The following is a 56060-nucleotide window of genomic DNA, read 5'->3' as shown; positions in this document are numbered from 1 at the left end:
ATTGCCGGACGACATCCGGGAGGAAGTATATCCCAAGAACATCCTGATGATCGGCCCCACCGGCGTCGGCAAGACCGAAATCAGCCGCCGTCTGGCCAAACTGGCCCGCGCGCCGTTTATCAAGGTCGAGGCCACCAAGTTCACCGAAGTCGGATATGTCGGCCGAGACGTGGAACAGATCGTGCGCGATCTGGCGGATGCGGCCATCCTGCAAACCCGCGAGTTCATGCGCGAAGACGTCAAGGCCAAAGCGCATCAGGCCGCCGAAGACCGCGTGATCGAAGCCATTGCTGGCGCGGATGCGCGCGAAGGCACGCGCGAGATGTTCCGCAAAAAGCTGAAAGCCGGCGAACTGGACGACACGGTGATCGAGCTGGAACTGTCCGACACCACGAACCCGATGCCGATGTTCGACATTCCGGGGCAGCCGGGTGGTCAGATGGGCATGATGAATCTGGGCGACATCTTCGGCAAGGCCTTTGGCGGACGGACCGTCAAGAAACGCATGACCGTCGCCGAAAGCTATGATGCGCTGATCGGGGAAGAGGCCGACAAGCTGCTGGATGATGAAACCGTCACCCGCACCGCGCTGGACTCCGTCGAACAGAATGGCATCGTATTTCTGGATGAGATCGACAAGGTTTGCGCCCGCTCTGACGCACGCGGCGGCGATGTCAGCCGGGAAGGCGTGCAGCGCGACCTTCTGCCCTTGATCGAGGGAACCACCGTCAGCACCAAGCACGGTCCGGTCAAAACCGACCATATCCTGTTCATCGCCTCGGGTGCGTTTCACATCGCCAAACCGTCGGATCTGTTGCCGGAATTGCAGGGGCGCCTGCCGATCCGTGTCGAACTGCGCGCCCTGACCGAAGAAGACTTCGTGCGCATCCTGACCGAAACCGACAATGCCCTGACCTTGCAATACACGGCGTTGATGGGCACCGAAGACGTGACCGTCAGTTTTACCGAGGACGGCATCGCGGCATTGGCGAAGATTGCAGCTGACGTGAACCAGAGCATCGAAAACATCGGCGCGCGGCGGCTTTACACGGTCATGGAGCGGGTTTTCGAAGAACTGTCCTTCGCTGCACCGGACAAAGCCGGTTCGGAGATCACCGTTGATGCACAGTTCGTCAGCGACAATCTTGGTGAATTGACCAAGTCCTCTGATCTGAGCCGTTACGTTTTGTAACACGGCCAGCCGTTTTTTGCCGTTGTTTTGGTCTTGCCATGCTGGACGTCGCGCAGGAATAGGATAGCGTGTGCACAAGTCACCCCGAGGTCTGGCCCGTGCTGCGATATTTCGTCATTCTGTTCATATGCCTTTCGCTCAGCGCCTGTGTCGACCGGACGGTGTCCGAGGTCGTGCCCGGTGCCGTGAACATCGGAACACCTGAAACCATCTTCGCAAGCACGACCCGCGCGCGTGAGGCCGATGGCTCCTATGGATTCCGACGCGGTGAAACGCTCAGGTTCCTGGAAACGACGGTTTCTATTCCACCCACACATACTCCGGGTACGCTCCGCTTCTCCTACGCGAACCCGAATCCGCGGAAAGAATTCGTTCTGGCGGACGTGACCGAGTTGGATGGACCGCAGGGGCTGCGCAAACACCTGCGAGGACAGGATGATGTCACTATCTTTGTGCACGGCTACAATTCGACCCAGACCGAAACGATCTTCCGCGCGGCGCAGCTGACACATGACATCGGCCTCCCCGGATCAACGCTGGTGTATTCCTGGCCCAGCCGCGCGACGGGCTATGGATATGCCTATGATCTGGACAGTATGCTGTTCGCCCGCGACGGGTTGGAACAGACCATCCGCGAACTGAAAACCATGGGTGTCAAACGCGTTATTCTGGTCGCACATTCCATGGGCGGTGCGTTGACGATGGAGATGATACGGCAAACCGAATTGCAGGAACCCGGCTGGGCCAAGCGAAACATCGAAGGGGTCGTTCTGATCTCGCCTGATCTTGATCTTGATCTGTTTCGATCGCAGATGAAACGTATCGACAACCCCCCCGATCCGTTCATCGTAATGGTGTCCCAAAAGGACAAGATTCTGAACATCTCGGGCCGCTTGCGTGGCACGGATGAGGGCCAGCGGTTGGGGAACATCAGTTCGGTTGACTCGCTCGAGGAATTCCCGATCAGCGTGATCGACACGACTGCTTTCAACAGTGATGCCGCATCCTCGCATTTCGTTGCCGCGACCTCTCCGGCTTTGTTGTCGATCCTCAACTCATTGCGGCGGGTCAACAATACCTTCGGGCGGGAAGACCGACCAGCCATTGATATTCTGGTACCACCTAGCGAGCGCAATCCAGATGGAGCCACTGAAATTGTTCTGACGGAAACCGGGCAGGCACAGGTTACCACTCCGTGACGCGGTTCAAGCTGCGTCGGTATCTTCTGGACAATGCCACCTGGCTTGGCGCTGGCGTTCTTCTGACGTTTTTATCCAGCTTCGGGCAAACATTCTTCATCTCGATCTTTGCCGGTGAAATCCGCGCGGAATTCGGCCTCGGCCACGGTGCGTGGGGTGGGCTATACACATTGGGCACAACCCTGTCGGCCATCGTGATGATCTGGGCCGGAGGGCTGACGGATATCTTTCGCGTCCGGGTGCTGGGTCCGGCGGTTCTGGCTGGGTTGGCCCTAGCCGCCCTTGCCATGGCGCTGAATACCTGGCTGCTCCTGTTGCCAGTGGTGATTTTTCTGCTTCGCCTGCTGGGTCAGGGGATGAGCACACATCTGGCCGTGGTCGCCATGGCGCGGTGGTTTACGGTCACGCGGGGCAAGGCGCTTTCCATTGCATCCATCGGCTATGCCATCGGTGAGGCCCTGCTGCCCCTGATCTTTGTTGCAGCCATGGTTTACCTGGACTGGCGTTGGCTGTGGGTCGTCGCGGCGGGGATGACCGCCTTGGGAATTCCCGTTCTGTTGCGGCTGTTGCGCGAGGAACGAACACCGCAAAGCCTTGCCAGCGAATCCTCTGCCATTGGGATGCAGGGTCGCCACTGGAGCCGTCGCGACGCGCTGTTTGACCCCTTGTTCTGGTTCATGGTGCCCGCCGTGCTTGCGCCATCGGCATTCATCACCGCGTTTTTCTTCCATCAGGTCTATTTCGCCGAGGTCAAAGGCTGGCAGCATATCCAACTGGTCGCTCTGTTCCCGGTCTTTACCGGAGTATCACTGCTGTCGATGTTTGCTGCGGGCTGGGCATTGGACAAGTGGGGCACCGCGCGCATCATGCCATTCTATCAGCTTCCGATGGCGGTTGGGTTTGTGGTTCTGGGTATGACTGAATCAATCAGCGGCGCGACGATCGGGTTGGTGTTTCTTGGCCTGACGGTCGGAGCGAACAGCACGTTGCCCAGCGCGTTCTGGGCAGAATTCTATGGGACCCGGCATATCGGGGCCATCAAGGCGTTGGCTGCGGCTGTCATGGTACTGGGGTCAGCCATCGGTCCCGGTCTGACCGGCGTTCTGATTGACCTTGGTATCCCGCTGAGCGTTCAGTTTTTCTGGATTGGCCTGTTCTTCGTGCTGGTATGCAGCCTTGTTTGGGTCGGTATTTCCCGCGCCCGTCACGACCTTTAGCGCACGCGCCTGAGATACACGTAATACGCCCCGTCTCCGCCGTGGCTTATATGAGCCGGCGTGACCTGCATCACCGCCTGCGCCAGCGGTGGGATCGACAACCAATGAGGAACCTGATTTCGCAGAACACCGCGCGGCGTCGGAATCGGACCGGGCTCGTCCCGATCCTTGCCTTTGCCGGTCACGACCAGAACCAGACGCTTACCCTGTGCTTGCGCGCTCAGGATGAATCGGATCAGCGCCGGATGGGCCGAAGCCACCCGCATACCGTGCAGATCCAGCTTGCCTTCGGGTTTCAGCTTGCCGCGCTTCATCCGGCCAAAGGCCTTGTTGTCCATCTGAACCGGTGCATTGCGCAACGCATCCGTCACCGAAGGCTTCAGGTCGTTCGGTTTCGGTTTCGACTGATGGGCCTGTCCAAGTTCGAATGCCTGAAAACGGGGTTTCGGCGTTTTCTTGGGCTTGGGTTTCGGCAAAGAGGTCGGATGGATCGTCTGCGGAATCTCGGGGTGCAGCCTCTCGGCCTGTTTGGCGACCTTGCGCCACAGCTCGATCTCTTCGCTTGTCAGTTTGCGCCGGGTCATCAGAATTCATCCGGCAACAGGGCATAGGCACGCTGGATGGGCAGCAACAGCACCATCCGACCCGGATCCTTCAGCTTACCCGCGGCATGACCGGCTTCGTCCCCCGTTCCGAAAAAGATATCGGCCCGCTGCGCGCCTTTGATGGCCGCACCTGTATCCTGCGCGATCATCAGGCGGCGGATCGGTTTCTTGCCGTCTTTTTCCACCCAAACCGGCGCGCCCAACGGGGTATAGGCCGGGTCGACCGCAATGCTGCGCATCGTCGTGACAGATCGGTTCATGGCGCCCAACGGCCCAAGCTCGGGCGCGACACGTGAAACTTCGCGGAAAAACACGTATGATGGGTTGTGGAGAAGCAGTTCCGCGCCGGCCTCGGGGTTTTTGCGCACCCAGGCGCGGATCATCTGCGCGCTGACCTCATGCGCGCCAAGAATGCCGCGCCGCACCAGTTCCACGCCAATTGACCTGTAGGGATGCCCGTTCGCACCGCCATACCCGACGCGCAAAGCGCCGCCATCCGGCAATCGAACGCGGCCCGAACCCTGGATTTGCAGAAAAAACAACTCTACGGGGTCATCGACCCAGGCAATCTCAAGCCCGCGGCTCTGCATGACATCACTGGTCAGGATTTCTCGTCGGCTCAGCCAGGGCCCCTCAGCGCGGGCCTCGGGCGGCATCTTGTAGATGGGGTATTTGAAACGATCCGTCCGGGTACGCGCACCATCAAGTTCGGGTTCGAAATACCCCGTGAACAGGGCATCCTCACCATCCTCGACCAGAACAGGGCGAAAAAAGAGCTCAAAAAACGACCGTGCCGCTTCGGCATCATAGGTTCTTGCCACACCGCACAGGGCCCGCCAATCGGGATCCTTCAGATCCCCGCAGGTGTTCAGAAAAACGGACAGGGCTGCACCGTGGTCATCCTCGGCCCAGCCACGCAGATCATCGAACGACAGAATGGATCGCGTTGCCTCGGCCCCGGCAGCGCTGGCAGTGGTCATTGCACCCACCAGTAAAAGCGACCGGAGCGTGGCAATCATGCGTCCGTGGCAACAAGCAGCCAGTTCGGATCGTCCTTGCCCATCACACGGGCAAAGGTCCAGCTGTCCTTTTGGCGTTTCACGGTGTTGGGGCTGCCTTCGACGATATCGCCACCGCGATCCCGCACGACCGAAGTCAGTTCACCCACGAATTTCATGGTGATCTCGGCCTGATTGGTATCCTTGTCGAATTTCACATCCGTCAGGGTCGTCTCTCGGACACCGATGAACTCGGCCTCGATCGTCAGGCCCTGATCTTCTCGTGCGGCGACGCCCGCAACGAAGGATTCAAAAACTTCTTCCGACAGGAATGGCTGGATTTCGTCCAGGTTGCCCTTCTCAAACCCCATCACGATCATTTCATAGGCACCGCGGGCACCCTGAACAAACTCGGTGACGGAAAAACGGGGTTCAACGCGTTTCATCGCCGCCAGCGTCTGTGCCAGCTCGCTGTCTTCCGGGACATGGTCTGTGATGTCATGATCCGGGCCGCCTTCGATCACTTCGAAATCGCGGCGCGACTTATGCGCTTCGGGCTGCTGCTGCACAGGCGGTTTCTCAAAACCTTCACGCGTGCCCAACACGCTCTTGAGGCGCAGGATCAGGAAAACGGCAATTCCGGCCAGGACCAGCAACTGGATCATGGGTTCGTTCATTTCATCCTCTTTTCAGAACCGCGGCTTTGTATACGCGGCCTCATGCCACTATGTAGGTGACCGTAGGTGGCAAGTCCACAGCCCGGCCTAAGGGAAAGGATAACGCAAATGTATCTGTTCTTGGCATTTTTGTTGGTGCCCATCATCGAGATCGCGCTGTTTATTCAGGTTGGCGGGTTGATCGGCTTGTGGCCAACCCTTGCCATCGTAGTGCTAACGGCGGTTTTGGGCACTGTTTTGGTGCGGACACAAGGTCGCATGGCGTTGGGAAACCTGCAACGGTCGTTTGCCGAACTGGACGACCCGACCGAGCCGCTGGCCCATGGTGCGATGATCCTGTTGTCGGGCGCTTTGTTGCTTACACCTGGATTCTTTACTGATGCCATTGGATTTGCGTTGCTTGTTCCCGGCGTGCGGGTCGCGGTTTTCAGGTATCTCAGATCGAAAGTCACCGTTACCCAGTTTCAGATGGGTCAAGGCCCCGGTTTTCAATCTCGTGGAAACCCGTTCGATCAGGGTGATATCATAGATGGCGACTTTACCGAGGTCCGCCCGAAAAATGATCCGTCAAAGCCGTCTAAATGGGTGGAAGGCCCCCACCGGCATTGAGGTGCCGCGCCCAACTTGATAAGCAGTGGCGAATTTCATTTTTGGAGTAGATCCATGGCCGAAGAAAAAGCTGCAGAAAACACTGCGGCCAAAGCCGCCCCGCAAGTTCAGATGCGCGTTCTGGGGCAGTTCATCCGCGACATGTCCTTTGAGAACGTGATGGCCCAAAAGGGTGTTTCCGGTGACGTACAGCCCGAAATCGCGGTTCAGGTGAATCTGGACGCCAAGAAGCGCCCGGCTGACCACCAGTTCGAAGTGTCGATCAAGCTGAACCTGACATCCAAAGCCAAAGGCCTGGAAGACGTTCTGTTCCTGTGTGAACTGGACTATTGCGGCCTGTTCCACGTGGAAGGTGTGCCGGAAGACCAGCTGCACCCGTTCCTGATGATCGAATGCCCGCGGATGCTATTCCCGTTCCTGCGCCGCATCGTCAGCGACATCACTCGCGACGGCGGTTTCCCACCGGTGAATCTGGACAATATCGATTTCGTCGCCCTGTACCGCAACGAATTGATGCGTCGTCAGGCCGAACAGTCCCAGAAGACAGACGCCTGAGGGTTCGGCCCGTGCCTGACGGGTTCAGGTGCGGGTCCACAGGGCATTGTCGCCCAGTTTTTCTATGAATGCATCATGTGCCGCGCGTTCATCCTCGGTAATACGAGACGGCAGTGGCGTTGCTCGTGGTGCCGGTCGCCAATCATCGCTGCCGCCTGCCACGGATGATGCAGATGTTGACAGTCCAAAATCGGGCTGTCGTCCTCCGATCAGCTCAAGATAAACCTCGGCCAGGATTTCAGAGTCGAGCAACGCGCCGTGCAGTACACGGTTCGAGTTGTCGATATTGAAGCGACGGCAAAGCGCATCCAGTGAGGCCGGAGAGCCGGGAAACCGTTTGCGCGCAATTGCCAGCGTATCCAGCGCCTGTTCCATCGGGATGAGCGGGGCACCCATCCATTTCAGTTCGGCATTCAGGAACTTCATGTCGAAAGATGCATTGTGGATCACCAGCCGCGCATCGCCGACGAATTCGCGAAAAGCGTGACCGATCTTGGCAAAAACCGGTTTGTCTTTCAGCGTCACTTCACCCTTTTCGGGCGGGCGTGGGTTTTCCAACAGGTCCGGGCCGATGCCATGCACGCCAAATGCCTCTTCCGGCATCGAACGTTCGGGGTTGATGTAGACGTGATACGTCTCACCCGTTGCGACGTGGTTCCACAGTTCAACGGCGCCGATTTCCACGATCCGATCACCGCTTTCGGGATCGAAACCCGTGGTTTCGGTGTCGAGTACAATTTCACGCATCTGCCATCCCCGCCCGTATCTGCCTGACCACATCCTGCACCTGCGCGCGGGCGTGGTCCAGCGTGTCGGTCACGATGACGTAATCCGACCGCGCGCATTTTTCTTCATTCGGCATCTGCTTGGCGCGGATTTGCTCGAACTGCGCCTCGGTCATTGTGCCCCGTTCCATGACACGCCGTTTTTGCTCGTCGGCCGGGATCGAAACACAAGCCACCGCGTCCATCGCCGCGTCACCGCCCGTTTCAAACAAAAGCGGAATGTCGAACACCAAGATGTCGTTTGTCGCGGCTTCACGAAATGCTGCGCGGTCAGCAGCGACCAGAGGGTGGACGATGGCTTCGATGGCCTTCAGCGCAGCAGGATCGGCGGCAATTATCTGTTTTAGCGCCTCCCGGTTGACCGCACCGTCCTGAATGGCCGACGGAAACAATCGTTCCATGGGGCCAACGGCCGCGCCCCCCCTGGAATACAGGCGATACACCGCCGCGTCCGCATCCCACAAGGCACAACCTTTTTCGACGAACATCTGCGCCGTTGTGCTTTTCCCCATGCCAATGGAACCGGTCAGGCCAAGCGCAAAACTCATGCCAAGGCCGCCGCACGCGCATCAGCATCAACTTCGGGGCGCACGCCGAACCAGCGTTCGAAACCGGGCACTGCCTGATGCAGCAACATGCCCAGCCCATCGACTGCGGTGCATCCTGCCTGTTCAGCGGTTTGCAACAAGCGGGTTTTCAATGGCGCATAAACCAGATCCGTCACCACGGCACCGGGCTGCAACCCATCAAGCGGAACCCGCAATTCCGGTTGGCCCTGCATGCCCAACGAGGTGGTGTTCACCACGAGTTCTGCGTTTTCGATGACATTTCCGGCCTGAACCCAATCCACCACGCGGATACGTTGACCGAATTCCTCTTTCAGATGATCCGCACGGGCGCGGGTTCGGTTGGTCAGCAGGATTTCCGGAACACCCGCGTCAGATAATGCCTGCAACACGGCGCGCGCGGCCCCTCCGGCCCCGAAGACAACAGCCGGTCCGTCCTTTGCATTCCAGTCCGGAGCACCAGTGCGAAGATTCTCCATGAACCCGTACCCGTCAGTGTTATCCGCGTGGATCGAGCCATCTTCACGAAACACCAGAGTGTTCGCCGCACCTATCACTGTTGCGCGGTCAGACGCATGATCCGCGATCTTCAAGGCGGCTTCCTTGTGGGGAACGGTCACATTGGCGCCGACAAAACCCGCCCTGGGCAGGGTGCGCAGCACAGTTTCCAGGTCGGCGGGTGCCACATCCATCGGGATGTAATGACCGGCAAGACCGTATGTCTTCAGCCAATGACCATGCAGTTTGGGGGATCGTGAGTGACCAATGGGATGTCCAATCACACCGGCCAAAGGAACCCGATAGTCCGTCATTGATCGATTACCCCTTTGACAGCCAGAAAGTTGAGCAGCTCCAACAGGGGCATACCCAAAACGTTAAAATAGTCGCCGTCAATGGTGGCGAACAGGCGGACACCTTCTTCCTCCAGCTTGTAAGCTCCGACGGCGTGGCGGATACTGTCCCAGTTTCGCGCGACGTAATCTTTCAGATAGGCGTCGGAACTGGCCCGCATCCGCAATCGTACCTGCCCCACATGCCGCCAGACCGGCTGAGCATTCTGATAGATCACCGCTGCGGACAAAAGCATGTGACGCTTGCCTCGCATGGCTTTCAGCTGGGCCAACGCCTGTTCGGGGGTTTCCGGCTTTGACATCAGCTGACCGTCAAAATCCAGAACCTGATCGCATCCCAGGACCATGGCACCGGGATTTTTGTCACTGACCTTCCGCGCCTTCATTTCTGCGAGTGTATCGGCAATGTCCCGTGGTGATGCGTTTTCAGCCAGCAGGGCACGTTTGGCCGTCTCTTCATCCACGCGCGCGGTTTGAACCACAAACGGTACGCCTGCATTTTCAAGCAGCTGCGCGCGAATGGCGGACCCGGAAGCAAGAAGAATGGGGACAGACATGTGGAAAACCCCGTGCGCAAATCATTGAGAGTTCAGGGGTGCTTTGTATGGTTTTCCGGTTGACACGCAACCCCGGGGATTTCGCGCCAGAGATCCCAGAGTCGCTCAAATCTCATCCCGTCCGGACAAGGATAAGTCGGTTTCTCTGGAAAACCCCGATATCCCAAATTCTCCTACCAGTTATCCCCAAGCGGAACAAGGAATACTGTTATTAAACTATTGATTTTAAATAATAAAAATATCAGCCAACAGAATCACCTGAAAAATTCCGTGCTCTGTCCACCTGGGGAAAACACTTGTGTAAAAAAGTAATCCACGGATTTTACTCACCCTACAAAACCATCATCCTTTTTCTTTTCTTATTTTTTTATTAGGGAGGGTCCCGAACAACGCCCGGAGCCGAAATGACCGATCTTCTGTTCACTTTGTACCCATGGGTGAAGTCACTCCATATCATGGCGGTGATTTCGTGGATGGCCGGCCTGTTCTACCTGCCCAGGTTGTTCGTCTATCACGTCGAAAAGGCGCAGGCCGTCGAAGGCGCACAGGACATTTTCTTTGAAATGGAAGAAAAGCTGCTGCGTGTGATCATGAGACCCGCGATGATCGTTGCGTGGGTTTGTGGTTTGATCATGGTGTTCACGCCGGGCATCGTGGGATGGGACTGGAGCTGGCCTTGGGTCAAGGGCGCTGCCGTGATCGGCATGACCTGGTTTCATCACTGGCTGATGGCGCGACGCAAGGATTTTCTGGAAGGCCGAAACACGCTCAGTGGGCGACAGTTTCGCATGATGAACGAGGTCCCGACCGTTTTGATGGTTGCCATCGTTCTAGCGGTTGTTCTGAAGTTCTGAGGGCATGTTTGACTCCGCCCCTCACTGCGCTTATGTAGGGGTCAACACGCCCGTCCGGGCGGCGTATCTTCCAAACTGAAATTCCACTTCGTGCCGCGCTGTCAGCGGTGAAGGTATATATCATGACAACCGAATCCCTGAATCTTGCTGACCTGAAAGCCAAAAGCCCCAAAGACCTTCTGGCGATGGCCGAAGAGCTGGAGATTGAAAACGCCTCGACCATGCGCAAGGGCGAGATGATGTTCCAGATCCTGCGTGAACGCGCCGATGAAGGCTGGACCGTTGGTGGCGATGGCGTGCTTGAAGTGCTTCAGGACGGATTCGGCTTCCTGCGCTCGCCCGAGGCGAACTATCTGCCCGGCCCGGATGACATCTACGTCTCACCCGAGATGATCCGCCAGCACTCATTGCGGACAGGGGATACCGTGGAAGGCGAGATCAAAGCCCCGGATGAGAATGAGCGCTATTTCGCGCTGACAAAGGTGACCAAGATCAACTTCGAAGACCCGGAAAAGGCCAGGCACAAGATCCTGTTCGACAACCTGACGCCGCTTTATCCGGATGAGCGGCTGAAGATGGAGATCGAGGATCCGACCATCAAGGACAAGTCTGCACGGGTGATCGACCTGGTCGCGCCGATCGGCAAGGGCCAGCGGTCGTTGATCGTGGCGCCGCCGCGCACCGGTAAGACGGTGATCCTGCAAAACATCGCGCACTCGATCGAGCGCAACCACCCGGAATGCTACCTGATCGTCCTGCTGATCGACGAACGCCCCGAAGAAGTCACCGACATGCAGCGTTCGGTGAAGGGCGAGGTGGTATCCTCGACCTTTGATGAACCCGCGACGCGCCACGTGGCTGTGTCGGAAATGGTCATCGAAAAAGCCAAGCGTTTGGTCGAACATAAACGAGATGTTGTTATTCTTCTTGATTCGATCACAAGACTTGGTAGGGCATTTAACACAGTGGTCCCATCCTCGGGTAAAGTTCTGACCGGTGGTGTGGACGCAAACGCCCTGCAACGGCCCAAGCGTTTCTTTGGCGCGGCGCGGAATATTGAAGAGGGTGGCTCGCTGACGATCATCGCAACCGCACTGATTGATACCGGCAGCCGGATGGACGAGGTCATCTTTGAAGAATTCAAAGGTACTGGTAACTCGGAAATCGTTCTGGATCGCAAAATCGCGGACAAGCGTGTGTTCCCGGCCATCGACATCCTGAAATCCGGCACGCGGAAAGAGGACCTGCTGGTCGACAAGGGCGATCTGGCCAAGACCTTCGTTTTGCGGCGTATCCTCAACCCGATGGGCACGACCGACGCAATCGAGTTCTTGTTGTCCAAGTTAAAGCAGACAAAGACAAACAGCGAATTCTTCGATTCCATGAACACCTGACACTGGTCTTTAACTCTAGCGAGGCCTTCGAATGGATACGATATTCGCCTTGGCCAGCGCGCAGGGCAAAGCCGGGGTGGCGGTCATCCGCCTCTCGGGTCCGGACTCTCATTCAGCTGCGGCGCGCCTGACGGGTGGTGCGCTGCCAAAGCGTGGCATGGTCCTGCGCACTCTGACCGATCATGGCGGAGCACGTTTGGACGACGGATTGGTCTTGACCTTCCAGGCCCCGGCCAGTTTTACCGGTGAGGACGTGGCCGAGCTTCAGATTCATGGAAGCACCGCCTCTGTTAACGCCGTTCTGCGTTGCCTGTCGGATACGGAAGGATTGCGCATCGCTGAACCGGGTGAGTTCACACGACGGGCGCTGGAAAACGGCAAGATGGACCTGACTCAGGTCGAAGGCCTGGCCGATCTAATCGATGCAGAAACGGAAGCACAACGTAAGCAGGCTCAGACCATTCTGGCGGGCGAGCTGGGCACGTTGGCTGAACGGTGGCGTCGGGATTTGATACGGGCTGCGTCCCTGTTGGAGGCCGTCATCGATTTTGCTGATGAAGAAGTTCCAACCGATGTGACGCCGGAAGTGCGCGAGCTGATCCAAGGCGTCATGTCGGACCTTCATCGCGAAGCAGATGGCGTCAAGATTGCCGAGCGAATTCGTACAGGGTTCGAGGTTGCGATCGTCGGCCTTCCAAATGCGGGAAAATCCACTCTTTTGAATGCTTTGGCAGGCCGTGAGGCGGCCATTACTTCGGAATATGCCGGGACCACGCGCGATGTGATCGAAGTTCGAATGGATCTGGCTGGTTTACCGGTGACCTTGCTGGATACGGCAGGCCTGCGAGAGACCGAAGATCATGTCGAAAACCTGGGTATCGAGCTTGCGCGCAGCAGAGCAGAGGCCGCCGACCTTCGCGTTTTCCTGTCTGAAACACCGAAGGACCTGGGGGTGGAGATGCGGGAAGATGATATACATGTTTTGCCCAAAGCAGATCTTAGAGGGATCGGGGAAAAGGGTGTTTCAGGGAAATCTGGCCAGGGAATAGATGCGTTAGTAGACCAGATATCGTGTGTTTTGCGCCAACGAACCACTACCCATGGTATTGCAACTCGGGAACGTCACCGCATTGCAATTACCAGAGCATTGGATTCACTCACATCTGCAATCTCGGTTCTGGAATCAGGCCCAGACCTGTATGATATAGCGGCAGAGGAGCTGAGAACCGCCATACGCGCCCTTGAATCCTTGGTGGGCAGAATTGACGTGGAAACTCTGCTGGATGAAATCTTCTCCAGCTTCTGTTTGGGAAAATAAGGAGTGTTTCACGTGAAACATTCGAAGTTTGATGTCATCGTCATCGGCGCAGGTCACGCCGGAACCGAGGCCGCTCATGCATCTGCCAGAATGGGTGCTACAACTGCGCTGGTGACGCTGTCCGCAACGGACATTGGCGTCATGTCCTGCAATCCAGCGATTGGCGGTTTGGGGAAAGGCCATCTTGTGCGTGAGATTGACGCTTTGGATGGCGTCATGGGTCGGGTGGCGGATCAGGCGGGCATTCAGTTTCGATTATTGAACCGTCGAAAGGGGCCCGCCGTTCAGGGGCCGAGAGCGCAGGCGGATCGCGCCCTTTATCGTCTTGCCATGCAACAGGTAACGGAGAAGCAGGATAACCTGTCCGTCGTTGTCGGCGAGGTTGTCGATTTCCTGATGAACGGCGAAAAGGTTGCAGGTGTTGTTCTTTCCGATGGATCAGAACTTTCCGCGCGTGCCGTTATTTTGACGTCCGGTACGTTTCTAAGGGGCGTCATCCATATCGGTGACGTGTCTCGCCCAGGAGGGAGAATGGGGGATCGGCCTTCCATCAAACTGGCTGAGCGGTTGGATGGATACGATCTTCCCATGGGGCGATTGAAAACCGGAACACCACCGCGTCTGGACGGGCGGAGCATTGATTGGTCCGATCTTGAAAGGCAGGACGGCGACGATGAACCAACCCTGTTTTCTTTCATGTCGAAATCCGTTGTCGCGCCCCAGATTTCTTGTGGAATTACGCATACAAATGCGCGAACTCATGAGATCATTGCGGCGAATCTTTCGAAATCTGCCATGTATGGCGGTCACATCGATGGGGTAGGCCCGCGTTACTGCCCTTCGATCGAAGACAAGATCGTACGCTTCGCCGACAAGGAATCGCATCAAATCTTCCTTGAACCCGAAGGGGTCAACGACCACACAATCTATCCGAACGGCATATCGACATCTCTGCCCCAGGATGTTCAGCTGGACTATGTGCGGTCAATCAAAGGCTTGGAAAATGCAGAGATTCTGCAACCGGGATATGCAATCGAATACGACTATGTTGATCCGCGCGTCCTGAGCGCATCTCTTTCCTTGCCGGCTGTTCCCGGACTATATCTAGCGGGCCAGATAAATGGGACCACAGGATATGAGGAAGCTGCGGCTCAGGGCATGGTGGCCGGACTCAACGCGGCGTTAGAGACCCAAGGGCGGGAGCCCATCCATTTTACACGATCCGACAGTTATATTGGCGTAATGATCGACGATTTGACAACTCGAGGAGTTGCCGAACCTTACCGCATGTTCACGTCACGCGCGGAGTTCCGGCTATCTCTGCGTGCCGACAATGCTGATCAACGGCTGACTCCGCTTGGTTTGGAATTGGGGTGCGTCGGAGAAGGGCGCAAGGTTCAGTTCGAAGATAAAATGAACCAACTTGAGAGTGTGAAGTCAAAGCTGACGGAACGCACTTATACGCCCAAGGAAGTTCTCGCTGCCGGTATAAACGTTAATCAGGACGGAAACCGAAGGGATGCGATGGCAATTCTGGCGTTTCCCGATACCTCATTTGAAGATTTGTTGCCTCTCGTTCCTGATTTGCAGGACGTTGACCCAAAGATCAGGCTTCAGATCGAGAGGGACGCCTTGTATGCCAACTACATTGCCAGACAAAAGCGGGATGTCGAAGCAATGAAGCGGGATGAATCCTATGTTATCCCGCATGAGTTCGACTATTTTGCCTTGGACGGCCTGTCTTCGGAGATGAAACAGAAGCTGTCGCAAGCGAAACCCGCCAATATCGCTCAGGCAAGCCGTGTCGAGGGCGTTACTCCGGCAGCGCTGACGCTCGTTCTGGCAAAACTGCGCCGGGATCAAAGAGCTCGTCAGGCATGATGGTTGATTATTCGAAGTTTGAAGACCTGAATGTTTCACGTGAAACATTCGATCGCCTCGTGACCTATGTTGATCTGGTGAAGCGTTGGAATTCTAAGATCAACCTCGTGTCTAAGAACAGTTTGGAGCATATCTGGGATCGGCATATACTTGATTCGGTGCAAGTCTATCGGTGCGCTGACAGTTTTGACACCTGGGCAGACCTGGGAAGCGGAGGCGGATTCCCTGGTATGGTCTGCGCCATCATCGCTGCGGAAGAAAACCCAGGCGCCGCATTCAATATGATCGAGAGCGACCAGCGGAAATCAGCTTTCTTGCGCAGTGTTGCGCGGGAATGCGGCATAAAATGCACGGTGATCTCAAAAAGGATTGAATCGGCTGATCCTTTGGCTGCAAGCATAATTTCTGCCCGAGCACTGGCTGACTTACGCACCCTGTTGTCCTTTTGTGACAGGCATTTACACACCAACGGGACAGCGTTGTTGCCCAAAGGCGCAAATTGGAAAAAAGAGCTGGAAGACGCACGTGAGGAATGGAATTTCGAGGCTGAGGCGATTACAAGTTTAACTGAACCTCAAGCCGTTATCCTTAAGATAAATGGAGTATCACGTGGTTGATTTGTCTCGACCTTCAGGGCCTCGGATAATTGCTGTTGCCAATCAGAAGGGCGGAGTCGGAAAAACAACCACAGCGATCAACCTTGCAGCAGGATTGGCCGAATCCGGGTGTCGGGTGCTGGTGGTTGACCTTGACCCGCAGGGGAACGCTTCGACAGGTTTGGGTGTCGAAGATCGAGACTGGACAACTTATGATTTGATCCTCGACGACGCACCATTGGAAGCCGTCGTTCAGGAGACTGAAATCGAAGGTCTTTTCGTTGTTCCGGCGACCGTTGATCTGAGTTCCGCCGATATTGAACTGATCTCCAACGAAAAACGCAGCTATCTTTTGCATGATGCTTTGAGGCAGCCAGCCATAGATGCGTTTGAACTGGATTTCGTGCTTATTGACTGCCCGCCATCCTTAAACTTGTTGACCGTGAATGCAATGGTTGCTTCGCATTCGGTGCTTGTTCCGCTGCAGAGCGAGTTCTTTGCTCTTGAAGGGCTTTCACAGCTGATGCTGACGATTCGAGAGGTCCGCCAAACGGCGAATCCAGATCTGAGAATCGAAGGTATTGTGTTGACCATGTATGACAACCGCAACAACTTGTCCCGTCAGGTTGAAAAGGACGCGCGTGACAATCTGGGTGAGATGGTCTTTAAAACGAAGATACCCAGAAATGTGCGGGTCAGCGAAGCGCCGTCATATGCGCTGCCTGTTTTGCAATATGACTCGGGATCGCTTGGGGCCATGGCCTATCGGCATCTTGCTCGTGAGATCTTGCACAAGAACAATAAGACCGCTGCCTGAGCGGGAACGAGGAGGGCGACATGAGCGCCAAGAAAGCAAAGTCCAGAGGTTTGGGGCGGGGGTTGTCTGCCCTTATGGCGGATGTGAATCCTGAATCAGAAGGCCGGATTTCAACGGATGCACGCAGACCGGATCTGAAAGTCCCGATTGAAAAGCTGAAAGCCAACCCCAACCAGCCGCGCCGGACATTCATGCCCGAACAGCTGGACGAGCTGGCAGCGTCGGTTAAGGAAAAAGGTATTATTCAGCCGTTGATCGTTCGCTCGACGGGGTCCGATGAATACGAAATCGTCGCGGGGGAACGCCGTTGGCGCGCGGCACAGATGGCGCAGCTGCATGATATCCCGGTGATTGTGCGTGAATTCGATGAAACGGAAGTGTTGGAAGTTGCGATTATCGAAAACATCCAACGCGCGGATCTGAACGCGGTGGAAGAGGCCGCCGGCTACAAGCAGTTGATGGACCGGTTTGGTCACACACAGGAAAAGCTCGCCGAGGCCCTGGGTAAAAGCCGCAGCCACATCGCAAATCTTTTGCGGCTTCTGTCCTTGCCGTTGGATGTTCAAACCCTTGTTATTGAAGGCAAATTATCTGCGGGCCACGCCAGGGCGCTGATTACGGCGGAGAATCCGTCGGAACTTGCGAAACAGATCGTCAAGGATGGCTTGTCGGTGCGCGCAACCGAGGCTCTGGTCAAAAAACAGCAGCAAGGCACTGCCGAGCGTTCTGCGCCGCGCTCCAGAAATCTGGATGCTGGAAAGGATGCAGACACACGTGCGTTGGAAAAAGACCTGTCCGCGATCCTGGCGATGAAAGTTTCAATCAATCACAAGGCCGGAACGGAAACGGGACAAGTTGTTCTGACCTACGAAAACCTGGATCAGCTGGACGACTTGTGCGCCAAGCTCAGCCGTTAGGCCGTGACCAGATAAAGATCATGACACCGCCCAGTACAACCGCCTGAATCATCAACACAAAAGGCGGTGCTGACAACAAAACAGAGAGTCCAAAAACGGCGGCGATCGAGACGGTTGCCGCCTTTTTTGCGGCTGGTCGAATGGCACCGGAACTTTGCCAATCAAGAATCAGTGGCCCAAAAAGGTTATGGGTCACAAGCCAATTGTGCAGCCGCGAGGATGAGCGGGCGAAGAAAAACGCGGCAAGCAGAAGAAAAGGCACCGTTGGAAGAAGGGGCAGGACAACTCCAACAGCCGCCATAGCAACACAAAGCAATCCCAGTCCGGCCCAAAGATACTGCATGCTCAGTCCAACAGCTCCCGGATGACTGCGTTCAATACGGCGCGCCCGTCTGATGTGGCGATGAGGCGCCCGTTGCTGCGCTGTACCATGTTGATGTCGGTCAGATGATCTATGGCTTCAGAAGGAAGAGAGCGGCCAGACAAGGCTTGCCACCTGTCCATATCTAGTCCCTCAGAAATTCTTATACCCATCATAAGGTATTCATTTGCCTGATCTTCAAGGGGCAACGCGCTGCGGTTCTTTTCACCATTGCCTTGATTCGCGGCATCAAGCCAACGCTGGGGGTTCAGATAGGTTTCGGTCGCGTATTTCCGACCATTCAGGGTAATCCTCCCATGGGCGCCGGGGCCGATGCCCACATAGTCGCCATACCGCCAGTAAATCAGGTTGTGCTGCGATTCTGCGCCCGGTCGGGCATGGTTCGAAACTTCATAGGCCGGCAAGCCATGTGCTTCGCAGATTTCCTGTGTGGCCAGATACATGTCGGCGGCACTGTCATCTTCGGGCAAGCCGCGTAACTTACCGACGGCGTATCGATCGCCAAAGGCCGTCCCGTCTTCGATCGTCAATTGATAGAGCGACAGGTGGTCGATGGCCATCGATAGCGCTTGGGTCAGTTCCTCTTGCCAGGCGTCCAGTGTCTGGTGTTGGCGCGCATAGATCAGGTCAAAGCTGACCCGGTTGAAACAGTTGCGGGCGATGTCAAAGGCGGCGCGGGCCTCTGCCACGGTGTGGATGCGGCCCAGCCGCCTCAGGTCTTCGTCATTCATTGCCTGAATGCCCATCGAAACCCGGTTCACGCCCGCATCGCGATAGGCGGCGAACCGCCCGGCCTCGACCGAACCGGGATTGGCCTCGAGCGTGATTTCTATGTCATTGGCGGGCCGCCACAGGGCGCGGGCGGTGTCGATCACGGCGGCCACGGTCTCGGGCGCCATCAGTGACGGGGTGCCGCCGCCAAAGAAGATCGTGTTCAGAACCCGGTCGGGCGTTTCGGCAGCAGATCGCTTGAGTTCGGACAGATAGGCGCCAAGCCATTGTTTTTGGTCAATATTTTTGGAAACATGGCTATTGAAGTCGCAATAGGGGCATTTGGCCTCGCAAAAGGGCCAATGCACATACAGGCCAAAGCCCCCGTTGCGCCAATCATCCGCCAAAGCAGCCTTTCACGAACATTTCCACCGCGCGACCGCGATGGCTGATCTTGTTCTTTTCCCAGCGATCCATCTCAGCAAAGGTAATGTCGTAGCCGTCGGGGACAAACATCGGGTCATAGCCGAACCCATCCTTGCCGCGGATCGGCCAGACCAGATGACCGGGCGCGACGCCTTCGAACACTTCGTCGTGCCCGTCGGGCCAGGCCAGAACCAGAGTGCAGCGGAATTGGGCCGTGCGAGGGTGCGGCGCGTTTTTTGCTTCGAGCTCATCATGGGCGCGAGTCATGGCCATCAGAAAATCGCGGCCATTTCCGGTTTCGGCCCAGTCGGCCGTGTATACACCCGGCGCGCCGTTCAGCGCGTCGATCGTGATACCGGAATCGTCCGACAGGGCGGGAAGTCCGGTGGCCTGTGCGGCGGCGTGGGCCTTGATCCGGGCGTTGCCGACAAATGTGTTTTCAGTCTCTTCCGGCTCAGGCAGGTCCATCTCGGCCGCGCCCACGACCGTCACGCCAAAGGGCTCGAGCAGATGGGTCATCTCCTCAAGCTTGCCTTTGTTGTGGGTGGCGACCAGCAATCTGTCGCCGTCGAACTTGCGGGTCATGCGGTGGCGGCCTTTTGCGCGGCCGCCAGTTCGGAAACGCCTTTTTCCGCCAGATCCATCAGTTGATCCATTTGGGTGCGGCTGAAGACCGAGCCTTCGGCGCTCATCTGCACTTCGATCAGTTTGCCGGATCCGGTCATGATGAAGTTGCCGTCGACGCCGGCTTCGCTGTCTTCCGGGTAATCCAGATCCAGAACCGGTTGACCGGCGTAAATTCCGCAGGACACAGCTGCTACAGGGTCCACTAGGGGGTCCGAGATTACATCGCCCGCTTTCATCAGCTTGTTCACCGCCAGACGCAGCGCAACCCAACCGCCGGTGATCGAGGCGCAGCGAGTGCCGCCATCGGCCTGAATCACATCGCAGTCCACGGTGATCTGACGTTCGCCCAATGCAACTCGATCCACACCGGCGCGCAGGGCGCGGCCGATCAGGCGTTGGATTTCGACCGTGCGGCCCCCTTGTTTGCCCGCGGCCGCCTCGCGCCGCATCCGCGTATTGGTGGCACGGGGTAGCATGCCGTATTCGGCTGTGACCCATCCCAGGCCCGAGCCCTTGATAAACGGCGGCACGCGATCTTCGATCGTAGCGGTGCACAGAACATGGGTGTCGCCCATTTTGATCAGGCAGGAACCTTCGGCATGTTTCGTGACTCCCGTCTCGATTGAAACGGCGCGCATTTCACTTAAATCTCTTCCAGAGGGTCGCATCGGAATTCCTTTGTTTGCTGGGTTGGGGATAACGCCCCGCAGCGTTACGATGCAACCCCGATTGACCTTTCATTTGCCTGCTATTTAATGACGAACGAGCAGGGGAACACGGATGAGCGAAGCGAGCAAGATTCTGGACGAGATGAACGACCGGTCACGCGAAGTGTTCCGGCTGATTGTCGAGAGCTATCTGGAAAGCGGAGAGCCCGTCGGCAGCCGTACTTTGACGCGTACGTTGTCAGAAAAAGTCAGCGCTGCAACTGTCCGCAATGTGATGCAGGATCTGGAGTTTCTGGGCCTTCTGGATAGCCCCCATGTCAGCGCCGGCCGAATCCCGACGCAGCAAGGCCTGCGAATGTTTGTGGACGGATTGCTTGAGGTCGGTGACCTGGGTGCCGATGACCGGCAGAAACTGGAGCAGACATTAGGCTCTAACACAGGTGATGTTGGTGGAATGCTGGACCGTGTCGGCTCTGCCTTGTCTAACGTGACACAAGGGGCCTCGCTGGTTCTGACGCCCAAGCATGAATCGGAAATCAAACATATCGAATTTGTTTCTCTGGGCCATGATCGGGCTTTGGTGGTTTTGGTTTTCTCGGACGGACATGTGGAAAACCGGCTGTTCACGCCGCCGCCTGGGCAAACACCCAGTTCCATGCGCGAGGCCGCGAACTTCCTGAACGCACTTATCGAGGGACGGACACTCAGCGAAGTGCGGCGGCAAATGCAGACGCAGATCGATGCGCGCAAGCAGGAAATCGACACTCTGGCCCGTGAGATGGTCGAAAGCGGAATGGCCGTTTGGGACGGAGACGGAAGCGACTCGGCCCGTTTGATCGTGCGCGGGCGCGCGAATCTATTGAACGAACCCGGTCAGGCCGAGGAACTTGACCGCATCCGCACCCTGTTCGATGACCTTGAGCGCAAGCGAGACATCGCCGAATTCCTTGAATTGACCGAGGAAGGCGAGGGTGTGCGCATTTTTATCGGGTCTGAGAACAAACTTTTCTCACTTTCGGGTTCCTCTTTGGTGGTGTCTCCTTATATGAACGCTGATCGAAAGATAATCGGTGCGGTGGGGGTCATCGGACCCACACGTCTGAATTATGGGCGGATCGTACCGATCGTGGATTATACGGCGCAACTGGTCGGCAAGCTGATATCCGACCGGAGCTAGAGGGTAAAAGATGGCAGAGCCGAAGAACGAAGATTTTCTGGACGATATCGCAACCGCCGAGGCCGAAGAGCTGGCCGAAGAGCTGATGGATATCAGCGAAGAAGAACTGGAACTGGACGCGCTGCGGGCCGAACGGGATGACTATAAAGACAAGTTCATGCGCGCGCTGGCGGATGCCGAAAACATGCGCAAGCGCAGCGACAAGGCGCGCCGAGATGCGGAACAGTATGGCGGATCCAAGCTGGCCCGCGATATGCTGCCCGTCTATGACAACATGAAGCGCGCCCTGGAAGCTGCGACGGATGAGCAGAAAGAAGTGGCTGCTGGTTTGCTGGAAGGCGTCGAATTGACCATGCGCGCTTTGAAGGACGTGTTCCAGAAGCACGGAATCGAAGTGATCACACCCGAAGTGGGCGATCGGTTTGATCCGAACGTGCATGAGGCCATGTTCGAGGCGCCTGTTCCCGGAACCAAGGCAGGAGACATCATTCAGGTGTCCGCCGAAGGGTTCATGTTGCACGATCGTCTGCTGCGCCCGGCACAGGTGGGCGTGTCGTCAACCCCGGCAAGCTGAAACGCGCCCAAGGGCGCGTGCCTTCGGCAAGAGTATTTGGGAAAAGATGAAGGGGCGGTCAGGATCTGGCCGCCTCTTTCAGTTTGTAGATCAGATCGAGGGCCTCGCGCGGGGTCAGTTCGTCCGGCAGGATCTGGTCCAGCATATCGGTGACTGGCGACGCTTTCGGGACCGGCTGCGGCGGGGGCGGTGCGGCGGAAAACAGCGGCAGATCGTCGATCAGCGCCTTCTGCTTGCCGCCCTCGCGTTCCGTTTTCTCCAACTGGTCCAGAACCACGCGGGCGCGTTCGACCACGGATGCGGGAAGCCCGGCCAATTGCGCGACCTGCACGCCATAGGAGCGGTCGGCGGCGCCCTTGTGGACCTCGTGCAGGAATATCACCTCGCCGTCCCATTCCTTGACCGCGACGGTGGCGTTTTCGACGCCTTCCAGTTTACCGGCCAGCGCGGTCAGCTCGTGGTAATGCGTGGCGAAAAGCGCGCGGCAGCGGTTGGCGGCGTGCAGATGTTCCAGCGTGGCCCAGGCGATGGACAGGCCGTCATAGGTGGCGGTGCCACGCCCGATTTCGTCCAGGATCACCAGCGCCCGGTCATCAGCCTGGTTGAGGATGGCGGCGGTTTCCACCATCTCGACCATGAAGGTCGACCGGCCCCGCGCCAGATCGTCGGACGCGCCCACGCGGCTGAAAAGCTGGCTGACCACGCCGATATGCGCCTGCTCGGCCGGGACGTAGCTGCCCATCTGGGCCAACAGGGCGATCAGCGCATTCTGGCGCAGAAAGGTCGACTTACCGGCCATGTTCGGACCGGTAAGTAACCAGATGGCGGCGCCGTCCTCGGCGCTGAGGTCGCAGTCATTGGCGATGAAGGCATCGCCCGATTGCTGGCGCAGCGCGTGCTCGACCACAGGGTGGCGGCCCGCGACGATGTCGAAGGCGCGCGATCCGTCCACCTGCGGGCGGCACCAGTTCTCGCCCCGCGCCAGATCGGCCAGCGCGGTGGTTAGGTCCAGCTCGGCCAGCCCGCGCGCGGCCTGATTGACGCGGGCAGCCTGCGCCAAAATCTTGTCAGAAAGCCTTTGATAGAGCCGCTTCTCGATCTCCAATGCCAAATTGCCGGCGTTCAGGATGCGGGTTTCGATCTCGCTGAGTTCAACTGTGGTGAACCGCACCTGGTTGGCGGTGGTCTGACGATGGATATAGGTCTCGGAAAATGGCGGGTTCAGCATCTTCTCGGCATGGGTGGCCGTGGTTTCGATGAAATAGCCCAGCACGTTGTTGTGCTTGATCTTCAACGAGGCGATGCCGGTATGTTCGGCATATTTCCGCTGAAACCCGGCAATGACCGAGCGGCCTTCGTCCCGCAGGGTGCGGGCCTCGTCCAGTTCGGGGTCGAAACCCGGCGCGATGAAGCCGCCATCGCGCGCCAGCAGCGGCGGGTCGGCGACCAGCGCCTGATCCAGCAGGTCGAGCAGATCGTCAAAGCCCACAAGGTTCTGCACCGCAGTCGCCAGCAGCACCGGCAGGTCCTGACCTTCGCAGATTTCGGAAATTGCCTGCGCCTGCGCCAGCCCGTTGCGGATGGCGGCCAAGTCGCGCGGGCCGCCTCGGTCCAGCGACAGGCGCGACAGGGCGCGGTCCAGATCTGGAGTTTTGCGCAGAGCCTCGCGCAGGTCCGATGCGATCAGGCTGTCTTCAGCGGCAAAACTGACCGCGTCCAACCGTCCGTGAATAACATCGAGGGTACGCGAAGGGCTGGACAGGCGCTGCTCCAGCAACCGTGCGCCGCCGGGCGTGACCGTACGATCCACCACGGATAACAGCGATCCGGCGCGCCCGCCGGACAGGGATCGAGTCAGTTCCAGATTGCGACGCGTGGCGGCGTCGATTTGAACAACACGGTCCTCGGATTCCTTGAGTGGTGTTTGCAGCAGGGGCAGTTTGCCTTTTTGAGTAATCTCCAAATAGTCAATCAAGGCACCCATCGCCGATACTTCTGCGCGCCCGAAGGACCCGAACGCGTCCAGAGCATTCACATGAAACAATCCGCAGATGCGTTTTTCCGCCGCAGTGCTGTCGAAGCTGGCTCGTCCAATTGGTGTCAGCGAAATTCCCAGATCTCGTACCGTTTCCTGCAAAGGCTGTTCCATTCCGTCGGCCACGATCAGCTCGGATGGGGCCAGCCGGGCCAGCTCGGGGCTCAGCCGGACCGAGGTCAATGGCATCACGTGAAACGCCCCGGTTGAGATATCTGCCCAAGCCAGCGCGGCCTCGTCGCGCACCTCGGAATAGGTAGCCAGAAAATTGTGACGACGGGCTTCCAGCAGGGCGTCCTCGGTCAGCGTACCGGGTGTCACCAGTCGCACGACATCGCGCTTTACGACTGATTTAGAGCCTCTTTTCTTCGCTTCAGCGGGGCTTTCCATCTGTTCGCAGACAGCGACGCGGAACCCTTTGCGGATCAGTGTCAGCAAATACCCTTCGGCGGCGTGAACCGGCACGCCACACATTGGAATGTCAGTTCCGTTGTGTTTGCCGCGTTTGGTCAGGGCGATGTCCAGCGCCTCGGCGGCGTTCACGGCATCCTCAAAGAACATCTCGTAGAAATCGCCCATGCGATAGAACAGCAGGGCATCCGCGTGGGCCTCTTTGATTTCCAGGTATTGCGCCATCATCGGCGTGACGTTGGACAAGGCTGCTCCCCTCTGGCGTATTCCGGCGCGACCTTACAAACCCGGCCCCTGCGACGAAAGGTGAAAACGTATTGTCGTTGAGACGCGCCTTTGCCTGCGCTATGAGGCAAAAGCCCAACAGATGTAAAGAAACGACATATCCGATGCCCAAAGCGAAGATCACCAAAGAAGAGGCGCTGGCCTTTCACCTCGACCCGACCCCCGGCAAGTGGGAGGTGCAGGCCACCGTCCCGATGACCACGCAGCGGGATCTGTCATTGGCCTACAGCCCCGGTGTGGCTGTCCCATGTGAAGCCATCGCCGAGGCGCCGGAAACCGCGTATGACTATACCAACAAGGGCAATCTGGTCGCTGTGATCTCGAACGGGACGGCGGTGCTGGGTCTTGGCAACCTTGGTGCACTGGGCTCGAAACCGGTGATGGAGGGGAAATCCGTTTTGTTCAAACGGTTCGCCGACGTGAACTCGATCGATATCGAGCTGGACACCGAAGACCCGGATGAGTTCTGCCGCGCGGTTCGACTGATGGGGCCGACCTTCGGCGGCATCAACCTGGAAGACATCAAGGCGCCCGAATGTTTCATCATCGAACAGCGCCTGAAGGAAGAGATGGACATCCCGGTCTTCCATGATGACCAGCATGGAACAGCGGTGATCTGCGCGGCGGGTCTGCTGAACGCTCTGCATATCTCGGGCAAGAAGATCGAGGATGTGAAGATCGTTCTGAACGGGGCCGGGGCGGCAGGAATCGCCTGTATCGAATTGCTCAAGGCGATGGGCGCCCGCCATGAAAACTGCATCGTCTGCGACACCAAGGGCGTGATCTATCAGGGCCGGACTGAGGGAATGAACCAGTGGAAGTCGGCGCATGCGATCACAACCGACCTGCGCACATTGGAAGACGCGATGAAGGGCGCGGATGTGTTCCTGGGCGTTTCGGTGAAAGGCGCGGTCACGCAGGATATGGTTGCCAGCATGGCTGACAATCCTGTCATCTTTGCGATGGCCAATCCCGATCCGGAAATCACCCCGGAAGAAGCGCACGAGGTCCGTGTGGACGCCATCGTGGCGACCGGGCGCAGCGACTATCCAAACCAGGTGAATAATGTTCTGGGCTTCCCCTACCTGTTCCGCGGTGCGTTGGACATTCATGCCCGCGCCATCAATGATGAGATGAAGATCGCCTGTGCCCACGCACTTGCAAATCTGGCGCGCGAGGATGTGCCGGATGAGGTCGCCATGGCCTATGGCAAGTCGCTGACCTTTGGGCGGGACTATATCATCCCCACGCCGTTTGACCCGCGCCTGATCCACCGTATCCCGCCCGCTGTTGCCAGGGCGGGGATGGACACCGGTGCCGCGCGCCGTCCGATCATCGACATGGACGCGTATGAGCTGAGTCTGAAATCCCGGATGGACCCGACCGCCAGCATCCTGCGCGGGCTGAACGCCCGGGCGCGACAGGCGCAAAGCCGCATGATTTTTGCTGAGGGCGATAATCCCCGCGTGCTGCGTGCAGCGGTCATGTATCAGCGGTCAGGTTTCGGCAAGGCGCTTGTGGTTGGTCGGCCAGACGATGTTAAGACCAAACTGGAAGCCACGGGCCTGGGCGACGCTGTGCGTGAAATCGAGGTCGTGAATGCGGCCAACACCGCGCATCTCGAGACCTATTCGAATTTCCTTTATGAGCGTTTGCAGCGTAAGGGCTTTGACCGTAAAGATATTCACCGTCTGGCCGCACGGGACCGGCACGTGTTTTCCTCGCTGATGCTGGCCCATGGGCATGGTGATGGTCTGGTCACCGGCGCAACCCGCAAGTCCGCGCATGTGCTCGACCGGATCAACCATGTGTTTGATGCCGATGCCGCCAACGGTGCCGCCGGTGTGACAGCTTTGTTGCATAAAGGTCGGATTGTCCTGATTGGCGACACTTTGGTACATGAATGGCCCGACGAAAACGATCTGGCGAATATTGCCGAACGTTCGGCCGCAGTTGCCCGGCATATGGGGCTGGAGCCGCGCGTGGCTTTTGTCAGCTTCTCAACCTTTGGCTATCCGGTGTCAGAACGTGCTGAAAAGATGCACCGCGCCCCGGCTGTTCTGGATCAGCGCGGCGTCGACTTTGAATACGAGGGTGAAATGACGGTGGATGTCGCCCTGAACGTCGAACAGCAAGCGGCCTATCCGTTCTCGCGTCTGACCGGTCCGGCGAATATCCTGATCGTTCCCGCACGGCACTCGGCCAGCATCTCGACCAAGCTGATGCAGGAAATGGGCGGTGCCACCGTGATCGGGCCGATCCTGTCGGGCGTCGACAAGCCGATTCAGATTTGCTCGACCGTCTCGACCGCGAACGATATTCTGAACATGGCCATTCTGGCCTCGTGCGACATCGGGTAACCCATGACAATCTGGAACCTCGGCTCGATCAACGCGGATATGGTTTATGACCTGCCGCATCTGCCTGCGCCAGGGGAAACTCTGGCCGCCCACGGGCTGGACCGGTTTCTTGGCGGGAAAGGTGCCAATATGTCAGTGGCGGCTGCGCGGGCCGGATCACGCGTCAGCCATATCGGTGCCGTCGGGCATGATGGGCGCTGGGCGAAGGATCGACTGACGGAATATGGTGTGGACACACGCTATATCTCTGAGGTGGATCTGCCGACCGGGCACGCGATCATTGCGGTGGACGCCGAGGGTGAGAACCTGATCATCCTCTATCCGGGGGCCAACCATGCTTTGGATATCAGCCATCTGGGGCAGGCGCTGTCATCGGCAAGCACCGGTGATCTGCTGATCTTGCAGAATGAAACCAACGCACAGGTCGAAGCTGCGCAATTCGGGCGCAAACTTGGATTGACCGTGTGTTATGCCGCTGCACCGTTTCAGGCACAGGCGGTTCAGGCGGTTCTGCCCTATCTGGATTTCCTGATCCTGAACGAGATCGAGGCCGAACAATTGCGGCAGGAAACCGGGATGGGTGCGGCTGACCTGCCCGTGCGGCATGTCATTGTCACGCTGGGCTCAAAAGGTGCCCGGTATTTGCAGCAGGGCAATGACCCGGTGGAATTTTCGGCCCACAAGGTGCAGGCCGTGGATACCACCGGGGCAGGTGATACTTTTACCGGCTACGTACTGGCTGGAATGGATCGGGGAATGCCGATGGAACAGGCCATTCTGCAAGCGAACCGCGCCGCTGCCCTGATGGTCACGCGGCACGGGACTGCGGATGTCATTCCCGATCTGAGAGAAGTGCGCGACGCGTCCTTCGATTAAGAGCCGGCGAAAGGCGCATCTGAACCCCAAAGCTGTTTGACACGCGCGTCACGGCCACAGGCTTTGCGATATGCTTTATAGGCGTTTTGCTGACGTTTCGGCCCAAAGCGGGTAAAGATCAGCTTGTTCCCTTTGTAGTAATCCTGATGATAGGCCTCGGCAGGGTAAAACGTGCCCGCGTTCAGGATCGGGGTGACCACCTTTTGGCCCAATGCCCGCTCTGCATTTTTCTTCGCCTGTTCCGCCAACGCCTTTTCGCTCGGGTTAGAGACGAAAATTGCGGTTCGATAGCTGTCGCCCCGGTCGCAGAACTGACCACCGGCATCCGTTGGGTCAACCGAGCGGAAGAACATGTTCAGCAGCGTTTCACGTGACACCCGGGCCGGATCGAAAGTGATCTGAACCGCTTCATAATGGCCAGTGCTACCTTTGGAGACCTGATCATAGGTGGGGTTGGCCGAATTGCCGCCGGTATAGCCCGACACAGCCCCGACAACGCCCGGTACCGATTCAAAATCGGACTCAACACACCAGAAACAGCCCCCTGCAACTGTCAGCGTTTCGGCCCCTGCCGCGGGGGCGGGCAGAGCGCGCAACATCGCAGCCAACGTGATCAGGGTGAAAAGAATGGCCGGTTTGAAGGCTTCCAGAAAAGCGGTTCGTGACATGTCGGGTCTCCTTTCGGCACCAAGGTGACCCGAACCCGAATGACATTCAATTGCATGACATCTGATGTCACGGTCTGGTGAGGCAAGTTTATCGGCGGCGGATGTCAGTGGAACAGCTTGCGCAGGCCGTCTTGGCGGAGAGACAGGGCGCCCCGGCGAGGTGGAATTCCGCGGTGAACCTGCCTTCGGCTTAACCCAGCAGCTGCCCCAGTTTCATCGCAACGCCCATATTGCCCGAGATTTTGAGCTTGCCCAAAGCGACACCTGTCATCGGGTTCAGTTTTCCGGTCAGAAGCTTGGTCAGGTTGTCCTGCGAGATGCGGATCGTGCAATCCGTTTCCTGGTCCCGTGTCGATGCCTGACTGTCGGCCAGAACAATCACGCCGTCCTCGCCACAATCGAATTTCAATGAGCCGTCAAAGGTTTTGCCGTTCAGGCCTTTTTGAATTTCGTCGGCGATATGCTGAAGCATCCGGGTTCCTTTCGCAGTTACCGAATGCGTAAAACGTCAGGTATCGAACAGGCAAGGCTGACCCGACTGGAACTTCCGATCACGATGCGCCAAGGCTCTGAACGGTTCGCGCGCACGGCTCGCCATCGTAGAAAGCGTCAAGAACGGCCTGGAACTCGGCCGGAGCATCTGCCACCGAGGAAAACAAGGTCATCGAAGAGCGAAGCTTTTTCGCGTCAACCCCGCCCAGTATGTCGCTGGCGTCGCGCCTCTGATGCAGCAACATCAACGAGGCCGCTTGCGTCAGACGGTGGCGCAGTACCGGGTGGTTCAGATAGCGCTTGGCTTCATCCAGATCTTCGATGCCGTAAAGCTGCGCCATATGCGATTGGCCCAGCTCGGCCAGTTGCGGAAAAACGAACCACATCCAATGGCTGGTCTTCTGCCCCTGTTCCAGTTCGCGCAGGACATCGGCCCAGACCGTATCCTGCGCTTCGATGAACATTTCCAGTTCGTCGTTCAGACCGTCATCTTCGGTCACTTGGACAACCGCTTGTCGCGCGCGGCCAGCAGTTTCAACCGCAGCGCGTTCAGTTGGATGAAGCCCGCGGCGTCTTTCTGATCATAGGCGCCCGCGTCTTCTTCGAAGGTCACATGCGCCTCGGAATACAGCGAGTGATCCGACCAGCGGCCCACGGTCGAGGCCAGACCCTTGTACAGCTTCACCCGCACGGTGCCGGTGACGTGTTCCTGGCTCTTGTCGATGGCGGCTTGCAGCATTTCACGTTCAGGCGAGTACCAGAAGCCGTTGTAGATCAGTTCCGCATATTGCGGCATCAACTGATCCTTCAGATGCATCGCGCCCCGGTCCATGGTGATGGATTCGATGCCGCGATGCGCCTCAAGCAGGATGGTGCCGCCGGGTGTTTCATAGATGCCGCGCGACTTCATGCCAACAAAGCGACCTTCAACAAGGTCCAGTCGGCCAATGCCGTGCTTGCCGCCATATTCGTTCAGCTTGGTCAGGATGGTCGCGGGGCTCATCGCCTCGCCATTGATACTGACCGCGTCGCCTTTTTCAAAGCCGATCTCGATGAATTCCGGCTGATCGGGCGCGTCCTCGGGGTGGACGGTGCGCTGATAGACATAGTCGGGCGCCATATCGGCTGGGTCTTCCAGAACCTTTCCTTCGGACGAGGTGTGCAGCAGGTTGGCATCGACCGAGAAGGGGGCCTCGCCGCGCTTGTCCTTGGCGATCGGGATCTGGTTCTGTTCGGCGAATTCCAGCAGCTTGGTGCGGCTTGTCAGATCCCACTCGCGCCAGGGTGCGATCACTTTGATGTCGGGGTTCAGCGCATAGGCCGCCAGTTCGAACCGCACCTGATCGTTGCCCTTGCCGGTCGCGCCGTGGGCGACCGCATCAGCACCGGTGGCTTCGGCGATTTCGACCAGACGTTTCGAAATCAGGGGGCGCGCGATGGACGTGCCCAGCAGGTACAGACCTTCGTACTGCGCATTGGCGCGGAACATCGGGAAGACGAAGTCGCGCACGAATTCCTCGCGGATATCCTCGATATAGATGTTCTCGGGCTTGATCCCGAGCAGCTCGGCCTTTTTGCGAGCGGGCTCCAGCTCTTCGCCCTGTCCCAGATCGGCGGTGAAGGTGACGACCTCACAGCCATATTCGGTCTGCAACCATTTCAGGATGATCGAGGTATCAAGGCCACCGGAATAGGCCAGAACAACTTTCTTGGGCGCGGACATCTGACTTCCCCTTATGCGTAAGACGATTGGCCCCTAGCGGGTTTTCGACGTGGGGGCAAGTTGTGAGGATTGACGCAGTACCTGAATTGAGGTGAAACGGGTGCAGAGAATAACAAGCATTGGTTGAAGGGGCGGTTTCAAATGTTGGGATGGCAAATATTTGTGCATTCGGTGCGGATGGTATTTGGAAACATCAAGCAGGTGCTGCAGATTACGGTTGGCCCTGCCCTGATTGCGACAATCATCATCGTGGGCGTGTTCATGGCGCTTGGTATTCCGCTTGAGGCGCTGGATGAAAACGCAGTCGATCTGCCACCGGGTGTAACCGCAGGTTCAGCCTTTGTTTTTGTGGTCGTTTTGCTGGCGGTAATGTTCGTCACCATGTTCTGGATCGCGGTGTCATGGCACCGCTTCATCCTGATGGAAGAGTACCCCACGGGAATACTTCCGACATTCCGTTTCGACAGGATTCTTGCCTATTTCGGTCGCTTCCTGATGTTGGGGATTTTGATGGTGATCGCTTATATCCCCATGGGTCTGGTCGCTGCTGCATTAGGCGAAGGTTTTGCAGGGCTTTCGATCATTCTGATGATTGCATACTCCGTTTTTCTGGTCGTATGCTTCTATCGCCTGTCAATTATTCTGCCCGCGGCGGCGATAGGAAATCCCATATCGCTCGGTGAGGCATGGAACAACACATCCGGGGTCAGTGGTGCAATCTTGTTGCTGCTCCTCGTTGCATTCCTGTTCCAGGTGTTGGTGCAGCTGGCTTTCGCCGCCTTGGCAATAATACCGGTGCTGGGCGTTTTACTGACCGTGTTCTTCGGCACGCTCATCCTTCCGATGATCAACGTCAGTATCTTTACCACAATGTACGGCGTCTTCATCGAAAAGCGCGAACTGTCCTGAGCGGCGTACACATATGTATTCCTTGCCCTTATCGCGATGATGGGGCAGGGAAACGGGCATGACTGATTTCATGACCCGCGCCCGCGCAGCCGAACAGGCGATGCGCTCTGTGTTTCCGGCGACGCCATTGCAGCGGAATGCCCATCTGTCTGACCGCTACGGCGCCGATATCTGGCTCAAGCGTGAGGACCTCAGCCAGGTGCGGTCTTACAAGATCCGTGGTGCGTTCAATGCCATGCGCAAGCAGCAGGGGCAGGACCTGTTTGTCTGTGCCAGTGCTGGCAACCACGCGCAGGGCGTGGCGTTCATGTGTAAGCATCTGGACGTGCGCGGCGTGATCTTCATGCCGGTAACGACGCCGCAGCAGAAAATTCAAAAGACCCGCATTTTCGGCGGCGACAATATCGAGATCCATCTGACCGGCGACTATTTCGATGATACTCTGGCGGCCGCTCAAGCCTGGTGCACGCAACAGGGCGGATATTTCCTGTCTCCTTTTGACGACGCTGATGTCATCGAAGGCCAGGCCTCACTGGCGGTCGAGATCGAAGAGCAATTGGGCAGTGTGCCGGATCATATCGTTCTGCCGGTTGGCGGCGGTGGCATGTCCTCTGGCGTGGCCACATGGTTCGGGGATCGCAGCCATTGTCTGTTTGTCGAACCGGCCGGAGGTGCCTGTTTGCGCGCTGCTTTGGCTGCGGGGCACCCTGTTTCGCTGGATCATGTGGATACCTTCGTCGATGGCGCTGCGGTCGGCCGAATTGGCGAGAAACCGTTCGAATTGTTGAAATCACGCCATCTGTCGGATGTGCTGGTTCTGTCCGAGGACCGAATCTGCACCACCATGATCGAGATGCTGAATGTCGAAGGCATTGTTCTGGAGCCCGCCGGCGCGCTGGCGATCGAAGCGGTGGGCGATATTCAAAGCTTTGTACGGGGCAAGACCGTGGTCTGCGTGACATCCGGAGGCAATTTCGATTTCGAACGCCTGCCCGAGGTCAAAGAACGCGCCCAACGCTATTCCGGGGTGAAGAAGTATTTCATCCTGCGCCTGCCGCAGCGCCCCGGCGCGTTGAAGGAGTTTCTGGGTATTCTCGGCCCCGAGGACGATATCGCCCGCTTTGAATACATGAAAAAATCGGCTCGCAATTTCGGTTCGGTTTTGATCGGGATTGAAACCCGCAAGCCTGAAAACTTCATGCGTCTGTTCGCGCATCTGGATGAGGCAGGGTTCACCTACACGGATATAACCGAAGACGAAACGCTGGCGCAGTTCGTGATTTAATCCAGATTCTGGCGCAGCTCAGCCTCGAATTTCTGTTTCGAGCTGTCAAATACGGCCAGAATAGCGGGCAGATCGACATCCTCGCCCTGACCCGCGGCCGCCTGCCGTTCGCCGTCCTGACAGAGTTTCGAGAACTGGTCGAATCCAAGACTGAGCGCGCTGCCCTTCAGGAAATGCAGGTTCTGTTCCAGCTCGGACCGGCTTGTATCCTGATGCAGGCGGGCGATGACCTCCTGCACTTCCTCCAGAAAGATGTCGACCACCTCATCAAACTCATCCGGGCCAACCTCGTCCCGCAATTGTCGGACTCTGCCCCAGTGGATCATACTGCGTCACCTGCTGTTGAACATGCGGTTTCAGGAATAGGCAACACCAGTAAAAACCGGGTTAACAGCCAAGCGGGATTGCGGCCTTCGGTCTTCACCGGATGTTAAAACCGTCGCCACTAGGATCGCCCTGTGTGAATGAACGCATCAGGTCAGAGGGTAAATGGTGCCAAGGGCGAGTCTTGAGGAAACCAGATCAGATCTGGATTTCGGCGCGATCCGTAAGGTGCTGGTTGTTGATGACAGCCGTTTGCAGCGGCGCATCCTGGTTGCATCGCTCAGAAAGTGGGGCTTTGAGGTGGTCGAGGCCGATACGGGCGATGCGGCCCTGGCGCATTGTCTGGACGATCCGCCTGATCTTGTTCTCAGCGATTGGGTCATGCCGGGGATGAGCGGGCTTGAGTTCTGCAATGCGTTTCGCGCCCTGGATACCGATCAATATTGTTATTTCATCCTTCTGACTTCCAAAAGTGAAAAGCAGGAGGTTGCGCGCGGACTGGATGCCGGGGCAGACGACTTTCTGATCAAACCCCTGGAGGCGGATGAGTTGCGGGCGCGCATATCCGCAGGCGCGCGCATTCTGGACATGCAGCGCGAGCTTTCACAGAAAAACCGCCTGATCGAATCCGCGCTGGAAGAACTCAGGCTGGCGCATGACGCGATCGACAAGGACCTCATGCAGGCCCGAAAAATCCAGGAATCGCTGGTTCCGGAATTTACGCGGAGCTTTGGAAAATCCCGGGTCAGCCTGTTGTTGAAACCCTGCGGCCATATCGGAGGAGACCTTGTTGGCATGTTCTCGCCCGGGGTCAATCGGCTGGGGTTCTACAGCATAGATGTATCCGGGCATGGCATCACCTCGGCCATGATGACGGCGCGTCTGGGCGGTTATCTTTCCAGCAAGCATTTCGATCAAAATGTCGCAATGGAAAAGAGGTTCAACAAATTCTATGCACTGCTGCCTCCGGAAGACGTCGCAAGCATGCTCAATTCCCGATTGATGGCGGATGAGGGGATCGAGGAATATTTCACGATGGTCTACGCCATTGTGGATCTTCGAAACGGGCATCTCAAGATGGTGCAGGCCGGGCATCCGCATCCGCTTCTGCTGCGGCAGGATGGCAGCACTGAATTTCTGGGTGATGGCGGGTTGCCGATCGGGCTGATCGAAGATGCGAGTTTTCAGCAAATCGAGATTCACATGAAACCCGGCGACAAACTGTTGGTGTATTCGGACGGGTTTACCGAATGTCAGCTTGCCGAAGGCGGTTTGCTAGAGGAAGACGGTTTGCGACAGATGGCCCAGCAGTGCATTTCTGAAAAGGGCGGGTCGGAGTTTCTGGACGACATGTTCTGGCGATTGACCCAGGAGATTTCGCCCAAAGATGGCATTGGGGATGACGTATCCGCCGTTTTCTTTGAATATAACGGGCCTTAAAGCGAACTGAGATGCATTTCCGCAAAGTGCCGGTCACCGTCATTGCCCAGCAATTCAACGGCATCGGCGACTTTCATCCACAGTGCTTCGTGGAATGCCTCGCTCGGCGGGCCTTTGCGGCGTACGGGACGGGCGCGGTAGATCAGGCAGACCTTTTCGGCCCACAGATCGTATTCGGGCATAAAGGTGAACCGACGAAAAGCGCCGATGCGACGCGGGTTGGCAACGTGCCACCCGGTTTCTTCATAGACTTCGCGATGCAAGGCCGAAATCGGTGATTCGCCCGGATCGATGCCTCCACCCGGCAATTGCAGATCCGGGGCCGGTTCGGTCTGACAGGTCAACAGCAATTGGCCGCCACGTGGCAAAAGGGCATATACGCCAACCCTTCGGGTGTATTTCCGCCCCGTCTCGGGGGTTTCACCGAACCGCCTGATCATGTATGGCCCCTTTCAACCCGATCTGTACGACCTATATGGTGCCGGTATGCCAACCCGTGGCGTGTAAGGAAACCCCATGTCTCTTGGAACAAAAATCGCGTGGGACGATACTGTCCTGCCCTTTCAACTTGATGCATCCGACATGCGCGGCCGCGTGGCCCGTCTGGATGGCGTGCTGGAAGGTATCCTGAAACAGCATGACTATCCCGAGCAGGTCGAGGCGCTTGTTGCCGAGATGGCCTTGCTGACCGCGTTGATCGGCCAAACGGTTGCGTTGCGCTGGAAACTGTCGTTGCAGGTACAGTCCAAAGGGGCGGTGCGCATGATCGCAACCGACTATTATGCGCCGCAGAAAGAGGGCCAGCCCGCCCAGATTCGGGCTTATGCCAGTTTTGACCGGGACCGGCTTTCCAATTCCGCACCGTTCGATCAGGTGGGCGAAGGGTATTTTGCGATCATGATCGATCAGGGTGAGGGCACGCAGCCGTATCAGGGCATTACCCCGCTGGCCGGTGGATCACTGAGTGCGTGCGCCGAGGCGTATTTTGCACAATCCGAACAGCTGCCGACGCGGTTTTCGCTGAGCTTCGGCAAATCGACCGAGCCGGGCGTGGGCGAGCATTGGCGTGCAGGCGGCATCATGCTGCAACACATGCCCAAAGCGTCGCCCTTTGCCGCGTCGGGCGAAGGAACCGGTGACATTCTGACCGCTGCCGATCTGGTCGACGGCGAAGAAGGTGAAAACTGGGGTCGCGTCAATATCCTGCTGGATACCGTCGAGGAATTGGAGATGATCGGCCCCTCTGTTGCGCCGACCGACCTTCTGGTTCGCCTGTTTCACGAGGAACAGCCGCGTGTCTATGATGCGCAATCTGTGCAATTTGGCTGTACCTGTTCCGAGGATCGTGTGCGACAGAGCCTGTCGATCTATTCGGCCAAGGATATCGAAAAGATGACCACGCCCGAGGGCGAAGTCACCGCGGATTGTCAGTTCTGCGGGGCTCATTATGTGTTGGACCCGGCAACTGTCGGGTTCGATGCCGAAGACCCCAAAGGTGCATGACCTGGTTGAAAAGATCCGGGCGGCCCTGCGCCGCCCCGGTCACGGGTCCAGCGACTTTGACCTGAACCCGGATACCGTTCTGCCGCCCGGACGACGGTTGCGACCCGCCGGTGTTCTGGTGGCCATTTCGCTGGCTGATGCCACACCGCAGGTTATCCTGACCAAACGCTCATCCGCGTTGAAGCATCACCCGGGCCAGATCGCCTTTCCCGGTGGCAAACAGGACGAAACCGATGCTGATGTTACGGCTGCGGCGCTGCGGGAAGCTGAGGAAGAGATCGGCCTGCCCCCGGAAATGCCCGAGATCCTGGGATTTCTGTCGACGCATGAGACCGTGACCTCGTTCACTGTGACACCGGTTGTCGCAGTTTTGCGGGACAGGTTCCAACCCGTGCCTGAACCCGGAGAAGTGGACGAAGTTTTCTCGACCCCCCTTGCCCATCTTTTGAATCCTGAGAATTATCTGGTCGAGTCGCGCCGATGGCGCGGCCAAAGACGCAGATACTACGCAGTTCCGTACGGCCCCTATTACATCTGGGGCGCGACCGCCCGCATATTGCGCGGGCTTGCTGCACGGGTGAATGAATGATGCTGATTGACGAAGCCTGGATCAGTGAACCAGCGACCCAAAAGGTCTGTTCGGCGCTGACCTCATCCGGGGCTCAGGCGCTTTTCGTGGGTGGATGCGTGCGCAACGCGCTGCTTGGCGCACCAGTGTCGGATATCGACATTGCCACCGATGCAAAGCCCGGGCAGATCGTCGAGCTGGCGCAGGCTGCCGGGCTCAGGGCCATTCCGACCGGCATCGAGCATGGTACGATCACAGTGGTCAGCGCGGGCATCCCGCACGAGGTCACCACCTTCCGCCGTGACGTGGAAACAGATGGCCGCCGCGCGGTCGTGGCTTTTTCCGATCATGTCGAAGAAGACGCGGCGCGACGGGATTTCACCATGAACGCGCTCTATGCCCAACCCGATGGAACCGTGCTGGACCCTCTGGGTGGTCTTCCCGACCTCGAGGCCCGGTTGGTGCGGTTCATCGGAACCGCCGAGAACCGCATTCGCGAAGACTATCTCCGCTCGCTTCGCTACTTCCGTTTTCACGCCTGGTACGGGGATCCGGATGGCGGTTTCGACCCCGATGTCCTGGCCGCCATCGGCGCCAATCTTGACGGGCTGGAGTCATTGTCGCGCGAGCGGATCGGGGCAGAGCTGCTGAAATTGCTGGCGTCACCTGATCCGGCCCCTGCCGTTGCGACCATGCGCAGTACCGGTGTTTTGGCCCGTGTGCTGCCGGGGGCGGACGATCGGTCTTTGGCCCCTTTGATCGCGCTGGAACAGGCGGCTGGTGCCGATCCCGATCCGGTGCGTCGCCTGGCAGCCATTGCCTCGCCCGATGATGCCGCGACATTGCGGTTGAGCCGTTCGCAGTTGCAACGCCTGATCAGGATGCGTGAAGAAGCACAGTCCAAAACCAGTATTGCTGAACTGGGATACCGCTATGGCGATGAAGGGGGATTGCACGAGACGCTTTTGCGCTGCGCCTTTCTGGAACAATCCTGGTCCGAAGATTTGCGTCGCGATCTGCATGCAGGCGCAGCAGCGCGTTTCCCTGTCCAGGCCAGAGATCTGATCCCCAACTTCACCGGCCCGGCGCTGGGCAAGAAGTTGGCCGAGCTGGAAAAACGCTGGATCGCATCCGGTTTTGCGCTGTCACGCGAAGAGTTGCTGGCACATTAGCGCGAAGTCTCAAAAGGGGATGACATCTCGGATCCTTTGTGCTTAGGTGCGCCTGTCACATGGATGGAGGAATGCGAATGTATTACGGGATCTGGTTCGGCTAAAGCCGGGACACCTGCCCCGTAAAGGGTGGTGTTCAGGCGCCATCTTTCTTCGCACGTCTATTTTCCTGCTCAATCGGAGCACTATCCATGTTTCGCTATTTCGAAAACCTTGTTGACCCTTTTGTTGCCTACCGTGAGGCTGACACTCCGCCGACGCGGTTGTGGCCCTTCATGCTGGATTATTCGCGGCCCTTTATTCGGGTATTTTTCTGGGCGGCGCTGGTTTCCATAATCGTCGCGGGTGTTGAAATCGGGCTGATCTACTACATGGGTCGCGTCGTGGATCTGTTGGGCGGCACGCCGGCAGAGGTCTGGCAAAATCACGGAACGGAATTGCTGCTGATGGCAGCCTTTGTGTTGCTGTTGCGTCCGCTTCTGCATTTGGTCGACGTACTTCTGCTGAACAATACGATTTTGCCGAACTTCGGTACGCTGATCCGTTGGCGTGCGCACAAACACGTGTTGCGTCAGTCGGTTGGCTGGTTCGAAAACGACTTTGCCGGGCGGATTGCAAACCGGATCATGCAGACACCTCCGGCGGCGGGTGAAGTGGTCTTTCAGGTTTTTGACGCGATTTCCTTTTCGCTGGCCTATTTGATCGGTGCGGCGATCCTGCTGTATGCGGCGGATCCGCGTTTGTTGATCCCGCTGCTGATCTGGTTCGGATTCTACGCCATGCTGGTGCGCTGGACCGTTCAGCGTGTTGGTCCGGCGTCAAAAGCGGCCTCGGATGCGCGTTCGACGGTCACGGGGCGGGTGGTGGACAGCTATACCAACATCCATTCGGTCAAAATGTTTGCCCATGGCCCGCAAGAGCTGGACTATGCCCGCGAGGCGATCGAGGAAACCCGTCGGACATTTCAGATTGAAATGCGGATTTTCACTATTATGGATGCCGTTCTGGTCACTTTGAACGGTATGCTGATCGTGGGTGTTGTGGGCTGGGCGATTGCCTTGTGGATGCAAGGCAGCGCTTCGGTCGGTGTTGTTGCGGCGGCTACGGCCTTGACCCTGCGCTTGAATGCCATGACCGGATGGATCATGTGGGCCCTGACCAGCTTTTTCCGCCAACTTGGTATCGTGTCCGAGGGGATGGAGACCATTGCCCAGCCCATCGATTTGCTTGATGCACCGACTGCGAAGCCACTGCAACTCAGCAAGGGTGAGATCCAGATCCGCGACCTCTCGCATCACTATGGTCGCGAGGCCGGCGGTTTGGACCATATCGACCTGACCGTCCGGCCCGGCGAAAAGATTGGTTTGATCGGGCGGTCTGGCGCGGGAAAATCGACCCTAGTAAAGCTGCTTTTGCGGTTTTACGACGTTGAGCGTGGCGCAATTCTGATTGACGATCAAAACATTGCGGATGTCACGCAGGACAGTCTGCGGAGCCATATCGGCATGGTTCAGCAAGATAGCGCGTTGCTGCACCGGTCGGTGCGCGACAACATCCTCTATGGCCGTCCGGATGCGTCCGAGGCACAGATGATCGCCGCTGCCAAACAGGCCGAAGCACATGAGTTCATCCTCGATTTGCAGGATCCGCAGGGTCGCACCGGGTACGACGCGCATGTCGGTGAACGGGGGGTGAAGCTGTCAGGTGGCCAGCGGCAGCGTGTGACGCTGGCGCGGGTGATCCTGAAGGATGCACCGATCTTGTTGTTGGATGAGGCGACATCCGCCCTAGATTCCGAGGTCGAAGCGTCAATTCAGGAAACTCTCTACGGCATGATGCAAGGAAAAACCGTGATCGCCATTGCCCACAGGCTTAGTACCATCGCGCAGATGGATCGCATTCTGGTGATGGATGCAGGCCGTATCGTCGAGGAAGGCACGCATTCTGATCTTCTGGCGCAAGGTGGCCTTTACGCCCAATTCTGGGCGCGGCAATCTGGTGGCTTCATGAACCCGGAGGCCGCTGAATGAGGATTGCCGACCTCATCTATCCGTTCAGGAACACCGAAACGCCCCCACCGCAGACGTTGGGGGCGTTCATCCGCTGGAGCCTTTCCGGGGCGTGGCCGATGCTGTTTGTTGCGGCGTTCTTCTCGGCCATTGCAGGCGCGATGGAGGCGGTCACGGCATGGATACTGGGCCGCGTGATTGATGTGGCGACCGCCAGCGGACCCGAGAATTTTCTGACCGCTTCTAATATGTGGATGATCCTCGGTGCGGTCGCCTTCTTCATGTTGCTTCGCCCGATCCTGTTTGGCCTGTCATCCTTGTCGAACAATTATATTGTCATGCCAAACATCACACCTTTGGTTCTGGCCAAGTTGAACCGTTGGACCTTGGGTCAGTCAGTGACCTATTTCGACGATGATTTTGCCGGTCGGATCGCGCAAAAGCAGATGCAGACATCGAACGCCATGGCTTCGGTCGTGTCGGAAACGATCAGCGCGATTGTGTTTGCCCTGGCGTCTCTGGTGGGGTCTTTGCTCTTGTTAGGGTCTATTCATCCTTTGGTGATGCTGCCCTTCGCGGCATGGCTGGCTGTGTATTTCATGCTGGTGCGCTGGTATCTGCCGCGCATCCGCAAACGTTCCGCCGCGCGGGCCGGGGCGCGGGCGATGGTGTCCGGGCAGGTGGTCGATACGATCACCAACATCAAAACCGTGAAGCTGTTCGCCCACTCGAAATTCGAAGATCAGGCGGCGCGTGAATCGATGGTGGATCTGCGTGAAAAATCGCTGGATTTCGGCAAGTTGTCGGCGAGTTTCCGGTTCATCCTCATGACACTGGCCGGTGTCCTGCCTGTCTTGCTGCTGGGCGCGACTTTGTGGCTGTGGCAGGGCGGCATGGCGACCGCCGGGGATATCGTGGCTGCCGGGGCGGTTTCGATCCGTATTGCTCAGATGACCGGTTGGGTCAGTTTCACCTTGATGGGGCTGTATGCCAATGTCGGTGAAATCGAAAACGGGATGAAAACGCTGGCCAAGCGTGACCGGGTCGAAGATATGTGCGGGGCGAAGGACCTAGACGTGACCGAAGGGTCGATTTCCTTCGAAGGCGTCAGCTTTGCTTACGGGCGCGATATCGGTGGCGTCACGGACTTGAGCCTGACCGTCAACCCGAGCGAAAAGCTGGGCATCGTCGGTGCATCCGGGGCGGGGAAATCCACGCTCGTCTCACTGTTGCTCAGGCTCTATGACAGGGAAAGTGGCGCCATTCGTATCGACGGCCAGGACGTGTCACAGGTGACGCAGGACAGCCTGCGCCGACAGATAGGTATGGTCACGCAGGAAACGGCGATGTTCAACCGGTCTGCTCGTGAGAACATTCTGTATGGCCGGCCGGACGCCTCAGAGGCCGAGATGATTGAGGCCGCAAAAAAGGCCGAAGCGCATGATTTCATCCTGAGTCTTGAAGATGCTCATGGTCGAAAAGGCTATGATGCTCATCTGGGTGAACGGGGCGTGAAACTCAGCGGCGGGCAGCGACAACGGATCGCTCTGGCGCGCGCCATTCTGAAAGATGCTCCAATTCTGGTTCTCGACGAGGCGACATCGGCGCTGGATTCCGAGGTTGAAGCTTCGATTCAGACCGCGCTGCATCGGGTGATGCAGGGTAAAACGGTGCTGGCCATTGCGCACCGGCTGTCGACACTCAGCGAAATGGACCGGATTGTTGTTTTGGACGAGGGCAGGATCGCCGAAACCGGAACGCATGAGGCGCTGCTGGACCTGGGTGGGCTGTATGCGCGGTTCTGGCACCGCCAGTCGGGCGGGTTCATTCAGGCAGAAGCTGCGGAATAAGGGTTTTTTTGCTGCGAAAGCCCAGCTATCAGGCCTCTTATGACGCAGCAATTCATAATCACACGGCTTGGACATCAGGGCGACGGTATTGCCGATGGCCCTGTTTACGCCCCTCGTACCCTTCCCGGCGAGATCGTCAGCGGCACCATTGTTGGCCAGCAATTGACCGATATCCGGGTCGAGACACCGTCCGAACACCGTGTCAAAGCCCCTTGCCGCCACTACAAAGCGTGTGGTGGCTGCCAGTTGCAGCACGCATCCGATGCATTTGTGGCCGACTGGAAACTGCAAGTCGTCCGCAAGGCGCTGACGGCGCAGGATCTCGAAGCACCCCTGCGCCCGATACACACATCGCCCGAACGGTCACGTCGGCGGGCTACGATTGCCGTAAGGCGCACGAAAAAGGGCACATTGGCGGGGTTTCACGGTCGTGCATCCGGCACGATCACCGAGATACCCGATTGCCGCTTGCTTGACCCGGCCTTGATCGTGGCCATTCCCGTGGCCGAGGCGCTTGCCACCCTGGGCGCAAGCCGCAAGGGCGTTCTGGCTGTCACGCTCACACTGTCCGAAGCTGGTCTGGATGTGGCCGTAACAGGTGGCAAGCCGCTGGACGGCCCCTTGGAACTGGCGTTGGCGCAGGCGACCGAGAAACATGGGCTGGCCCGGCTCAGTTGGGATGATGAGGTTATTGCCATGCGGCATGCGCCGGTTCAGCGCTTTGGAGCAGCCGGAGTCACGCCACCCTCCGGAGCTTTCTTGCAAGCAACAAAGGACGGAGAAAAGGCTCTGTCAAAGGCAGTTTCCGAGGCTACACGCGGTGCGAAACGTATCGCTGACCTGTTTGCAGGCAGCGGAACGTTCTCTTTGCCGTTGGCGGAAAGCGCCGAAGTTCACGCGGTTGAAGGCGAGGCCGCCATGATCGAGGCGTTTGATCAGGGCTGGCGCAGGGCACAGGGGCTGAAACGCGTCACGACCGAGGCCCGCGACCTGTTTCGCCGCCCGCTGATGCCGGACGAGCTGAAATCTTTTGACGCCATTGTTCTGGACCCGCCTCGCGCCGGTGCCGAAGCGCAGGTAAACGAGATAGCACAGGCGCAACGCCCGGTGATCGCTTATGTCTCGTGCAATCCCGTCACCTTTGCGCGCGATGCAAAAACGCTGGTTAACGCGGGTTACACCCTTGAATGGGTACAGGTCGTTGACCAATTTCGGTGGTCGTCACATACGGAACTCGCTGCGCGGTTTGTTCTCAACGCCGCATCTTGATCTTACTGGGGAAGCTGACACATGGGGTCCAAACAGCGTTTGCTGAATATTATCGAAGCGCCCGTTTTCGGGCGGTTCATAACGGCCGTGATCATTTTCAATGCCATTCTTTTGGGGATGGAGACATCGCCGACCCTGATGGAACTGGCAGGTCCTTTGATCGTGGCGCTGGACAGGCTTTGCCTGGCGATCTTTGTGGCTGAAATTTCCATGAAGCTGATTGCCACCGGGCGCAGGTTCTTCACAAATGGCTGGAACATATTCGATTTCCTGATCGTTGGAATTGCCCTGGTTCCCAGCGCCGGGGGTCTGTCGGTGCTGCGCGCCCTGCGAATTCTGCGGGTGTTGCGCGTGATTTCCGTGGCGCCTCGTCTGCGTCGCGTGGTCGAAGGGTTCATCTCGGCCCTTCCGGGCATGGCCAGCGTGTTTCTGCTGATGGCAATTCTGTTTTATATCGGTTCGGTAATCTCGACCAAGCTGTTTTCGGAAACGTTCCCGGATTGGTTCGGCGATCTGGGCCTGTCTGCTTATACGCTGTTCCAGATCATGACGTTGGAAAGCTGGTCGATGGGCATCGTGCGCCCGGTGATGGAGGTCTATCCCTATGCCTGGGTCTTCTTTGTTCCCTTCATCATGGTCACGACCTTTGCGGTGGTGAACCTGTTGGTGGGTCTGATCGTCAATTCGATGCAGGATGCCCATCATGCCGAGGATGAGGTTAAAACCGATGCCTATCGCGACGAGGTTCTGGAACGGCTGGAAAGCATTGAACGTAGACTGGCCGAGCAGTCGAACATCAAAATGTGATTTCAGTTTTTCCAATTTTTGGCATAATGATCAAAAAAAGCAGAGCAGGCAGTGAAACATGGATCGTCGAGTATTCGGTTTAGGCGCGTTGGCAACGCTGAGCCTTTCGGCTTGTGCCTCTAGCGGCCCAAGATTTCTGACTTACAACGGACCCGAGGTGACCTCTTTGGTGGTCAACAAGGGCACGCGCAAACTTTACTTGTTGCACAACGAAAAGATCCTTAAGGAATATGACGTCGATTTGGGGTTTGCCCCGAATGGAACGAAGAACCAGCGCGGTGACGGTAGAACGCCCGAGGGCACCTATCTGATCGACCGTCGCAACCCCAGAAGCCGGTATCACCTATCGCTGGGCATTTCTTATCCCAACTCGCAGGATGTCGCCAAAGCCAAGGCTGCGGGCGTTGATCCGGGTGGGGATATCTTCATCCACGGTGAACCCAATCTGCGTTCTGAGCGGAGACGCGCAAAAAAGAAGCGGGATTGGACAGCTGGATGCATCGCGGTCAAGAATGACGAAATCGAAGAGATTTACGCGATGGTTAACAAAGGTACGCTGATAACCCTGCGCCCTTAGGCCGTTTTTGGCGCCCAGTCACTGAACCCGAATGCCTCATAGTCGCGCTGATAGGCGTCAACCGCCAGCGCTTCGAGGTTTTTGTCGTAGATCAGCTGCAAAGCGTAGGGTTCATCCGGTGCGCAGGAGCCAGGCTGAGGCGGGTTTGAATGCCCCATGCTGCGCGCCAGATTCGGCAGATCGGTCATCAGATCCTCCTCTCTCAGAATCAGATCCGGCAGAGTGAAGGATGCGATCCCTTCCAACGTCCTGGACTGGCTGCACCACGTGCCGTCCACACGGACCGGTGTCTGCCCGTTGAGGTTGAGGCGCAGAAAGTTCAGAAAGCCCGAAAACGCTTCGCGGTGCTGTTCGACAGAATAATTGTTGTCCCTCACTTGCCCCGGAATCGGCAGCTTGAGCCGGTTGCGAAGATAATTCCGCACCATCTTATAGCTGCCCGGCCCCGTGTTCAGAATATGACTGCAAAACGCCGTATGTGCCCGGGCCAGAGGGTGACGCAGGACGGTAAATTGCCGATGACCGGGATGGCCCTGCTTCCATGACCGGACCTGTTTGCGATTTCGATCCGTGATCAGCTTGTCGGTCTGACATCCGTCCAGATCAGCCAGCCATTGCACGATAAGAGGCTCTATCCCGCCCCGAATGGGCAAATACATCAAAGGAGACCTTGCAGCGGCAACATAAAGCGGTACAGACGCGCCGCGCTGCGGCTCAAAGCTTGTTGACCGATGCAATCCGAACCGATCCTGATCGCACAGGGCTTGTTTCAGTTCATCAGGATTGGTGACCTTCGACAAAGCCGGCGCCGGGTTTTGCGGTTTCAGGGTATCATCCAGTCGGGTCAGCCGCCCCTCAACCCCCAGCCATGCAGCCAGCCCGTTTATGACCTCCAGCTCGGTCAGGTCGTCATAGTGAATGAAGAACCCGGTTTGGCCTGTCTTTTGCAGGTGCCGTTGCACCATAAGCTGATGGTCTTGCAGCTGGTTCAGGTAATCCGAAAATTCGTCGGCGTCGAAGTCAACCTGCGCGTCGACGCGGCGTTTCACATTCTTCAGCAGCCACTGCTGCGTTTTCTGTGCTATTTTCAGCGACAGGTAGCTGTCCAATGGGTTGCGGGTCAGAATGATCTTGGCGCAGCGCGGATCGTTCAGCATGGGTTTCAGGATACGTGGGTCATGGTCTTCGAAATATCGAAAGCCATTGATGTCACCCGGTGCTGATTTGATCGCCTTGAGCATTCGTACGGGGTCCGCATCCCGGTCTTCCAGCGACAGGCCAAGCAGACGATCGGATTTCAGGCTGCCCGCAAAATGCGGATTGAACGCCTCTCCGTGACAGGTGACCCCTTCCAGCGCGTTCAGGTTGGCCTCAAGCAGGTTCGAACCTGTGCGCATGGCGGCCAGAATCACGAAGTAATCAAAATGGGCTGACATGGGCAATCACTGCACCAGATACGGTTTTCGGTATGGCTTTTCCTGGCGACCGAACACATCGTCCGCCGGGAAATCACCCATCAGATATGGGTGCATTCCCTGATTCTTGAGGTTTTGCAGGAACTTCCCGAATCCGGACAGTTCGACCATGGTTGGCACTTCGGTCAGATGGCTGGTCTGCTGCATGCCGATTTCTTCTAGAATGCCCAGCAAGGCATCCATCGGAGATTCAATGAAGTCGGCCAGCGTCCAACTGCGCATCCGCGCCTTGGTCCAGACCGATGTCAGCACCTCCAGCTGCTTGGTTTCAATTTGTTGCAGGCGCGCCGCCTCACTTCGGATTTCCGAGAAATTCATATTGGACCGGAACAGTGGGATCGCCCAAGCGCCGGTGATGACCGAAATCTGAGCGTTCTTGTCCCGTGCCAGAAACCAGTTGATTTCCTGAGTGTCCCGCGGGCTGAACTGGAAACACTGGCGTTCACCGCGCGTATTCCAGATCAGGTTCGACAAAAAGGCGGTCGGGTTATAGTCCCGCAGCGCCGCACTGTCGCTGAGGGCGCCATTTGTTATGGCTTCTCCTTGCGAAAATTCGGCGCGTTCCGGCCCGAATAGATGCCCGTGGACTCTGGCCCCGGTGGTTGCGGCCAACCAAGGTTCGAAATCCTCGAACAGTTCCGAAAAGCCTTGGAATACGGAATATTGTGACGATGTCAGACCGTTTTCACTGCCATGGCGGGGAAACCGGCTTTGCATATACAGCCCGTCGCGCCCACGAGTTCGCCGTTCCACCGCTTTGGAAAACACGCGATCGATCTTGCCCGGATTGGGCTCTGCCGGTTTCATCGCCCCGGCCTGATCTGTCAGGAATGCCTGGTACAATCGCTCTGCGCGGGGCCAGATTTTTCGGGCGACAAAACAATCCGATCGACGCAGCAATTGCAGATGATCGTCATAGAAGATGTGCGGGCGGCCTTGGTAATCGAATTTGGACAGCGTCAGGGACCTGCTTTCAATATGCGTGGAATACAAGCGCGCCAGTGTCTGGAAATAGCTTTCATCCGGAATCCAGACATGACGGAAATACTTGTCATACAGCTTGCGCCTGGGGTCTTGAAGGATTGCCGACAGCGTTTGGCGGGTCAGGCACCACCACTGGCTTCCCATATGCGGAACCAGTCCGTCTGGGATTTTCCTGCGAAAGCCCATCAGACGCTGTAGTTTTACATGTGCGTCGAATAGTTTGCGATGCTTGCGCCACGAAAACGGAAACCGCAGGGTGAACCGTTCATGATCCAGCCCGCCGATGGTCCAGCTGACATCGGATGTCGTCGCGCTTTCGATGAAATCGACACGCGGCCGGTCTGACAGGTAATCGATCAGTTCCTGAACCGGTCGCAAGGGCAGGCAGGCCCCCGAGGCAAGAAATACATGCCGAACTTCGGGGAAACGCTCCAGCATCAACTCGGACGCGCTTTGCGAGGCGGCAACGATACCCCAGCCACCCCAATCGCAGCGATGTCGGTCAGAAAACACGATCGATGGATTGTTCGAACAGGACGCAACAAACCGGGAAAAAACAGTGTCTGGCACCTTGCGATCCACATGGATGACCACCGGGCACCCTGCTGCTGTCCAGTGGCGTGCGACCTGCTCGGCGCGGTCCAGCGAAGTATGAACCAACATGACAATACCCAGACCGCTCATGCCCAGTTTCCTTTCGACATGAGGCCCAGGATCTCAAGCTGTCGCCAGTTGATGTAGGCCTCGGACCATTCGCACCAGAAAACAGGCTTGTCCTCAAGCCGGGTTGCATATGCCTTGTATTCGCCCGAGCCCCGGTAATGCTGGCCACGCTGCAATTCTTCGCGGGCTTTTTCCCCAAGAGTATTGATCAACTTGGCATGAAGCAGTGACCCGCTGGCCTTTTCGCCGCCCCATTCGTCGTAAACCTGGTTGAGCCCGCGCGGCAAAAGCGAATGGGTCGAGCTGACATAAACATAGCGCCGGTTCCATTTTACCAGCGGAATCTTGTTCAGCGCCGGTGCTTTGGAGGGGTTGTCCTGAAAGAACACGCGCGCCCGTGGACCCCCTTGAATCCAAAGGTTCTTGTACTCGGGGTTCTTGGTGATCATGTAATTCCCGGGATCGAACCAGCGCGCGATTTCGAACGGGTTCTGACCTTCGGCATAGGGGTCGGCGTCCACCGGACCTTCGGGGTACATGTCGATCAGCATCGTGCCAAAACTGCGCACGGCACTGCCATCCAGCCAGTCCGTCAAGGCTCGGATTGGACGGGTGTCGCAGAACGGATAGATGAAGAATTCGTCCGGATCGACGCTCAGCACCCAGTGATCGTGCGCGTATTTGCGCAGCAGATAGTTCGACCAGTCCAGACCATAGCTTGCCCGTTTGTAGCTGGTCGTCGTCCGCCAGACCGAAACGTCAGCCTGTTCTTTCAAAAATTCAAAACTGCCATCATCGCTGTTGTTGTCGACAAACAGAAAATGGTTGATGCCCAGTTTGCGATAATATTCAAGAAAGAAGGGCAGGCGAATTTTCTCGTTCCGCACAACGCTCATCAGCAGGATATCATCACGCCGTATGGCCTGTGTGTTGTTGCTGACTGGCTTGAGCTCGCGGCGTCGTTTGAGGCAGCGCAGAATACGGCGCTTGCGCCGCAATCTCATTTTGTAGGACTCAAACAGGCTCACGTGACTGCCCAACCTTTTTATAACGCGAGCTTTCCCCGAACCAGCCGTGACAGTTGGCACGACATGGCATTACCGGTTTATGCCATCTTTGCATCTTCTGACGCAACGTCTTTAAAACCCGCAAACTGTAAACGTGCGGTTGATGCCCTTGTTTTCGTTTTCAATCCCAGCCTTCGCCGTTCATCAGACCCAACTGTTCCAGCTGGCTCCACCCGGTGTAGCGCACCGATTGTGGGGTCCACATGTCCGGCTGGTTGATTATCCCATCGTAGTATGGCCCGAATTGGTCCGGATCATGAAAATGTTGGCGTCGCTGCTTTTCGGTATTGGATTTCTCGATAACGTCCGGCAGGAACTTCGTGTGCAGCAACACGCCCGACGGGGTATCGCCGCCCGGGCCATCATAGGTTTCGTTCAGGCGGCGCGGCAGGGCAGAATGGCATGAGTTCACATAGGCATAGCGCCGCGACCAGCGCATCAGCGGGATCTTGTTCAGCGTGGGTGATCTTTGCCGGGTTTGCGTAAAGAAAATACGTTCCCGCGCGCCACCCTGCACCCACAGATTGCCCATCGGGCTTTGCCGCTGCGCGCGATACGGTCCTGCATCGAACCAGCACAGCAGATTTGTGGGGTCGGTGTCCGGGTCATAAGCCGCATCACCCAAGGGGCCCTTGGGATAGAGGTCCAGCATCAGCGTCCCGAACCCGATCTTCCCGTGCAGGTCCAGCCAGGTTGTCAGGTCATGCAGGGACCGGGTGTCGCAGTGGGCATAGACCAGCAGTTCATCCGCATCCACCATCAGGCACCAGTGGCGGTGGCCATAGCGCATCTGCAACCAGGTCAGCCAGTCCAGGCCAAACCGCGATCCACGATAGCTGGAATGGGTTCTCCACACCGAGACATCCGGTTGATCTTGCAGATACTCGGATGATCCATCGTCGCTGCCGTTGTCGACGATCAGAAAATGATCGACGCCCAAGGCGCGATAGTGACGAAAGAACCAGGGCAGGCGGATGATTTCATTGCGCAAGGTGACAAAGGCCAATATGTCACCCCGCTGGATTCGGGATGTCTGATCCTTCTGGCGGGTCAACTGATGTCGGCTGCGCAGCGACCTCCAGAGCAGCCGCCGGCGTTTCCAGCGCAACCTGTACTTCCGTGCCCATCCGATCCGGGGAAGTGTCAAAGCAGAGCTGGATGTCACCGGGTCCTCATTTTTCGTAGTGGCCGTTCTGGTGCCAGCGCCAGGCGTCTGCGATCATCGTCTCTAACGTAGATCTTTTTGGCTTCCATCCCAGTTCATTTTCAGCCCGCACAGAACCAGATACCAGCTTGGTGCAATCTCCTGCCCGACGAGGGCCCACTGTATACGGCACGGGACGGTTGGTGACGGACCTGGATTGCTCGATCACCTCAAGAACGGAAAACCCGGACCCGGTGCCCAGATTGAAGACACGGCTGCCTTTGCCCTGTTCCAGCCAGCCCAGCCCCAGAATATGCGCATCTACCAGATCGCAAACATGTACATAATCGCGGATACAGGTGCCGTCGGGCGTATCATAATCTGTGCCAAAGACGGTCAGACCGTCCCGCTTGCCGTCAATCGCGTCCAACATCAGCGGGATCAGATGGGTTTCGGGGCGGTGAAACTCGCCCACGTCTCCTTCGGGGTCTGCACCTGCAACGTTGAAATACCGGAAGATGACATGGCGCAGCCCATGAGCCGCCTCGAAATCCTTGAGGATATCTTCGATCGCGCGTTTTGATGCCCCGTAGGCGTTCAGAGGATACTGCGCCGTGGATTCATCAAGAACCACATTGTCGTGCTCGCCATACGTTGCACATGTGGACGAAAATACGAAATCCAGACAGCCGGCCTCGACGGCTGCTTCAATCAGAGTCAGCGAGCCCGTGACATTGTTCGACCAATACACGCCGGGCTGGCGCATGGCATCGCCAACCTGGCTGAGCGCCGCGAAATGCATCACCGCATCTGGCTTGTGTTTCGCGAACACCTCATCCAGGCGGTCCCGGTCCAAAAGGTCGCCCTGTTCAAAAGGGCCAAATTGCACCGCATCCTGCCAACCCGTGATCAGGTTGTCGTAGGTCACAGGAAGGTAACCTGCCTGCGCAAGCGCCTTGCAGGCATGTGAGCCGATATACCCGGCACCACCGGTGACAAGAATTGTCTTCATGGCATATCCATTGGGGCTGGTTGAGGCACAGTTTCTACAGGGGCGCCGTCAGAGTCATGGGGAAAAGACGTCACTCCAGCCCCATGGCTGCCATCATCTCTTCGATCTTGGGCACGTCCTGCGGGTTGTTCAGTTCCCAGAACTGACGGCCCCTTGCCTCGACCTCGACGCACAGAACCTTGCGCCCGTTTTCCATGAACCTGAGCTGTTCCAGGCCTTCCAGCTGTTCCAGAGGCCCGGTTGGCCAGCCCGGATACGCCGCAAGAGCGTCGGGCCGATAGGCGTAAACGCCGACATGGTGAAACACGGGTGTCGCTTCATCGCCGGCGTATGTCTGCGACGTGAAGGGAACAACCTCTTTCGAGAAGTACATCGCACTGTGATCGCGTCCGAACACTGCCGTCGTGCCACCTACACGGCCATGCTTGCGGTCATTCAGCAGACTGTTCAACGCACTGCCGTCACAGCGCAGGACAGGGGTCGCAACACCGGCATCCGGGGCGGCGCGCAGGCCGGAAACCAGATCTTCGACAAACCAATGCGGGGTCAGCGGAGCGTCGCCTTGCAGGTTGACGATGATTTCATACCCGCCACCCAGAACCTCATGCGCCTCGGCGCATCGTTCGGTGCCGTTCTGACAGTTTTCCGAGGTCATCACGACCTCGGCCCCAAAGCCCTCGGACACGTCGCGAATGCGCTCATCATCCGTCGCAACAACAACGCGATCGACACCCGAGACTGACATGGCTGCACGCCAGGACCGTTCAATCAGTGTCATGGATGCGCCTTTTGCGCCGGTCAGGGGAACCAGTGGCTTGCCGGGATAGCGGGTCGAGGCGTAACGGGCTGGAATGGCAATCAGAACAGACATCAGGCTTCCTTCAGTTCAACACCCGGAGCGTAAGCAATAAAGAACGGATTTGCATAGCCATCCTTGCCATAAACCAACGGAGTATGGTCGTCAAAACGCACAACCTGGCCACCGGCTCCGGCCAGTACCGCGTGGCCTGCCGCCGTATCCCATTCCATCGTGCGCCCGACGCGCGGATAGATATCCGCTTCGCCCGTGGCAACCAGACAGAACTTGAGCGACGAACCCGCGCTTTTGCTGTCCTTCACATGATATTTGTTGATGTAGTCCTCAGTGGCCTGATCCCTGTGGGACTTCGACGCCACGACCAAAAGCCCGGAATTATCCGGTTCAGAGACTGATATGGGCGTCAAAGGACCGGTCTCGTTTTTGTCGAAAGCGCCCGTTTCCTCGACCGCGCGGCCATCAGCCAACGTGAAGAACATCCGACCCCGCGCCGGGGCATAGACCACTCCCCGGGTTGGCACTCCGTTTTCGACAAGCGCGATGTTGACGGTAAAGTCGCCGCGACGGTTGATGAATTCCTTGGTGCCGTCCAGCGGATCAACAATGAGGAAAGTATCGCCTTTTTCCGAATGCGAAGCGGCCTGTTCTTCGGTGATCAGAAGAATATCCGGGAATGCCGCACGCAAGCCTGCCGAAATCAATGCGTCAGCGGCTTCGTCTGCCTCGGTCACAGGGCTGGAGTCGGATTTGACTTTGACATCGAAATCATCCGCCTCGTAGATTTCCATGATCTTGTCGCCTGCCTCCAGAGCCAGTCGCCGGATGACGGGAATAAGCGCATCGTAGGTCACAAAAAAGCTCCGTTCCTGTGGTTTGTTGATCCAAAATCGCGATCGACTTATGATGCGGCGGTTACGGAACGGCAAGATATTCATGCCAGTTTAGAGGCGACGAAGCAGAAAAGACCCTTTGAATGTTCTATTTCAAGCGCAACCAAACGCTGCTGGGCGGCGCTTTCACGACGGCTGAGCTGGTATTCCATGCCACCGTGCGAAAGGTGCGCTCGCAACATCCGAATGCAATAGTCGCCATCCTGATCAATGTTTTGCAGCTTGTGGTGATGGGAACCACTTTCTACCTGCTCATGTCACTGATGGGCCGGGGCGGAATTCCAAAGATCAGGGGCGAATTTCTGCTGTATGTTCTGTCCGGCGTGTTCCCCTTCATGCTGCACATCCAGTCAATAGGCGCGATTTCAGGGGTTGGGTCCGCGAACAATCCGATGATGCTCCATTCGCCGATGAATGTGATGGTGACGATCCTGTCTGCGGCGCTCGGTATTCTTTACAAGCAACTGCTGGCTATGTTCGTGATCCTGTTCATCTACAGCGTCGCGGTCGCCCCGATCGAGGTGCAGGATCCCGGCGGTGCTTTCGCGATGCTGATATTGGCCTGGTTTACCGGATGCGCCGTGGGTTTGGTGTTCATGGCGATGAAACCCTGGTTTCCGACGACTGTGGGAATGCTCACCAATATCTACCGTCGCCTGAACATGGTGTTTTCGGGAAAGATGTTCGTCGCAAACACGCTGGGCGGCGGATTGCTGATGATGTTCGCCTGGAACCCGCTGTTTCATATTATCGACCAGTGCCGGGGCTTCATCTTCCGAAACTACTTTCCGCGAAACACAAGTTGGGAATACGCGCTATGGGTCGGGATAGCTTTGTTGATGATCGGTTTGATGGCTGAGTTTTTCACGCGCCAGCATGTTTCACAAAGCTGGAACGCGCGCCGCTAACATGCGACCCGCAGCGTCAAGTTGATCCGTCCGCCTTTTGGCAACAGCCGGGATGATCCGTATCTGATCCGGTCGACTCCGTGATAGGCCAATCGTGCCGGGCCGCCCATCACTACCACGTCGCCCGAGCCGAGCCAGATCGACTCGGTCTTGCCGCCACGGGTCGTGTTCCCAATCCGGAACAGGGCGTCATCGCCTAGGGAAACCGACAGAACGGGCCAGGAAAAATCTGCCTCGTCCTTGTCCTGATGCAGGCCCATTTTGGCGCCTTCCCCGTAGTAGTTGATCAAACAGCAATCCGGTGCGCGCTCGGTGCTGACCAGATCGTGCCAGATACCAAGAATGACCGGGGGGATTTCAGGCCAGACCCCGCCTTTCGGGTGCTTGTCCTGATAGCGATAGCCTGCCTTGTCGGTCACCCATCCCAGATCCCCGGCCGAGGTCATTCTTACCGACATCTCTTTGCCCGAAGGCGTGACGGGTCGAAACAAGGGTGCCGCTTTCAGAATCGGTCGAAGGGCCGCGATCAGCCGTGCCTGGGCAGCAGGGTCAATATAGCCTTTCCTGATTTCGAACCCTCGCAAGACAACTCGCGTCATTCCGGAAACCCCAAACCTTTCCAATTTCTTGCCAAAAAAGACCTCAAATTCCCGAAAACCCGCACTCTACGGTGCTTGCAGGCCTCTTGCCTCGCCCTTATATACGCCGGGACGCGCGATGGTAGTGCTGTCGCGCACATCAGATCGGGGGTGGGATGCCATAAAGGGTCCGACCCTCGGGACATCGCCTTGAAGAGAAAGGGATTGCAAAAATGGGAAAAGTAATCGGGATTGACCTGGGAACCACGAACTCCTGCGTGGCCATCATGGAAGGCTCGCAGCCGAAGGTCATCGAAAACGCCGAAGGGGCGCGGACCACGCCTTCGATCGTCGCCTTCACCGAAGATGAGCGACTGGTCGGTCAGCCTGCAAAACGTCAGGCGGTCACCAACCCCGACAACACGATTTTTGGTGTCAAACGTCTGATCGGTCGTCGCGTGGATGATGCAGAAGTCGAAAAAGACAAGAAAATGGTGCCGTATTCCATCGTGAATGGCGGCAATGGTGATGCGTGGGTTGAAGCCCGCGGTGAAAAGTATTCCCCGAGCCAGATCTCGGCCTTCACTCTGGGCAAGATGAAGGAAACCGCCGAAAGCTATCTGGGTGAAGATGTCACGCAGGCGGTTATCACCGTTCCGGCATATTTCAACGACGCCCAGCGTCAGGCCACCAAAGACGCCGGTAAAATCGCCGGTCTGGAAGTGCTGCGGATCATCAACGAACCGACAGCGGCTGCGCTGGCCTATGGTCTGGACAAAGAAGAAACCCAAACCATCGCGGTTTATGACCTTGGTGGTGGTACCTTCGACGTGACCATTTTGGAAATCGACGACGGCCTGTTCGAGGTTAAGTCGACCAACGGCGACACCTTCCTGGGTGGTGAAGACTTTGACATGCGCATCGTCAACTACTTGGCGGATGAGTTCAAAAAGGAACACGGTGTCGATCTGTCTCAGGACAAGATGGCCCTGCAGCGTCTGAAAGAAGCCGCTGAAAAAGCCAAGATCGAACTGTCCTCGACCTCGCAGACCGAGATCAACCAGCCCTTCATCTCGATGGGCGCCAACGGTCAGCCGTTGCACATGGTCATGAAACTGACCCGTGCCAAGCTGGAATCGCTGGTGTCGGACCTGATCAAGAAGTCGCTGAAACCGTGCCAGGCCGCTCTGAAAGACGCGGGTCTGTCGGCTGCTGACGTGGACGAAGTTGTTCTGGTCGGTGGTATGACCCGGATGCCGAAAGTGATCGAAGAGGTCACTAAATTCTTCGGCAAAGAGCCGCACAAGGGCGTGAACCCGGACGAAGTGGTTGCCATGGGCGCCGCCATTCAGGCCGGTGTTCTTCAGGGCGACGTCAAAGACGTGGTTCTGCTGGACGTGACCCCGCTGTCGCTGGGTATCGAAACGCTGGGTGGCGTGTTCACCCGCCTGATCGACCGCAACACCACGATCCCGACCAAGAAGTCTCAGGTCTTCTCGACCGCCGAGGACAACCAGAACGCCGTGACCATCCGCGTGTTCCAGGGTGAGCGTGAAATGGCTGCGGACAACAAGATCCTCGGTCAGTTCAACCTTGAAGACATCCCGCCGGCACCGCGCGGCATGCCTCAGATCGAGGTGACTTTTGACATCGACGCCAACGGCATCGTCTCGGTTTCGGCCAAAGACAAAGGCACTGGCAAAGAACAGAAGATCACCATCCAGGCATCGGGCGGGCTGTCCGATGAGGATATCGAAAAGATGGTCAAGGACGCCGAAGAGAACGCGGAAGCCGATAAGGAACGCC

55 protein-coding genes (2 of these 55 running past the window's edge) are annotated in these 56060 nt (G+C 57.5%); 29 read left to right on the top strand and 26 right to left on the bottom strand.

What is annotated here, in order from left to right; translation table 11 throughout:
- The 3 genes from hslU to ACR0LI_RS11600 form a co-directional block, all read left to right on the top strand.
- A protein-coding gene (gene hslU, locus ACR0LI_RS11610; protein WP_171723995.1) for an ATP-dependent protease ATPase subunit HslU crosses the window boundary here: on the top strand, positions 1 to 1192 show its 3' portion. Its footprint begins 116 nt before the window's first position; only the last 1192 of its 1308 coding nucleotides appear in the window; its start codon lies beyond the left edge, outside the window; its stop codon occupies positions 1190 to 1192.
- Between the two features lie 68 nt (positions 1193 to 1260).
- Entirely contained in the window at positions 1261 to 2391 is a 1131-nt protein-coding gene (locus ACR0LI_RS11605; RefSeq protein ID WP_480718544.1) for an alpha/beta hydrolase, read from the top strand.
- Positions 2388 to 3608: an MFS transporter gene (locus tag ACR0LI_RS11600; RefSeq protein ID WP_480718543.1), complete on the top strand. Its 1221-nt coding sequence runs from the start codon at positions 2388 to 2390 to the stop codon at positions 3606 to 3608. The genes ACR0LI_RS11605 and ACR0LI_RS11600 overlap by 4 nt, the downstream gene beginning before the upstream one ends.
- Here the strand turns inward: ACR0LI_RS11600 and ACR0LI_RS11595 are convergent.
- The 3 genes from ACR0LI_RS11595 to ACR0LI_RS11585 are packed head-to-tail and all read right to left on the bottom strand — an operon-like array spanning position 3605 to position 5888.
- Positions 3605 to 4192 (bottom strand): Smr/MutS family protein, encoded by a 588-nt coding sequence (locus ACR0LI_RS11595; RefSeq protein ID WP_171723997.1) that lies wholly within the window; start codon positions 4190 to 4192, stop codon positions 3605 to 3607. The genes ACR0LI_RS11600 and ACR0LI_RS11595 overlap by 4 nt on opposite strands.
- Positions 4192 to 5232 carry a murein transglycosylase A gene (mltA, locus tag ACR0LI_RS11590; RefSeq protein ID WP_480486190.1) on the bottom strand — a complete coding sequence of 347 codons (1041 nt, stop codon included), beginning with the start codon at positions 5230 to 5232 and terminating at the stop codon, positions 4192 to 4194. The genes ACR0LI_RS11595 and mltA overlap by 1 nt, the downstream gene beginning before the upstream one ends.
- Positions 5229 to 5888 (bottom strand): Tim44/TimA family putative adaptor protein, encoded by a 660-nt coding sequence (locus ACR0LI_RS11585; RefSeq protein ID WP_480718542.1) that lies wholly within the window; start codon positions 5886 to 5888, stop codon positions 5229 to 5231. Before ACR0LI_RS11585 ends, mltA begins: the two co-directional genes overlap by 4 nt.
- 108 nt (positions 5889 to 5996) lie before the next feature.
- On the opposite strand from ACR0LI_RS11585, the gene ACR0LI_RS11580 reads away from it, so the two are divergent.
- Complete coding sequence (locus tag ACR0LI_RS11580; RefSeq protein ID WP_152459621.1) at positions 5997 to 6497, top strand: FxsA family protein; 501 nt, start codon at positions 5997 to 5999, stop codon at positions 6495 to 6497.
- A gap of 54 nt (positions 6498 to 6551) precedes the next feature.
- Complete coding sequence (gene secB, locus ACR0LI_RS11575) at positions 6552 to 7052, top strand: protein-export chaperone SecB (protein ID WP_152459620.1); 501 nt, start codon at positions 6552 to 6554, stop codon at positions 7050 to 7052.
- Between the two features lie 24 nt (positions 7053 to 7076).
- On the opposite strand, the gene dnaQ is transcribed toward secB, so the two are convergent.
- Genes dnaQ through ACR0LI_RS11555 form a run of 4 tightly spaced genes read right to left on the bottom strand, consistent with a single transcriptional unit; the run spans position 7077 to position 9811 of the window.
- Positions 7077 to 7799: a DNA polymerase III subunit epsilon gene (dnaQ, locus tag ACR0LI_RS11570; RefSeq protein ID WP_171724000.1), complete on the bottom strand. Its 723-nt coding sequence runs from the start codon at positions 7797 to 7799 to the stop codon at positions 7077 to 7079.
- Positions 7792 to 8385, bottom strand: a complete 594-nt coding sequence (coaE, locus tag ACR0LI_RS11565; protein ID WP_480718541.1) for a dephospho-CoA kinase — start codon at positions 8383 to 8385, stop codon at positions 7792 to 7794. Before coaE ends, dnaQ begins: the two co-directional genes overlap by 8 nt.
- Positions 8382 to 9215, bottom strand: coding sequence for a shikimate dehydrogenase (locus tag ACR0LI_RS11560; RefSeq protein WP_171635358.1), 834 nt, complete (start codon positions 9213 to 9215; stop codon positions 8382 to 8384). Before ACR0LI_RS11560 ends, coaE begins: the two co-directional genes overlap by 4 nt.
- Entirely contained in the window at positions 9212 to 9811 is a 600-nt protein-coding gene (locus ACR0LI_RS11555) for a Maf family protein (RefSeq protein WP_152459616.1), read from the bottom strand. Before ACR0LI_RS11555 ends, ACR0LI_RS11560 begins: the two co-directional genes overlap by 4 nt.
- 404 nt (positions 9812 to 10215) lie before the next feature.
- Here ACR0LI_RS11555 and ACR0LI_RS11550 point away from each other — a divergent pair, with 404 nt between their 5' ends.
- The 7 genes from ACR0LI_RS11550 to ACR0LI_RS11520 all read left to right on the top strand — a co-directional run bounded on the left by ACR0LI_RS11550 (position 10216) and on the right by ACR0LI_RS11520 (position 17588).
- Entirely contained in the window at positions 10216 to 10665 is a 450-nt protein-coding gene (locus ACR0LI_RS11550; protein ID WP_171171524.1) for a CopD family protein, read from the top strand.
- Positions 10666 to 10787: 122 nt separating this feature from the next.
- Positions 10788 to 12059 (top strand): transcription termination factor Rho, encoded by a 1272-nt coding sequence (rho, locus tag ACR0LI_RS11545; RefSeq protein ID WP_171635359.1) that lies wholly within the window; start codon positions 10788 to 10790, stop codon positions 12057 to 12059.
- Between the two features lie 31 nt (positions 12060 to 12090).
- Entirely contained in the window at positions 12091 to 13377 is a 1287-nt protein-coding gene (mnmE, locus tag ACR0LI_RS11540) for a tRNA uridine-5-carboxymethylaminomethyl(34) synthesis GTPase MnmE (RefSeq protein ID WP_171724003.1), read from the top strand.
- Between the two features lie 12 nt (positions 13378 to 13389).
- Positions 13390 to 15258 carry a tRNA uridine-5-carboxymethylaminomethyl(34) synthesis enzyme MnmG gene (mnmG, locus tag ACR0LI_RS11535; protein WP_480718540.1) on the top strand — a complete coding sequence of 623 codons (1869 nt, stop codon included), beginning with the start codon at positions 13390 to 13392 and terminating at the stop codon, positions 15256 to 15258.
- Positions 15258 to 15875: a 16S rRNA (guanine(527)-N(7))-methyltransferase RsmG gene (gene rsmG / locus ACR0LI_RS11530; protein WP_480718568.1), complete on the top strand. Its 618-nt coding sequence runs from the start codon at positions 15258 to 15260 to the stop codon at positions 15873 to 15875. The genes mnmG and rsmG overlap by 1 nt, the downstream gene beginning before the upstream one ends.
- Positions 15868 to 16671 carry a ParA family protein gene (locus ACR0LI_RS11525; protein WP_152459610.1) on the top strand — a complete coding sequence of 268 codons (804 nt, stop codon included), beginning with the start codon at positions 15868 to 15870 and terminating at the stop codon, positions 16669 to 16671. Before rsmG ends, ACR0LI_RS11525 begins: the two co-directional genes overlap by 8 nt.
- A gap of 20 nt (positions 16672 to 16691) precedes the next feature.
- The gene (locus ACR0LI_RS11520) at positions 16692 to 17588 is read left to right on the top strand and encodes a ParB/RepB/Spo0J family partition protein (RefSeq protein ID WP_480620623.1); all 897 of its coding nucleotides are present in this window, start codon (positions 16692 to 16694) and stop codon (positions 17586 to 17588) included.
- Here the strand turns inward: ACR0LI_RS11520 and ACR0LI_RS11515 are convergent.
- From ACR0LI_RS11515 to rph, 4 genes are read right to left on the bottom strand one after another with little or no spacing between them, the layout of a single operon-like run.
- A complete protein-coding gene (locus ACR0LI_RS11515; protein WP_480718539.1) occupies positions 17578 to 17931 on the bottom strand; it encodes a YbaN family protein in 354 nt (117 codons plus the stop codon). The genes ACR0LI_RS11520 and ACR0LI_RS11515 overlap by 11 nt on opposite strands.
- 2 nt (positions 17932 to 17933) lie before the next feature.
- Positions 17934 to 19088: a radical SAM family heme chaperone HemW gene (gene hemW, locus ACR0LI_RS11510; protein WP_480718538.1), complete on the bottom strand. Its 1155-nt coding sequence runs from the start codon at positions 19086 to 19088 to the stop codon at positions 17934 to 17936.
- Positions 19078 to 19692 (bottom strand): RdgB/HAM1 family non-canonical purine NTP pyrophosphatase, encoded by a 615-nt coding sequence (rdgB, locus tag ACR0LI_RS11505; RefSeq protein ID WP_480718537.1) that lies wholly within the window; start codon positions 19690 to 19692, stop codon positions 19078 to 19080. Before rdgB ends, hemW begins: the two co-directional genes overlap by 11 nt.
- The gene (gene rph / locus ACR0LI_RS11500) at positions 19689 to 20402 is read right to left on the bottom strand and encodes a ribonuclease PH (RefSeq protein ID WP_171635367.1); all 714 of its coding nucleotides are present in this window, start codon (positions 20400 to 20402) and stop codon (positions 19689 to 19691) included. The genes rdgB and rph overlap by 4 nt, the downstream gene beginning before the upstream one ends.
- A gap of 112 nt (positions 20403 to 20514) precedes the next feature.
- Between rph and hrcA the strand changes: the two genes are divergently transcribed.
- A complete protein-coding gene (gene hrcA, locus ACR0LI_RS11495; protein ID WP_152459604.1) occupies positions 20515 to 21579 on the top strand; it encodes a heat-inducible transcriptional repressor HrcA in 1065 nt (354 codons plus the stop codon).
- 10 nt (positions 21580 to 21589) lie between these two features.
- Positions 21590 to 22153, top strand: coding sequence for a nucleotide exchange factor GrpE (locus ACR0LI_RS11490; protein ID WP_171116719.1), 564 nt, complete (start codon positions 21590 to 21592; stop codon positions 22151 to 22153).
- A gap of 58 nt (positions 22154 to 22211) precedes the next feature.
- Here ACR0LI_RS11490 and mutS read toward each other — a convergent pair whose 3' ends face one another.
- Positions 22212 to 24827, bottom strand: coding sequence for a DNA mismatch repair protein MutS (gene mutS, locus ACR0LI_RS11485; RefSeq protein ID WP_171635780.1), 2616 nt, complete (start codon positions 24825 to 24827; stop codon positions 22212 to 22214).
- Between the two features lie 161 nt (positions 24828 to 24988).
- Between mutS and ACR0LI_RS11480 the strand changes: the two genes are divergently transcribed.
- Both ACR0LI_RS11480 and ACR0LI_RS11475 read left to right on the top strand, forming a co-directional pair.
- Positions 24989 to 27244 (top strand): NADP-dependent malic enzyme, encoded by a 2256-nt coding sequence (locus ACR0LI_RS11480; RefSeq protein WP_480718536.1) that lies wholly within the window; start codon positions 24989 to 24991, stop codon positions 27242 to 27244.
- 3 nt (positions 27245 to 27247) lie between these two features.
- Positions 27248 to 28120, top strand: coding sequence for a ribokinase (locus tag ACR0LI_RS11475; protein WP_171724011.1), 873 nt, complete (start codon positions 27248 to 27250; stop codon positions 28118 to 28120).
- Here ACR0LI_RS11475 and msrA read toward each other — a convergent pair.
- The 4 genes from msrA to ACR0LI_RS11455 all read right to left on the bottom strand — a co-directional run bounded on the left by msrA (position 28117) and on the right by ACR0LI_RS11455 (position 31003).
- Positions 28117 to 28719, bottom strand: a complete 603-nt coding sequence (gene msrA, locus ACR0LI_RS11470) for a peptide-methionine (S)-S-oxide reductase MsrA (protein WP_480620680.1) — start codon at positions 28717 to 28719, stop codon at positions 28117 to 28119. The two genes, ACR0LI_RS11475 and msrA, sit on opposite strands and share 4 nt — an antisense overlap.
- Before the next feature lie 259 nt (positions 28720 to 28978).
- The gene (locus ACR0LI_RS11465) at positions 28979 to 29260 is read right to left on the bottom strand and encodes an SCP2 sterol-binding domain-containing protein (protein ID WP_210093134.1); all 282 of its coding nucleotides are present in this window, start codon (positions 29258 to 29260) and stop codon (positions 28979 to 28981) included.
- A 79-nt stretch (positions 29261 to 29339) separates the two neighbouring features.
- The gene (locus ACR0LI_RS11460; protein ID WP_480718567.1) at positions 29340 to 29744 is read right to left on the bottom strand and encodes a DUF1810 domain-containing protein; all 405 of its coding nucleotides are present in this window, start codon (positions 29742 to 29744) and stop codon (positions 29340 to 29342) included.
- A gap of 32 nt (positions 29745 to 29776) precedes the next feature.
- Positions 29777 to 31003 carry an argininosuccinate synthase gene (locus tag ACR0LI_RS11455; protein ID WP_152459598.1) on the bottom strand — a complete coding sequence of 409 codons (1227 nt, stop codon included), beginning with the start codon at positions 31001 to 31003 and terminating at the stop codon, positions 29777 to 29779.
- A gap of 261 nt (positions 31004 to 31264) precedes the next feature.
- Between ACR0LI_RS11455 and ACR0LI_RS11450 the strand changes: the two genes are divergently transcribed.
- Positions 31265 to 31912 (top strand): hypothetical protein, encoded by a 648-nt coding sequence (locus ACR0LI_RS11450; protein WP_480718535.1) that lies wholly within the window; start codon positions 31265 to 31267, stop codon positions 31910 to 31912.
- 58 nt (positions 31913 to 31970) lie between these two features.
- Positions 31971 to 33197, top strand: a complete 1227-nt coding sequence (gene ilvA, locus ACR0LI_RS11445) for a threonine ammonia-lyase IlvA (protein WP_480718534.1) — start codon at positions 31971 to 31973, stop codon at positions 33195 to 33197.
- Here the strand turns inward: ilvA and ACR0LI_RS11440 are convergent.
- Positions 33194 to 33523: an Hpt domain-containing protein gene (locus tag ACR0LI_RS11440; RefSeq protein WP_170345824.1), complete on the bottom strand. Its 330-nt coding sequence runs from the start codon at positions 33521 to 33523 to the stop codon at positions 33194 to 33196. The two genes, ilvA and ACR0LI_RS11440, sit on opposite strands and share 4 nt — an antisense overlap.
- A 163-nt stretch (positions 33524 to 33686) precedes the next feature.
- On the opposite strand from ACR0LI_RS11440, the gene ACR0LI_RS11435 reads away from it, so the two are divergent.
- On the top strand, positions 33687 to 34961 hold the full coding sequence (locus ACR0LI_RS11435) for a PP2C family protein-serine/threonine phosphatase (RefSeq protein ID WP_171635382.1): 1275 nt from the start codon (positions 33687 to 33689) through the stop codon (positions 34959 to 34961).
- On the opposite strand, the gene ACR0LI_RS11430 is transcribed toward ACR0LI_RS11435, so the two are convergent.
- Positions 34958 to 35401, bottom strand: a complete 444-nt coding sequence (locus ACR0LI_RS11430; RefSeq protein WP_480491670.1) for an NUDIX hydrolase — start codon at positions 35399 to 35401, stop codon at positions 34958 to 34960. The genes ACR0LI_RS11435 and ACR0LI_RS11430 overlap by 4 nt on opposite strands.
- Before the next feature lie 76 nt (positions 35402 to 35477).
- Here ACR0LI_RS11430 and hslO point away from each other — a divergent pair, with 76 nt between their 5' ends.
- The 8 genes from hslO (at position 35478) to ACR0LI_RS11390 (ending at position 44716) form a co-directional block, all read left to right on the top strand.
- Positions 35478 to 36464 carry an Hsp33 family molecular chaperone HslO gene (gene hslO / locus ACR0LI_RS11425; RefSeq protein ID WP_171635385.1) on the top strand — a complete coding sequence of 329 codons (987 nt, stop codon included), beginning with the start codon at positions 35478 to 35480 and terminating at the stop codon, positions 36462 to 36464.
- The gene (locus ACR0LI_RS11420) at positions 36439 to 37053 is read left to right on the top strand and encodes a CoA pyrophosphatase (RefSeq protein WP_480718533.1); all 615 of its coding nucleotides are present in this window, start codon (positions 36439 to 36441) and stop codon (positions 37051 to 37053) included. The genes hslO and ACR0LI_RS11420 overlap by 26 nt, the downstream gene beginning before the upstream one ends.
- The gene (locus ACR0LI_RS11415; protein WP_480718532.1) at positions 37050 to 38204 is read left to right on the top strand and encodes a CCA tRNA nucleotidyltransferase; all 1155 of its coding nucleotides are present in this window, start codon (positions 37050 to 37052) and stop codon (positions 38202 to 38204) included. The genes ACR0LI_RS11420 and ACR0LI_RS11415 overlap by 4 nt, the downstream gene beginning before the upstream one ends.
- A 191-nt stretch (positions 38205 to 38395) precedes the next feature.
- A complete protein-coding gene (locus ACR0LI_RS11410; RefSeq protein ID WP_171724017.1) occupies positions 38396 to 40234 on the top strand; it encodes an ABC transporter ATP-binding protein in 1839 nt (612 codons plus the stop codon).
- Positions 40231 to 42063 (top strand): ABC transporter ATP-binding protein, encoded by a 1833-nt coding sequence (locus ACR0LI_RS11405; RefSeq protein ID WP_209834360.1) that lies wholly within the window; start codon positions 40231 to 40233, stop codon positions 42061 to 42063. Before ACR0LI_RS11410 ends, ACR0LI_RS11405 begins: the two co-directional genes overlap by 4 nt.
- Before the next feature lie 39 nt (positions 42064 to 42102).
- A complete protein-coding gene (locus tag ACR0LI_RS11400) occupies positions 42103 to 43332 on the top strand; it encodes a class I SAM-dependent RNA methyltransferase (RefSeq protein ID WP_480718531.1) in 1230 nt (409 codons plus the stop codon).
- A gap of 21 nt (positions 43333 to 43353) precedes the next feature.
- The gene (locus tag ACR0LI_RS11395; RefSeq protein ID WP_480491680.1) at positions 43354 to 44139 is read left to right on the top strand and encodes an ion transporter; all 786 of its coding nucleotides are present in this window, start codon (positions 43354 to 43356) and stop codon (positions 44137 to 44139) included.
- A 58-nt stretch (positions 44140 to 44197) separates the two neighbouring features.
- Complete coding sequence (locus ACR0LI_RS11390; protein ID WP_171230125.1) at positions 44198 to 44716, top strand: L,D-transpeptidase family protein; 519 nt, start codon at positions 44198 to 44200, stop codon at positions 44714 to 44716.
- Here ACR0LI_RS11390 and ACR0LI_RS11385 read toward each other — a convergent pair.
- The 7 genes from ACR0LI_RS11385 to cysQ form a co-directional block, all read right to left on the bottom strand.
- Positions 44713 to 46152, bottom strand: coding sequence for a nodulation protein NodH (locus ACR0LI_RS11385; RefSeq protein WP_480718530.1), 1440 nt, complete (start codon positions 46150 to 46152; stop codon positions 44713 to 44715). The two genes, ACR0LI_RS11390 and ACR0LI_RS11385, sit on opposite strands and share 4 nt — an antisense overlap.
- 6 nt (positions 46153 to 46158) lie before the next feature.
- Positions 46159 to 47859, bottom strand: a complete 1701-nt coding sequence (locus ACR0LI_RS11380) for a DUF5927 domain-containing protein (protein ID WP_171724021.1) — start codon at positions 47857 to 47859, stop codon at positions 46159 to 46161.
- The gene (locus ACR0LI_RS11375) at positions 47856 to 48842 is read right to left on the bottom strand and encodes a glycosyltransferase family 2 protein (RefSeq protein WP_171635782.1); all 987 of its coding nucleotides are present in this window, start codon (positions 48840 to 48842) and stop codon (positions 47856 to 47858) included. Before ACR0LI_RS11375 ends, ACR0LI_RS11380 begins: the two co-directional genes overlap by 4 nt.
- A gap of 184 nt (positions 48843 to 49026) precedes the next feature.
- Complete coding sequence (locus ACR0LI_RS11370) at positions 49027 to 50070, bottom strand: glycosyltransferase family 2 protein (protein ID WP_480718529.1); 1044 nt, start codon at positions 50068 to 50070, stop codon at positions 49027 to 49029.
- Positions 50071 to 50077: 7 nt separating this feature from the next.
- Positions 50078 to 51061: a UDP-glucose 4-epimerase GalE gene (gene galE / locus ACR0LI_RS11365; protein WP_171724023.1), complete on the bottom strand. Its 984-nt coding sequence runs from the start codon at positions 51059 to 51061 to the stop codon at positions 50078 to 50080.
- A gap of 70 nt (positions 51062 to 51131) precedes the next feature.
- Positions 51132 to 51932 carry a 3-deoxy-manno-octulosonate cytidylyltransferase family protein gene (locus tag ACR0LI_RS11360; RefSeq protein ID WP_171724024.1) on the bottom strand — a complete coding sequence of 267 codons (801 nt, stop codon included), beginning with the start codon at positions 51930 to 51932 and terminating at the stop codon, positions 51132 to 51134.
- Positions 51932 to 52729: a 3'(2'),5'-bisphosphate nucleotidase CysQ gene (cysQ, locus tag ACR0LI_RS11355; protein WP_480491687.1), complete on the bottom strand. Its 798-nt coding sequence runs from the start codon at positions 52727 to 52729 to the stop codon at positions 51932 to 51934. The genes ACR0LI_RS11360 and cysQ overlap by 1 nt, the downstream gene beginning before the upstream one ends.
- 122 nt (positions 52730 to 52851) lie before the next feature.
- Between cysQ and ACR0LI_RS11350 the strand changes: the two genes are divergently transcribed.
- The gene (locus tag ACR0LI_RS11350; RefSeq protein WP_171616598.1) at positions 52852 to 53676 is read left to right on the top strand and encodes an ABC transporter permease; all 825 of its coding nucleotides are present in this window, start codon (positions 52852 to 52854) and stop codon (positions 53674 to 53676) included.
- On the opposite strand, the gene ACR0LI_RS11345 is transcribed toward ACR0LI_RS11350, so the two are convergent.
- Complete coding sequence (locus ACR0LI_RS11345) at positions 53673 to 54275, bottom strand: alpha-ketoglutarate-dependent dioxygenase AlkB family protein (RefSeq protein ID WP_480486160.1); 603 nt, start codon at positions 54273 to 54275, stop codon at positions 53673 to 53675. The genes ACR0LI_RS11350 and ACR0LI_RS11345 overlap by 4 nt on opposite strands.
- 212 nt (positions 54276 to 54487) lie before the next feature.
- Between ACR0LI_RS11345 and dnaK the strand changes: the two genes are divergently transcribed.
- Positions 54488 to 56060: the 5' portion of a molecular chaperone DnaK gene (gene dnaK / locus ACR0LI_RS11340; protein WP_209834348.1), read on the top strand. The gene runs 335 nt beyond the window's last position; 1573 of the gene's 1908 nt are visible here — the first part of the coding sequence; it begins with the start codon at positions 54488 to 54490; the stop codon falls past the right edge of the window.

It is taken from the genome of Ruegeria sp. CL7 (genome assembly GCF_056536445.1).
This window is presented reverse-complemented; position numbering and strand designations above follow the sequence as displayed.

Excerpts from the sequence above, each read along its gene's own strand:
- hslO (WP_171635385.1), top strand. The coding sequence starts at position 35,478 with ATGTCTCTTGGAACAAAAATCGCGTGGGACGATACTGTCCTGCCCTTT.
- ACR0LI_RS11520 (WP_480620623.1), top strand. The coding sequence starts at position 16,692 with ATGAGCGCCAAGAAAGCAAAGTCCAGAGGTTTGGGGCGGGGGTTGTCT.
- ACR0LI_RS11595 (WP_171723997.1), bottom strand. The coding sequence starts at position 4,192 with ATGACCCGGCGCAAACTGACAAGCGAAGAGATCGAGCTGTGGCGCAAG.
- ACR0LI_RS11515 (WP_480718539.1), bottom strand. The coding sequence starts at position 17,931 with ATGCAGTATCTTTGGGCCGGACTGGGATTGCTTTGTGTTGCTATGGCG.
- rsmG (WP_480718568.1), top strand. The coding sequence starts at position 15,258 with ATGGTTGATTATTCGAAGTTTGAAGACCTGAATGTTTCACGTGAAACA.
- ACR0LI_RS11390 (WP_171230125.1), top strand. The coding sequence starts at position 44,198 with ATGGATCGTCGAGTATTCGGTTTAGGCGCGTTGGCAACGCTGAGCCTT.
- ACR0LI_RS11440 (WP_170345824.1), bottom strand. The coding sequence starts at position 33,523 with ATGATCCACTGGGGCAGAGTCCGACAATTGCGGGACGAGGTTGGCCCG.
- ACR0LI_RS11405 (WP_209834360.1), top strand. The coding sequence starts at position 40,231 with ATGAGGATTGCCGACCTCATCTATCCGTTCAGGAACACCGAAACGCCC.
- ACR0LI_RS11460 (WP_480718567.1), bottom strand. The coding sequence starts at position 29,744 with ATGTTCATCGAAGCGCAGGATACGGTCTGGGCCGATGTCCTGCGCGAA.
- mutS (WP_171635780.1), bottom strand. The coding sequence starts at position 24,827 with ATGATGGCGCAATACCTGGAAATCAAAGAGGCCCACGCGGATGCCCTG.
- ACR0LI_RS11480 (WP_480718536.1), top strand. The coding sequence starts at position 24,989 with ATGCCCAAAGCGAAGATCACCAAAGAAGAGGCGCTGGCCTTTCACCTC.
- msrA (WP_480620680.1), bottom strand. The coding sequence starts at position 28,719 with ATGTTGCGCGCTCTGCCCGCCCCCGCGGCAGGGGCCGAAACGCTGACA.
- ACR0LI_RS11420 (WP_480718533.1), top strand. The coding sequence starts at position 36,439 with ATGCCGAAGACCCCAAAGGTGCATGACCTGGTTGAAAAGATCCGGGCG.
- coaE (WP_480718541.1), bottom strand. The coding sequence starts at position 8,385 with ATGAGTTTTGCGCTTGGCCTGACCGGTTCCATTGGCATGGGGAAAAGC.
- hrcA (WP_152459604.1), top strand. The coding sequence starts at position 20,515 with ATGAGCGAAGCGAGCAAGATTCTGGACGAGATGAACGACCGGTCACGC.
- galE (WP_171724023.1), bottom strand. The coding sequence starts at position 51,061 with ATGAAGACAATTCTTGTCACCGGTGGTGCCGGGTATATCGGCTCACAT.
- ACR0LI_RS11580 (WP_152459621.1), top strand. The coding sequence starts at position 5,997 with ATGTATCTGTTCTTGGCATTTTTGTTGGTGCCCATCATCGAGATCGCG.
- ACR0LI_RS11400 (WP_480718531.1), top strand. The coding sequence starts at position 42,103 with ATGACGCAGCAATTCATAATCACACGGCTTGGACATCAGGGCGACGGT.
- secB (WP_152459620.1), top strand. The coding sequence starts at position 6,552 with ATGGCCGAAGAAAAAGCTGCAGAAAACACTGCGGCCAAAGCCGCCCCG.
- ACR0LI_RS11490 (WP_171116719.1), top strand. The coding sequence starts at position 21,590 with ATGGCAGAGCCGAAGAACGAAGATTTTCTGGACGATATCGCAACCGCC.
- mnmE (WP_171724003.1), top strand. The coding sequence starts at position 12,091 with ATGGATACGATATTCGCCTTGGCCAGCGCGCAGGGCAAAGCCGGGGTG.
- ACR0LI_RS11430 (WP_480491670.1), bottom strand. The coding sequence starts at position 35,401 with ATGATCAGGCGGTTCGGTGAAACCCCCGAGACGGGGCGGAAATACACC.
- ACR0LI_RS11350 (WP_171616598.1), top strand. The coding sequence starts at position 52,852 with ATGTTCTATTTCAAGCGCAACCAAACGCTGCTGGGCGGCGCTTTCACG.
- ACR0LI_RS11455 (WP_152459598.1), bottom strand. The coding sequence starts at position 31,003 with ATGTCCGCGCCCAAGAAAGTTGTTCTGGCCTATTCCGGTGGCCTTGAT.
- ACR0LI_RS11475 (WP_171724011.1), top strand. The coding sequence starts at position 27,248 with ATGACAATCTGGAACCTCGGCTCGATCAACGCGGATATGGTTTATGAC.
- ACR0LI_RS11450 (WP_480718535.1), top strand. The coding sequence starts at position 31,265 with ATGGCGCTTGGTATTCCGCTTGAGGCGCTGGATGAAAACGCAGTCGAT.
- ACR0LI_RS11465 (WP_210093134.1), bottom strand. The coding sequence starts at position 29,260 with ATGCTTCAGCATATCGCCGACGAAATTCAAAAAGGCCTGAACGGCAAA.
- ACR0LI_RS11375 (WP_171635782.1), bottom strand. The coding sequence starts at position 48,842 with ATGAGATTGCGGCGCAAGCGCCGTATTCTGCGCTGCCTCAAACGACGC.
- ACR0LI_RS11550 (WP_171171524.1), top strand. The coding sequence starts at position 10,216 with ATGACCGATCTTCTGTTCACTTTGTACCCATGGGTGAAGTCACTCCAT.
- ACR0LI_RS11380 (WP_171724021.1), bottom strand. The coding sequence starts at position 47,859 with ATGAGCGGTCTGGGTATTGTCATGTTGGTTCATACTTCGCTGGACCGC.
- ACR0LI_RS11385 (WP_480718530.1), bottom strand. The coding sequence starts at position 46,152 with ATGTCAGCCCATTTTGATTACTTCGTGATTCTGGCCGCCATGCGCACA.
- rho (WP_171635359.1), top strand. The coding sequence starts at position 10,788 with ATGACAACCGAATCCCTGAATCTTGCTGACCTGAAAGCCAAAAGCCCC.
- ACR0LI_RS11435 (WP_171635382.1), top strand. The coding sequence starts at position 33,687 with ATGGTGCCAAGGGCGAGTCTTGAGGAAACCAGATCAGATCTGGATTTC.
- ACR0LI_RS11415 (WP_480718532.1), top strand. The coding sequence starts at position 37,050 with ATGATGCTGATTGACGAAGCCTGGATCAGTGAACCAGCGACCCAAAAG.
- ACR0LI_RS11360 (WP_171724024.1), bottom strand. The coding sequence starts at position 51,932 with ATGTCTGTTCTGATTGCCATTCCAGCCCGTTACGCCTCGACCCGCTAT.
- ACR0LI_RS11345 (WP_480486160.1), bottom strand. The coding sequence starts at position 54,275 with ATGACGCGAGTTGTCTTGCGAGGGTTCGAAATCAGGAAAGGCTATATT.
- dnaQ (WP_171724000.1), bottom strand. The coding sequence starts at position 7,799 with ATGCGTGAAATTGTACTCGACACCGAAACCACGGGTTTCGATCCCGAA.
- ACR0LI_RS11410 (WP_171724017.1), top strand. The coding sequence starts at position 38,396 with ATGTTTCGCTATTTCGAAAACCTTGTTGACCCTTTTGTTGCCTACCGT.
- rph (WP_171635367.1), bottom strand. The coding sequence starts at position 20,402 with ATGCGACCCTCTGGAAGAGATTTAAGTGAAATGCGCGCCGTTTCAATC.
- ACR0LI_RS11395 (WP_480491680.1), top strand. The coding sequence starts at position 43,354 with ATGGGGTCCAAACAGCGTTTGCTGAATATTATCGAAGCGCCCGTTTTC.
- ACR0LI_RS11585 (WP_480718542.1), bottom strand. The coding sequence starts at position 5,888 with ATGAACGAACCCATGATCCAGTTGCTGGTCCTGGCCGGAATTGCCGTT.
- mltA (WP_480486190.1), bottom strand. The coding sequence starts at position 5,232 with ATGATTGCCACGCTCCGGTCGCTTTTACTGGTGGGTGCAATGACCACT.
- ACR0LI_RS11560 (WP_171635358.1), bottom strand. The coding sequence starts at position 9,215 with ATGACGGACTATCGGGTTCCTTTGGCCGGTGTGATTGGACATCCCATT.
- ACR0LI_RS11555 (WP_152459616.1), bottom strand. The coding sequence starts at position 9,811 with ATGTCTGTCCCCATTCTTCTTGCTTCCGGGTCCGCCATTCGCGCGCAG.
- rdgB (WP_480718537.1), bottom strand. The coding sequence starts at position 19,692 with ATGACCCGCAAGTTCGACGGCGACAGATTGCTGGTCGCCACCCACAAC.
- ilvA (WP_480718534.1), top strand. The coding sequence starts at position 31,971 with ATGACTGATTTCATGACCCGCGCCCGCGCAGCCGAACAGGCGATGCGC.